39 protein-coding genes, 2 tRNA genes, 1 pseudogene and 1 riboswitch are annotated in these 41885 nt (G+C 65.7%); of the genes and pseudogenes, 31 read left to right on the forward strand and 11 right to left on the reverse strand.

What is annotated here, in order from left to right; genetic code table 11:
* Nucleotides 1-70 precede the first annotated feature (70 nt).
* From VKZ50_08635 to VKZ50_08650, 4 genes are all read left to right on the forward strand, one after another.
* A complete protein-coding gene (locus VKZ50_08635) occupies nt 71-1117 on the forward strand; it encodes a transglycosylase domain-containing protein (protein HLJ59784.1) in 1047 nt (348 codons plus the stop codon).
* A complete protein-coding gene (locus tag VKZ50_08640) occupies nt 1009-1365 on the forward strand; it encodes a VTT domain-containing protein (GenBank protein ID HLJ59785.1) in 357 nt (118 codons plus the stop codon). Before VKZ50_08635 ends, VKZ50_08640 begins: the two co-directional genes overlap by 109 nt.
* 61 nt (nt 1366-1426) lie before the next feature.
* Entirely contained in the window at nt 1427-2263 is an 837-nt protein-coding gene (locus VKZ50_08645; GenBank protein HLJ59786.1) for an undecaprenyl-diphosphate phosphatase, read from the forward strand.
* A 36-nt stretch (nt 2264-2299) separates the two neighbouring features.
* Nucleotides 2300-3397, forward strand: a complete 1098-nt coding sequence (locus VKZ50_08650) for a helix-turn-helix domain-containing protein (protein ID HLJ59787.1) — start codon at nt 2300-2302, stop codon at nt 3395-3397.
* A 48-nt stretch (nt 3398-3445) separates the two neighbouring features.
* Here VKZ50_08650 and VKZ50_08655 read toward each other — a convergent pair whose 3' ends face one another.
* Both VKZ50_08655 and VKZ50_08660 read right to left on the reverse strand, forming a co-directional pair.
* Nucleotides 3446-3802 carry a hypothetical protein gene (locus VKZ50_08655; protein HLJ59788.1) on the reverse strand — a complete coding sequence of 119 codons (357 nt, stop codon included), beginning with the start codon at nt 3800-3802 and terminating at the stop codon, nt 3446-3448.
* Nucleotides 3803-4170: 368 nt separating this feature from the next.
* Nucleotides 4171-5106, reverse strand: coding sequence for a helix-turn-helix domain-containing protein (locus VKZ50_08660; protein HLJ59789.1), 936 nt, complete (start codon nt 5104-5106; stop codon nt 4171-4173).
* Nucleotides 5107-5508: 402 nt separating this feature from the next.
* Here VKZ50_08660 and phnF point away from each other — a divergent pair, with 402 nt between their 5' ends.
* The 13 genes from phnF to VKZ50_08725 all read left to right on the forward strand — a co-directional run bounded on the left by phnF (nt 5509) and on the right by VKZ50_08725 (nt 19526).
* Entirely contained in the window at nt 5509-6300 is a 792-nt protein-coding gene (gene phnF / locus VKZ50_08665) for a phosphonate metabolism transcriptional regulator PhnF (GenBank protein HLJ59790.1), read from the forward strand.
* The gene (locus VKZ50_08670) at nt 6297-7178 is read left to right on the forward strand and encodes an ABC transporter ATP-binding protein (protein ID HLJ59791.1); all 882 of its coding nucleotides are present in this window, start codon (nt 6297-6299) and stop codon (nt 7176-7178) included. Before phnF ends, VKZ50_08670 begins: the two co-directional genes overlap by 4 nt.
* The gene (locus VKZ50_08675; GenBank protein HLJ59792.1) at nt 7159-7989 is read left to right on the forward strand and encodes an ABC transporter permease; all 831 of its coding nucleotides are present in this window, start codon (nt 7159-7161) and stop codon (nt 7987-7989) included. Before VKZ50_08670 ends, VKZ50_08675 begins: the two co-directional genes overlap by 20 nt.
* Nucleotides 7990-7993: 4 nt before the next feature.
* Nucleotides 7994-8812, forward strand: coding sequence for an ABC transporter permease (locus tag VKZ50_08680; protein HLJ59793.1), 819 nt, complete (start codon nt 7994-7996; stop codon nt 8810-8812).
* 80 nt (nt 8813-8892) lie between these two features.
* Entirely contained in the window at nt 8893-9951 is a 1059-nt protein-coding gene (locus VKZ50_08685) for an ABC transporter substrate-binding protein (protein HLJ59794.1), read from the forward strand.
* A gap of 16 nt (nt 9952-9967) precedes the next feature.
* Nucleotides 9968-10750: a glucose 1-dehydrogenase gene (locus VKZ50_08690; GenBank protein ID HLJ59795.1), complete on the forward strand. Its 783-nt coding sequence runs from the start codon at nt 9968-9970 to the stop codon at nt 10748-10750.
* Between the two features lie 12 nt (nt 10751-10762).
* Nucleotides 10763-11689 carry a 2-dehydropantoate 2-reductase gene (locus tag VKZ50_08695; GenBank protein ID HLJ59796.1) on the forward strand — a complete coding sequence of 309 codons (927 nt, stop codon included), beginning with the start codon at nt 10763-10765 and terminating at the stop codon, nt 11687-11689.
* 18 nt (nt 11690-11707) lie between these two features.
* On the forward strand, nt 11708-12928 hold the full coding sequence (locus tag VKZ50_08700; protein ID HLJ59797.1) for an anhydro-N-acetylmuramic acid kinase: 1221 nt from the start codon (nt 11708-11710) through the stop codon (nt 12926-12928).
* Nucleotides 12929-12970: 42 nt separating this feature from the next.
* Entirely contained in the window at nt 12971-14797 is a 1827-nt protein-coding gene (locus VKZ50_08705) for a CehA/McbA family metallohydrolase (protein HLJ59798.1), read from the forward strand.
* On the forward strand, nt 14798-16201 hold the full coding sequence (locus tag VKZ50_08710) for a sulfatase (protein ID HLJ59799.1): 1404 nt from the start codon (nt 14798-14800) through the stop codon (nt 16199-16201).
* An 11-nt stretch (nt 16202-16212) separates the two neighbouring features.
* Entirely contained in the window at nt 16213-17139 is a 927-nt protein-coding gene (locus tag VKZ50_08715; protein ID HLJ59800.1) for a sugar ABC transporter permease, read from the forward strand.
* Complete coding sequence (locus VKZ50_08720; protein ID HLJ59801.1) at nt 17136-17966, forward strand: carbohydrate ABC transporter permease; 831 nt, start codon at nt 17136-17138, stop codon at nt 17964-17966. Before VKZ50_08715 ends, VKZ50_08720 begins: the two co-directional genes overlap by 4 nt.
* 147 nt (nt 17967-18113) lie before the next feature.
* Complete coding sequence (locus tag VKZ50_08725; GenBank protein HLJ59802.1) at nt 18114-19526, forward strand: sugar ABC transporter substrate-binding protein; 1413 nt, start codon at nt 18114-18116, stop codon at nt 19524-19526.
* A gap of 840 nt (nt 19527-20366) precedes the next feature.
* Here the strand turns inward: VKZ50_08725 and VKZ50_08730 are convergent.
* Together VKZ50_08730 and VKZ50_08735 are read right to left on the reverse strand one after the other, a co-directional pair.
* Nucleotides 20367-20564, reverse strand: a complete 198-nt coding sequence (locus tag VKZ50_08730) for a hypothetical protein (GenBank protein HLJ59803.1) — start codon at nt 20562-20564, stop codon at nt 20367-20369.
* Nucleotides 20565-21760: 1196 nt separating this feature from the next.
* Nucleotides 21761-21851, reverse strand: a tRNA-Ser gene (locus VKZ50_08735).
* Nucleotides 21852-22139: 288 nt separating this feature from the next.
* Here VKZ50_08735 and mscL point away from each other — a divergent pair.
* Nucleotides 22140-22566: pseudogene (mscL, locus tag VKZ50_08740) on the forward strand (large conductance mechanosensitive channel protein MscL).
* A 266-nt stretch (nt 22567-22832) separates the two neighbouring features.
* On the opposite strand, the gene VKZ50_08745 reads toward mscL, so the two are convergent.
* Entirely contained in the window at nt 22833-23039 is a 207-nt protein-coding gene (locus VKZ50_08745; protein HLJ59804.1) for a hypothetical protein, read from the reverse strand.
* A 1152-nt stretch (nt 23040-24191) separates the two neighbouring features.
* Between VKZ50_08745 and VKZ50_08750 the strand changes: the two genes are divergently transcribed.
* Nucleotides 24192-24350, forward strand: a complete 159-nt coding sequence (locus VKZ50_08750) for a hypothetical protein (GenBank protein ID HLJ59805.1) — start codon at nt 24192-24194, stop codon at nt 24348-24350.
* A gap of 105 nt (nt 24351-24455) precedes the next feature.
* Here the strand turns inward: VKZ50_08750 and pdxH are convergent, their stop codons facing one another.
* Nucleotides 24456-25058, reverse strand: coding sequence for a pyridoxamine 5'-phosphate oxidase (pdxH, locus tag VKZ50_08755; protein HLJ59806.1), 603 nt, complete (start codon nt 25056-25058; stop codon nt 24456-24458).
* Nucleotides 25059-25311: 253 nt separating this feature from the next.
* Between pdxH and VKZ50_08760 the strand changes: the two genes are divergently transcribed.
* The 4 genes from VKZ50_08760 (at nt 25312) to VKZ50_08775 (ending at nt 31486) form a co-directional block, all read left to right on the forward strand.
* Nucleotides 25312-26892 carry a peptide ABC transporter substrate-binding protein gene (locus VKZ50_08760; GenBank protein ID HLJ59807.1) on the forward strand — a complete coding sequence of 527 codons (1581 nt, stop codon included), beginning with the start codon at nt 25312-25314 and terminating at the stop codon, nt 26890-26892.
* A gap of 88 nt (nt 26893-26980) precedes the next feature.
* Nucleotides 26981-27931 (forward strand): ABC transporter permease, encoded by a 951-nt coding sequence (locus VKZ50_08765; protein ID HLJ59808.1) that lies wholly within the window; start codon nt 26981-26983, stop codon nt 27929-27931.
* Nucleotides 27924-28781: an ABC transporter permease gene (locus VKZ50_08770; protein HLJ59809.1), complete on the forward strand. Its 858-nt coding sequence runs from the start codon at nt 27924-27926 to the stop codon at nt 28779-28781. The genes VKZ50_08765 and VKZ50_08770 overlap by 8 nt, the downstream gene beginning before the upstream one ends.
* Nucleotides 28782-28863: 82 nt before the next feature.
* Nucleotides 28864-29003: riboswitch (cyclic di-AMP (ydaO/yuaA leader) on the forward strand.
* A 104-nt stretch (nt 29004-29107) separates the two neighbouring features.
* On the forward strand, nt 29108-31486 hold the full coding sequence (locus VKZ50_08775; protein HLJ59810.1) for a bifunctional alpha,alpha-trehalose-phosphate synthase (UDP-forming)/trehalose-phosphatase: 2379 nt from the start codon (nt 29108-29110) through the stop codon (nt 31484-31486).
* A gap of 172 nt (nt 31487-31658) precedes the next feature.
* On the opposite strand, the gene VKZ50_08780 is transcribed toward VKZ50_08775, so the two are convergent.
* Nucleotides 31659-32183 carry a hypothetical protein gene (locus VKZ50_08780; protein HLJ59811.1) on the reverse strand — a complete coding sequence of 175 codons (525 nt, stop codon included), beginning with the start codon at nt 32181-32183 and terminating at the stop codon, nt 31659-31661.
* Nucleotides 32184-32381: 198 nt separating this feature from the next.
* Between VKZ50_08780 and VKZ50_08785 the strand changes: the two genes are divergently transcribed.
* Nucleotides 32382-32457 (forward strand) — tRNA-Arg (locus VKZ50_08785).
* A gap of 750 nt (nt 32458-33207) precedes the next feature.
* Complete coding sequence (locus tag VKZ50_08790) at nt 33208-33972, forward strand: glucose 1-dehydrogenase (protein ID HLJ59812.1); 765 nt, start codon at nt 33208-33210, stop codon at nt 33970-33972.
* Nucleotides 33973-34235: 263 nt separating this feature from the next.
* Here VKZ50_08790 and VKZ50_08795 read toward each other — a convergent pair whose 3' ends face one another.
* Complete coding sequence (locus VKZ50_08795; GenBank protein ID HLJ59813.1) at nt 34236-34478, reverse strand: hypothetical protein; 243 nt, start codon at nt 34476-34478, stop codon at nt 34236-34238.
* 559 nt (nt 34479-35037) lie between these two features.
* Nucleotides 35038-35253 carry a hypothetical protein gene (locus VKZ50_08800; GenBank protein HLJ59814.1) on the reverse strand — a complete coding sequence of 72 codons (216 nt, stop codon included), beginning with the start codon at nt 35251-35253 and terminating at the stop codon, nt 35038-35040.
* Nucleotides 35254-35364: 111 nt separating this feature from the next.
* Between VKZ50_08800 and VKZ50_08805 the strand changes: the two genes are divergently transcribed.
* The 5 genes from VKZ50_08805 (at nt 35365) to VKZ50_08825 (ending at nt 39653) form a co-directional block, all read left to right on the forward strand.
* Complete coding sequence (locus tag VKZ50_08805; protein HLJ59815.1) at nt 35365-35511, forward strand: hypothetical protein; 147 nt, start codon at nt 35365-35367, stop codon at nt 35509-35511.
* 152 nt (nt 35512-35663) lie between these two features.
* Complete coding sequence (locus tag VKZ50_08810) at nt 35664-36116, forward strand: NUDIX hydrolase (protein ID HLJ59816.1); 453 nt, start codon at nt 35664-35666, stop codon at nt 36114-36116.
* A gap of 250 nt (nt 36117-36366) precedes the next feature.
* On the forward strand, nt 36367-37143 hold the full coding sequence (locus VKZ50_08815; GenBank protein HLJ59817.1) for a hypothetical protein: 777 nt from the start codon (nt 36367-36369) through the stop codon (nt 37141-37143).
* A 534-nt stretch (nt 37144-37677) separates the two neighbouring features.
* Nucleotides 37678-39015, forward strand: coding sequence for a S41 family peptidase (locus tag VKZ50_08820; protein HLJ59818.1), 1338 nt, complete (start codon nt 37678-37680; stop codon nt 39013-39015).
* A 275-nt stretch (nt 39016-39290) separates the two neighbouring features.
* Complete coding sequence (locus tag VKZ50_08825; protein ID HLJ59819.1) at nt 39291-39653, forward strand: hypothetical protein; 363 nt, start codon at nt 39291-39293, stop codon at nt 39651-39653.
* A gap of 85 nt (nt 39654-39738) precedes the next feature.
* Here VKZ50_08825 and VKZ50_08830 read toward each other — a convergent pair whose 3' ends face one another.
* Together VKZ50_08830 and VKZ50_08835 are read right to left on the reverse strand one after the other, a co-directional pair.
* Nucleotides 39739-40107, reverse strand: coding sequence for a hypothetical protein (locus tag VKZ50_08830; GenBank protein ID HLJ59820.1), 369 nt, complete (start codon nt 40105-40107; stop codon nt 39739-39741).
* A gap of 66 nt (nt 40108-40173) precedes the next feature.
* Nucleotides 40174-41196 carry a mechanosensitive ion channel family protein gene (locus tag VKZ50_08835; protein HLJ59821.1) on the reverse strand — a complete coding sequence of 341 codons (1023 nt, stop codon included), beginning with the start codon at nt 41194-41196 and terminating at the stop codon, nt 40174-40176.
* A 263-nt stretch (nt 41197-41459) separates the two neighbouring features.
* Between VKZ50_08835 and VKZ50_08840 the strand changes: the two genes are divergently transcribed.
* A partial coding sequence (locus VKZ50_08840) for a hypothetical protein (protein HLJ59822.1) occupies nt 41460-41885 on the forward strand: 426 nt, incomplete at its 3' end.

Here is a 41885-nt window from a genome sequence, read left to right on the forward strand (position 1 = left end):
CGTTGGCTGGCATGCGGTCCCGCGGCGGATTGCGCTCCTCCTGACCTTCACGGTCGTGGGAGGGGTGATCGTGGGCGGCACGGTGCTCTTCATCCGCGCCGAACGGGCCATTGCCACATTGCCTGAAGCGGTCGGCGCCGGGCTTGCCGAAAGGGGTGGTGCCTACGTACCTCTGGACGCGATGTCGCCCTGGCTCGTCAAAGCCGTGATCGCCGCAGAGGACCAATCGTTTTGGACCAATCCCGGGATCAGCTTTGAGGGGATGGGACGGGCCCTCGTCGTGAACGTCGAACGCCGTGCGTTTGCCGAGGGCGGCAGCACGGTCACCCAGGAGCTCCTTCGCGACCGGCTGCTCGGTCCCCGTAAGACACTCGGCCGAAAGCTTGTCGAAATTGCGTACGCGCTCCTGGCGGCTCGGCGCTATTCCAAGACTGAGGTCCTGACACTGTTTCTCAACCAAGCCTATTTCGGGCACAATGCCTGGGGGATCGATGCCGCATCCCGGACCTTCTTCGGCCTGCCGCCACGGAAATTGACCCTCCCACAAGCGGCTCTGCTGGCCGGGGTGCTCCAGGCGCCCACTGCGCTCGATCCGTTCCGCTTTCCGATCGCGGCACGTCGGCGGCGGAGCGAGGTCCTCGACGCGATGGGTCGCGCGGGCTACATCACGCGCGACCAGGCTCGTCAGGCTAACAAGGCGTCGCTTGGGCTTAGAAGATCAGGCAAGGAATCCCCCGCGCCGCCGATCGGTTCACCGTTTTCGCTGACCGAACGTCCCGGTCGAGGAACCATCATCACCAACCTGACCGGCGTCGCCGCAGGATTGGTATCGCACTTGAGTGCTGGTGGGTATGATCCTCGAAAGCGCCGGGGTCCCCTTTCCAAGCGAGGTGATTGTGCCGCTTGGGTCCTGGCGAGCAAAGACGACCAAGGCCCCGGAGCCGTCGTGACCGCGGTGCCATCGGGAACGGCACCGGCTCTTGGATCGGATACGGCGTCGGTGCAGCGATTCGGCGTGGATGGCAAGGCGGCCGCTGGCTGCGTCGCTCCCACTGGGAAGCTGCCGAACGCTGGTTCCACCGCTGCGGCGACCGGGCAGTGTTTCTCGGTCGCCTAATCCCGGCGGTGCGTATCTATAGATCCTTTCCTGCCGGCGATCTCTTCATGCCGGCCAGACGATTCACGGCCTACACGGTCGTCGGCTCGCTGATCTGGTACGCTGCCCTGGCGACCGGCAGTTCCTTCCTACGATCAAGGTGGGGCGTGATTGAGCCGCTGTTCCGCGGCGACGCGCTTGCCAACTTTGCGTTCGGGGCAACAGGTCTCATCTGCTGGTACGTTCGCCGGACGCTACGGCACAACTGACGGCCGTTCTCAAGGTCGCGCATCGCAGTTCTGGGACGCCACGAAAGGGGGAATGACGTTCGTGTCACCAATCGCACTTGCCGTCCTCGCCGGGATCGTCCAGGGTGTCGTCGAGTGGTTGCCGGTGAGCAGCAAGACAATGATCACCCTGATCTTTGCGGCGGCGGGCTACTCCTTTGGGACCGCGTACGTGTTAGGGTTGCTCGCGAACATGGGGTCTTTTGCCGCCGCCCTGTGGTATTTCCGGCGAGACATCATAGGCGCACTGCGTGGTCTTCGCCAGCCATGGGCCGATACGGACGGCGCGAAGACCCTGCGTTACCTCGTGCTCGCCACGCTGGCGACCGGCGCGGTTGGGATACCAGCGTACGAGCTGGCGAAGCACGTGCTGTCGGCCGCGACGGGGGCCGTGGCCATGTTCGCGATCGGAGGAATGTTATTGGTTACCAGCGTGATCAACACCCGCCGCGAGCGGCTCGCCCGCGCCGCCGCCCATGAGGGGAAGCACGAGGTGCCCGGGACGGTCGGTTCGTTGGTCGTCGGAGCGTGCCAGGGAATCGCCGCATTACCGGGCGTCAGCCGTAGCGCTATGACGGTGACACCTCTTCTGCTCCGAGGCTACGATGCGAAAGCGGCGCTGCGCTTCTCCTTCTTGCTCGACGTCCCGGCCCTGCTGGGCGCGGGGCTTGTGCCACTCGTCGTTGAACACGGCGGCAGCCGCGCGATGAGCAGTGTCGGTCCGGGGCTCCTCGTCGCCCTGCTGGCCGTTTCCGTGGTGGTCAGCTTCCTCACCATCGACGCCGTCCTCCGTGTAGCGGCGCGCCTTCGCAGCTCGATCATCACTCTTGTGATCGGCCTGCTGACTATCGCGTCGGCACTGGCGTTCGGGTTGCGTTAACGTCAACGAGCCCAGTGCACCGAGTCTAAATTGTGCATGTATGGCGAACCTCCGAGCGTGAAGCTGTCGTCGGCCGATCATGACGCGCTGGATGCGCTCGTTCGGCCCGGCACCGTCGAAGCCCGCCTGGCGCGGCATGTCCGCACCGTCTTGCTCCTCGAGGCGGGACCTTCCATGCGCGTGACCGCCGAGCGGGTGGGGTTGGCGCCGCGGATGGGCCAGCACTGGACGCGGCGGTTCCTCGAGGGGGGGCTCGCCGGGTTGGGAGATGCCCCCCGCCCCGGACGCCTCAAACTCATTCCGCTCAGCAACGAGGCCCGCATCATGGCCGAGATGCAACACCGGCCACCGGGGCCGCGAAGTCAGTCGTCGAGCCGGACGATGGCGGCCCGCCATGGCGTCTCGCAGAGTTTTGTCACCCGCCTGTGGCGCCGCCATGGGTTGCAACCGCACCGCGTGGCGGCCTACGTCGGCAGTCCGGATCCCGACTTCGAAGCCAAGGCGGCGATCCTCGGGTTGTATCTCCAGCCGCCCGCCCATGTCGTCGTCCTCTGCATCGATGAGAAGAGTCACATCATATTCGTGGCGCAAATCATGCCAGCGGATCGGCTGACGCACGCCGACGCGCAGCTGCGCGGCGCGCCACTGGCGCTTGAGCCAGTTTCCACCCGCGAGCGGCGTGATCCCGTCTTTCGAGAAGACGTACCCATGGGGCCGCGCCTGCTGGAAAATTCGGCGGACGAGTGGACTCAGGTCAATATCCCGGATCGACTGCTGGGTCTTGGGCGTCTGGGGAACGCGGCGGTAGAGCGAGCGCGTGATCCGCAGGTGATTGTGGGTGAATTCGATATCCTCGTCTCGCCGGATCGCGATCTGCTCGGACCAACGAACGCCGGCGAGTGCGGCGACGAGCACGGCATCGCGGACGGGCGGACGCAGCTCTTCGACCGCGCGGACGAAGTCCGCGGGTTCGAGCACCGGTGGCCGACGCTCGCGGGGCCCCTCTTGGGGGAGGTGCCGGCGGCGCAGGATCCCCCGCAGCGGATTGCTCGGCAAGAGCTCGTAGTCGGCGGTCGCGACCTCCAGGATGGCGGCGAGCAACGCGACCGCGTTCTTGATCGTCTTCGGCGATAGGCGGGGGCGGTGGGGGTTGGGACGGGTGCGGCTACAGGCTGTCCGTTGCTACTGCGTTTTCCCGGCGATGAACCCTTTCGCCATCGCGCGCGTGATCACCGCGAGCGGTAGGTCAGCGAATGCCGGCAGGAGATGGTGCGTGAGCAATGATTCGTACGAGCGCCGAGTGGCGGGTTTCAGGTGGATGGCACTCTCTGGCCGCCAAGTGTGCTCGACGAACTCGCGAAACGTCGGCACGCGCCGACGCCGGAGGCCCAGCCTTCCCGATTCGATGTCGGCGACCCGCAGCGCGCGGACGGTCATGGCTTGACGATAACTCCGCCCTGCGGGTTCCCGATGGCGGCGCCCCTGACGGTCGTAGTAACTGATCCACCAGACCCGGCCGCGACGGTACACTCCCGGCATGCGGCGCGCTGCTGGCCGCGGCGCCTCTTGATGCACAGGGCCAGACGGTTTCGCAGCATTCTGGTCTGTCATTGTGCCTTTACTCTCCTGTGGCATAGCGATTCAAGAACGCTTCGATGTCGTTCAGGCGAAATCGCAACTGCCTCCCAACCCGATGGGCACGCAAGCGACGTGCCCACACGAGCTCGTAAATCCGATCCTCCTTGACGGCCAGGTAAACAGCAACCTCTTTCACCGTCCAGAGACGGGGAAGGGTCGAAGTCTCGCGTCCGTCTGCAGGTTTGGGCTCTGTGCTCATGCGTCCTTCGCCCCTTAGACCGGCTGAACTCCGTGCCAGGGTACGGCGGGGGGTTGCATCCCGCGCGCCGTCATGCTCGACGCTGACCTCCATCCGGTGGCGTGGAACGGCAGACGGCCACGATCTTCCCGAGATATAGTGGCCGGGCCGCCCACACGGCCCAGTACTGATGATGTTCCTCCAGGGTGTCTCCCGGCGACGTTTGAGGTACCGGATCCCACTTCAACTCATTAATCGTGCCACCGTATTGTCGGATCCCATAGACATTGCCGGGGGCGCGAACGACCACCCAATCCCCGAGTTCCGGTCGGAGCTTCGGGTCAAAGAATACGACGTCTGCGGCGACGATGCCGGCCGCGCGAGCGTCAGGATGACCCTTCGTCACGAACAACAGCCGTAGATCGGTAGAGAGGCGTGTCTCGGCAAGGAACCGATCAAGCAGCCGGGGATCAGGTCGCCGGCGGTATTGAAATGGTAGTGGACCCCGCCAGGAGATAAGTCGATATCGCTCGACTCGCGTACCCGCACGTGCGGGCGCAGATGTTGCTTCGTTCGATGTCAGTTGGATCTCCTCGAGGAAACGCTCAAGTTCCTGTCGATCTTGCTCAGTGGTGATACTCGTGTCCTCGAGCGACCGTGCGCCTGTCGACTGAGGATGATCGAAGCGCGCTTGCAGAGCGTCTAGCGCCCTGGCCGCCTGAAGGATGCTTGCCTGGATGGCCGCGAGCTGGTCTCGAACGTCGTCGGTGGAGACTGGTTCCTTGGCGGCGAGAAGACGATCCAGGGGGGACCGGAGGTGGCCCGCGATGCGCTGAAGGATCGGGATCGGGATCCGCCTGGCGCCTCGCTCATAGCGAGCGATCGTCGGTTGCTTCACGCCGAGAGCCTGCGCCAGTTCGGCCTGCGTCTGGCCCGCCCGCCGGCGTTCCTCGCGGAGCCGACGGGCGATTTCCGTGTGGACCACTCGGGGAGGCTTGCTTACGCTCTCCTGACGTGGCTCGTCCACAACTAACCCCCCCTACGGTATCGGTATTTCATTCCATCCATCTGGTCCGGATGGGCCCACCGGTAACTTTGGAGGCTCGTCGTGCATATTGTGACCGTCTACGCTCGCAAAGGTGGGGTGGCGACATGGCACGCTATGTCGTCCGGTCTGAATCTAGGACACTTTGTTCCCACTGTGAATCTAGAAATCTTCGACACAGCTCGCCGGGCCGGGACTCCGCCGCCGCCATCGCCAAGGGACACAGCCTCCTGCGATGACAGTTGCGCCCGGTAATCGTCGGCGCGCTCGCAATGAAGAGCATGGCGTTGAGGTCCCGCTTGCGCGCCAGATGTTTCTCTTGACGAATCCGCGAGAGATCAAGTATCATGGTATCACTTAATCCTGTAATAACAGGATGACATTATGGAGTTGAATCTACCCCCCACGCCGATCGAACGGACAAACCCCACGCCCTACTATGCGCAGCTTGCCGCCATACTCCGCCGAAGAGTGGATGCAGGACAGTGGAAAATCGGCGACCAGCTCCCGTCCGAAGCCGAACTCGAACAAGCCTATAGCGTCTCGCGCACCGTCGTGAGACAGGCGTTGACTGTCCTCACCAACGAGGGTTTGGTCGACCGCCGAAAAGGCAAGGGCACGTTTGTCGCGGAGCGCAAGTATACCCCGGCCCTGTTTGAAACCCTGGCCAGTTTCTACGACGAGATGGCCGCCCGCGGCCATCCCCCGGTATCCAAGATCCTGACGCTGCGGAGAGAACCCGCACCCCACGATGCGGCCAAAGCCCTCCAGTTGCCAGAGGGCGCATCCGTGATCAAGCTGCGACGGCTGAGGTCCGTCGACGACACGCCCGTGGTACTCTCCACCAGCTTTCTCCCGTATGCGCTGTGTCCCGCACTCCTCGAGGAAGACCTGTCGCGGGCATCGCTCTATAAGTTTCTCGAGACAAAGTACGCGTTCGAGATCGCAACCGGCATCCGCCGCATCGAAGCCGTCGCCGCCGGACGGGACGACGCGCACATGTTGAAGATCAAGACCGGGGCGCCGCTGCTCGTTGTGCAGACCACGACGTACCTCCGCGACGGCCGGCCGGTGGATTTCTCCATCTCCAAGCATCGGGCGGATCGGACTCAGTTTGAAACGCACCTAATCCGTTCGCCACGGCCGAGATCGCTGTCCGCGGTGGCCGGCAGATGACGGTCGCGAGACAGCGGGGGCAGACGCCAGTAGCGGCTTCCGTGGGGGACACACCGTCCGGCGGGTCGACTGTGCTGGCCCACCCCAAGATCCTGATCGAAGACGTCATGTTCGAATATCCTGATCCTCGGTCGGACGCGCGACTGCGGGCGCTCGACGGGGTGACGATCCGCGTGCGGAAGAATGAGTTCTTCTGCGTCCTCGGCCCGAGCGGCTGCGGAAAGTCGACGCTGCTCTACTTGATCGCCGGCCTGCAGCGTCCGACCCAGGGGCGGATCTTGGTCGACGGCACGCCCGTCAAAGGCCCCGGGGCTGATCGGGGTCTCGTCTTCCAAGAGTACGCGCTCCTGCCCTGGCGGACCGTGCGCGAGAACGTCGGCTTGGGCCTCAAGATCCGCGGGGCCCCGCAGGCCGAGCGCGACGCGATCGCACGCGCTTTCATCGAACTCATCGGGCTGCGGGGTTTCGAGGACAAGTTCCCTCATGAGCTGTCCGGCGGCATGCGGCAGCGGGTCGCAGTCGCGCGCACGCTGGCCAACTCGCCGCAGGTGGCGTTGATGGACGAGCCGTTCGCGGCCGTCGACGCCCAGACGCGCACCACCCTGCAGGAAGAACTTACCCGCATCTGGTCCCAGACGAAGGTCACCGTGTTCTTCGTAACCCACAACGTCGACGAGGCGATTTTCCTCGGAGACCGGGTGCTCGTGATGACGCCCCGCCCGGGCCGCGTCCAGGGCATTGTCACGGTCAATGTGCCCCGCGAGGAGCGCCAGTGGGCCACGCTCGAGCGGGACCCGCGGTTTGTCGGGCTCAGGAGCCAGCTCAACGAGATGATCCGCCAGTCCGCGGTCCCAGCCGATGGCCATCGCGATCACTAGCACCGTGCTGAGCCGCCCCGCCCGTTTCGCGGCGCGGCACCCGTCGCTGACGACGATCCTGAAAAACGTTGGCCCGTTCGTCCCGCTGCTCGCGCTGTGGCAGGTGCTCGTGTGGCTCCGGGTGTCGCCTCCGAGCTTCCTCCCCGCCCCGGCGTCGCTCGTGCCGGCGTTTACGTCGCTCGCCGAGCGGTCGAATCTCTTCGGGCAACTGTCACTCACCGTGTACCGCGTCGCCGCGGCCGCGGCGATCGGCCTGGGCGCTGGCGTGCTGCTGGGCGCCGCCGTCGGAACGAGCCGGACTTTGTACACATCGCTCCGGGGCATCATCGACTACCTACAGGCAGTCGGCGAGATCGGATGGCTCCCGCTCTTCATCATCTGGTCCGGCTTCAACGACCGGACCATCATCCTGACCGTGGCCTACACGATCTTCTTCCCGGTGTTCTATGGGACGGTCTCCGGCCTACTCACCGTCCCCAAAACCCTCAGCGACTCTGTCCTCACCCTCGGCGGTGGCCGCTGGCATGTCCTGCGGGAGGTCCTGCTACCGGGCGCACTCCCGGCGATCATTACCGGCCTGCGCGTCGGGATGGGCTTCGGCTGGCGCACGGTCATCCTGGCCGAAATGCTGGTGGCCCAAGCCGGGCTCGGCGTCCTGATGTTCCAGGCCCGCTCGTTCTTCCGCGTGGACTGGGTGCTCGTCGGCATGGTGTTGAGCGGCATGCTCTGGCTACTGACGGACCGGTTCGTGCTGCTGCCCCTCGAGGCGCACACCATCCAGCACTGGGGCATCCAGGTGGTGGAGGCGTAACCGCGTGGCCACCGCCACTCCTGCAATCCCGTCCGGATTCCGCCCAAGCGGCGCGCGCCTGCTCGTGCTCCGCACCCTCCCGTTTGCGATCGCGGTGGTCGCCTGGTGGGCCGCCACGACACCATGGGGCGGCGTACCGCGGTATGTCCTCCCATCGCCAAGCGCCGTGTTCCAGGACGCGGTCGACCTCGCCCGCCAAGGCGTGCTGCTCGACGCGGTGCTGTCGAGCATTACCCGCATGGTGGTTGGGTTTCTGGTCGGCGCAACGCTCGGGATCACCTTCGGGATTGTCGTGGGCACGAACCGCGCGGTGGCGGCGTTCTTCATGCCCCTGGCGCGTTTCTTCCAGGCAATCGCGGGAGTGATCTGGATCCCGCTCGCGGTCCTGTGGCTCGGGATCAGCTGGCGGAGCGTCACGTTCATCATCTTCAACACCGTGTTCTTCCTCGTGTTCTACAACACGCTAATGGGCGTGCAGACCGTGCCCCGAACCCTGCGCAACTCGATCCTGACGCTCGGAGGGAGCCGTTGGGACGTGATCCGCGAGGTGCTGCTCCCCGGAGCGCTGCCGAGCATCCTCGTCGGCCTGCGGGTCGGCGTGGGGTACGGCTGGCGGTCCCTCATCGCGGCGGAGATCATTGCGAGCGGTCAGGGGCTCGGCGTGCTGATCTGGCAGGGGGAGCGGTTCTTCCGCATCCCGGATATCGTCGTGGGCCTGTTCCTCATCGGGCTGATCAGCCTGTTCATGGACCGGCTCGTGTTTGCCCCACTCCAGGCACGCACCGTTGAACGCTGGGGCACGACCGCGGGCGCGCCCCGCTAACCATTTGCGGGCCCATCGTACCGCACGTGCATGGCGCACGCGACGTATCAAGGTTCGTGAGTCGCCAGAGGAGGTGCGAATTGGAAACGCGACGCTCGGCTCTCACACTGTCGCTCGTTCTGGCGTGTTTGGTGCTGCTGGCCGGAGGGGGCACGGCGGCCACGCTCGATGCCCCCATCACGGTGACGTCCGGCGGCCTGTGCATCTGCCACGCGCCTCTATACGTCGGGATCGCCAAAGGGATCTTCGCGAAGGACGGAGTGAACTTGCGCGTGCTTCGTGTGGCCAGCGGGTTTGAAGGGCTGGCCGCCCTGCAGACCGGAAGCGCTCAGGTCGCCGACGCGGTCCCCGCCGTCGCGGCGCAAGCAATCGCGCAGGGCATCGACGTCAAAGCGGTGCTGCCCGCGAACGGCGACGCGACCGGGACGGTCCCGACGGACAACTACTTCGCGGTGATCGCGCGGCCCGGGCGCGGCATCCGCTCCGACCACCTCGAGGACCTCAAGGGCAAGACGATCGGGCTCCCCGTGGGAACCGTGGCGCACCAATACCTGTTCTACGCGGCGCAGGCCAAGAACCTGGACCCGCAAAAGGACTTTCGTCTGCAGAACGTGTCGCCGGCCGACCTGCCGAGCGCTCTGCAGAGTGGGTCGGTGGACGCCATCGTGTCGTGGGAACCGATACCGTTGCAGGCACTCAGCATGATGAAGGACGCGGTCGTCGTGGCTCGAGGCGGCAACCACATCCAGTACCTGTTCTTCCGCTGGATGTCGTCCCGGTACGTCGCTACGAATCCCGGGACGACGAAGCGCTTCGTTGCGGCGTTCGCCGAATCGGCCCAGTATACGCGCGAGCACCCTGACGAGGCGGCCGACATCGTCGCCAAGGAGTTTAATGGGCTGGACCGCGGCGTCATCCGCCAGTCCCTCCGCTATCTCACCTTCGACATGCGCGTGTCCCGTGCAACGATGGACGCGGCGCAACAGGGGCTCGACTTTGCCTCGAAGATCGGCGCCCTCAAGCAAACACCGTCACTCAACTCGATGCTGGATCTCCGCTACCTCAACCAGGTGGTCAAGGAAGATCCGAAGATCTTCAGCGACCTGCCCGCGATCCCGCGCGCCCTTGTCCTCCCGTAGCCGCCGCGAGTTCGCCGTGGGCTCAGACCTGTTCGACCTCACCGGCCGGATCGCGGCGGTCTGCGGCGGAGCGGGCGGCATCGGCGGCCGCGTCGCCGCGGGGCTCGCTCGACAGGGGGCATCGGTGGCTGTCGTCGATCTCGACGAGGAAGGCGCCGGGCGGGTGGCGCACGACATCCAGGCCCTCGGCGGGCGCGCGACTGCGGTCTCGGCCGACATCGCGACGTCGATCGCGGCCACCCGGTGCGTGGACGCGGTCGTCAAAGAGCTGGGGGCGCTCGACGTGCTCGTGAACGCGGTCGGCTTCAACATCTTCAAGCCGGTGCTCGAGCTCACCGACGACGAGATCCAGCGCTTGGTGTCGCTCAATCTCACCTCGGCGCTTCTGATCTCCCGGGCCGCGGTTCCGGCGATGCGACGCCGCGGGGGTGGGAAGATCATCAACTTCGCATCGGTGACGGCGCTGTTTGGCAGCCCAGGGCAGAGCGTCTACGCGGCGGCGAAGGCCGGGCTCGTGAACCTGACAAAATCGATGGCGCTCGAGTGGGCCCCGTACCACATCCAGGTGAACGCGGTGTCGCCGGTGATGACGGAGACGGCGATCAACGCTGCTTGGCTCGCCGCGAACCCGGACCGCAAGGCCGGGATCGCGTCCGCGATCCCGGCGGGACGGCTTGGCCGCCCTGACGACCTCGTTGGGCCCGTGGTGTTTCTTGCCAGCCGCGCGTCCGACTTTGTGCTGGGCCAGACGCTCTACGTCGACGGCGGGACCGGTGCCGTGCACCCGCTGCTCAAATGAGGCGGCACTGAGATGCGGATCGTCGTCATGGGAGCGGGCGGGCTGGGCTCGAAGTTCGGTGGGCTCCTGGCCGAGCACGCCGACGTCTGGCTGGTGCATCGACGACCGGCCCACGTCGAGGCGATCGAGCGACATGGGCTCCGGATCCGGCGGGATGGCGCCGAGCGGATCGTGAGCCCGCGCGCGACGACCGATCTCCGCGGGCTAGGAACCGTGGACGTCGTACTGCTGCTGGTCAAGTCATACGACACTGACGGCGCGGCCGAGGCGATCGTGCCCTTGCTCGGCCGGCACTCGCTTGTCGTCACGTTCCAGAACGGCCTCGGCAATCTCGAGACGCTCGCCGGGCGCGCCGGCGCTGCCCGAAGCGCGCTCGGCGTGACGTTCCAGGGCGCCACGCTGGCGGGGCCCGGAACGGTCATCGACACCGGCCATGGACCAAGCTATCTCGGCGGGGCGCCGGCGAGCGCGGACCGGGTGTCCGCGCTCGCGGAGCTCCTTACTCGCGCCACCATTCCGACGGAGGTCGTCGCCAACGTGGAGGGCTTGCTGTGGGCGAAGCTCGCCGTGACCGCGGGAATCAACGCGGTCGCCGCGGTGCTGCGCGTGCCGAACGGGGTGCTCGGCCGTGTGGCGGAGGCGAAGCAGTTGTCGCTGCGCGCGATCGACGAGACCATGGCCGTCGCGGAGGCGCGCGCGATCCGTTTGGCGTTCGATCCGCGCGAGCGATTCGAGTTGGTCACAGCAGCGACCGCGGACATGCGGTCGGGCACGCTGCTCGATGCGATGCGCGGACGGCGGACGGAGGTGGACGCACTCTCCGGCGCCATCGCGGCAGCCGGACGCGCGGCGGGCGTGCCCACGCCCGTCAACGAGGCACTGTGGTTGATGGTGAAGGCGATCGAGGCCACGCACACGTTCCGCGTGGCCGAGGCCTGAGGAAGGGGCAATCATCCAATGAGCCGGCTTGGCACGCTGCTCAATGACTATGCGAACAAGCGGGTGCGGACGCTTATCGCCCTGCATAGCGGCACGTCCGCGGACGGCATCACGGCGGCGCTCCTGCGCGTCGAGGGATCGCAGGACACGGCCCGAGCCACACTGGTCCGTTGCCAGGGGTTTCCCTACCCGTCCGCGTTCCGCGAGAAGCTCGCGGAACTGTTTGCCCGGGAGACCGCGACGGTGCCCAAGTTCGGACAGGCGCACTTCTACCTCGGCGAACTGTTTGCCCAAGCGGCGCAGGGCATCGCCGCGGAGGCCGGCGTCGAAATTGAGACGGTCGACGGCATCGTCTGCTCCGGACAGATCACGTTCCACATCCGGCGCGGGCAGGACGCCCGCGACCGCTGGCTCGGGGCGGAGGAAATCCCCGCGGCCCTCGATACCGGGGAAGGCAGTGTGATCGCCGAGCGCACAGGCCGCCTCGTCGTCACCAACATGCGGAGCCGCGACATGGCCGCCGGCGGCCAGGGGAACCCCCTGGTCGTGTACGGGGACTGGGTGCTCTTCCGCCATCCGACGCTTGCGCGGACGGTCCTGAATATCGGCGGCATCGCGAACCCCACGATCCTGCCGCCGGGAGCGCGCCTCGACCAGGTGCGGGCGTTCGACACCGGCCCCGGGAACATGATCATCGACGCCCTCATCCATCGGTTCACCGAGGGGCGCGAGGAGTACGATGCCGGCGGCGCTCGCGCGAGCCGCGGTCACGTGGACCCGGCCCTACTGGAATGGCTGATGACGCACGAATACGTCCGCCGCCGTCCGCCAAAAACGACCGGCCGTGAGGTGTTCGGTCGCCCCATGACCGACGCGCTGCTGCAGCGGATCGGGGGACGCGCGATTGCAGAAGACGACCTCCTGGCCACGGTCACGGCCTTCAGCGCGGAGTCCATTGCGCACAACTACCGAGAGTTCGTGCTGCCCGAGCAGCGGGTGGACGAGGTGCTCGTGTGCGGCGGCGGCACCCACAACCAAACCCTCTTGCGGATGCTCCGCGAACGGCTGGCCCCGATCCGCGTGGGCACGGTCGCCAACGCGGACGTTCCGGTGGACGCGCGGGAAGTCATGTGCGTCGGTATCATCGGCAACGAGACCCTGCTCGGCGAGCCTGGAAACGTCCCATCGGCCACCGGGGCTCGACGCCGCGTCGTGATGGGACAGATCACGCCGCCCTAGTGACGGCCCAAGGCAGCCTGAGGTGCACGAGAGGAGACCATCGTGAAACAGCTCGAGACCGGTACTGTGCGTGCCACGTTCCTGCCGTCTGCGACCGTGTCCGTCGACGCGTCGGGCGATTGGACGGTCGTGGTCGAGATCGCCGACGGCAGCGTGGAGCGGTTCGGCGGCGTCCAGGTGTATATCCCGCCGGGGTGGACGGTCCCGCAACTCGATGATGCGACAAAACCGGGCTATGTATCCGTCATCGGCCGCACGGCCGCGCGGGTGAGCACCCGTCTCCACACGTGGCGGTGGATCACCGCCCAGGTGGATGAGGGCCGACTCGTCCCCGGTGACGCGCTCGAGTTCCACTATGGGGGGGCTGGGGGCGCCCGGGCGCCGCGGGTTTCCAACGAAGCGACGGAGTTCACGATCCTCGTCGATCCCAGCGGCCTTGGCAACTACGACCCGCAACCAGGATCGCCGGTCGTCCGGACGACGCCCGGACCGGCGGTCGGCTTCGAGGTGGTGACGCCCTCCGTCCTGCAGACCGGAGAAACAATGACGGCACGCGTGAAAGTCGTGGACGCGCTCGGCAATCTTGTGCCGGCGTCCGGCGAGGTCGACGTCGTGCTGGCGACAGATGGTCGGACGCCGGTCCAGCAGACCGTGACGCTTGACGCCCGCGCGGCGGCAGCCCCCTGGCCAGTCGCGGTCTCCGCGGAGGGGGTGTGGCGCGTCGAGGTGCGCGACCGTCACACGGGCCGCGCCGGCCGCAGCCCGGCCGTGCTCGTGGAGCGGGCGCCTGAGATGCGCCTGTTCTGGGGCGACATCCACGGGCACTCCGCAGCGTCGGACGGCGCGCTGAGCCCGGACGAGTACTACACGTTCGCGCGGGACGTGTCCGGCCTCGACTTCTGCGCCCTGACCGATCACGACGACGTCGGCCACAATTCCAACGTCCCAGACCACTCGAAATTCATGACCCAAGAGGTATGGCAAGAGCTGCAGACCGTCACGAACCAATACAACGCGCCCGGGCGGTTCGTGACGCTCGTCGGGTTTGAGTACAGCCAGATCGAACTCGGCATCGAGGGGCACCGCAACGTGTACTACCGCGGCGCCTCGGGCCCGTTACTGCACGACCGCGATCCGAGATACAATACGCCGACGAAGCTGTTGCGGGCCCTGGCCAGCCTCGACGCGCTGGTCATCCCGCACCATCCGCTGCACTACATGAGCTGGGAGCACGATCCTCGGAGCCAGCGCCTGGTCGAGGTGTACTCGATGTGGGGCTCCTCTGAGGACCGGAAGACCGGCGACGCCGCGTTCACCGGCAAAATGGTCAGCCCCGGGTCCGGCATTGCGTTCCAGGAGTACCTCGCGCGGGGTTACAAGCTCGGCGTGACGGCGGGCGGCGACAACCACGACAGTCGCCCCGGGCGCCGTGGCGCCACCGACCGCTGGCGGAAAGGGAAGATGGCCCAGCCGCCGGGGCTCGTGGCCGTCTATGCTCCGGATCTGACGCGTGAAGCGGTGTTCGACGCGCTCTGGGAGCGGCGCTGCTACGGCACGACCGGGCAGCGCATCCTCGTGGACTTCCGCGTGGAGGGGCAGCGCATGGGAGCGGAGGTGACACGTCCCGAAACGGCGCATCCGCGCATCGCATGCTGCGTCCTCGGCGAGACCGCGTTGGCGTCCGTCGAGCTGCTCAGGAACAATCGAGTCGTGCAGACGTGGACACCTGACGCCGAAGAGCTTGCCGTCGAGTGGAGAGACCCGTCACCGGTCGGCGCGGGGTGCATCTACTACGTCCGCGCGCGGCAGGCCGACGGTGGGCGCGCGTGGTCAAGCCCCATCTGGCTCACGCCTGAGGAGCGCCGGTAGATGAACGTCGTGCTGATCGTCATCGACACCCTGCGCGCCGACACTCTCGACAACACCACGTACGGGCGGCCGATGACACCGCGCATGACGGCGCTCGGGAACCAAGGCGCGGTGTTCACTGCCGCGTATCCCGAGTCGCTGCCGACGGTGTGCGTCCGCCGCGCGCTCCACAGCGGCCGGCGAACGTTCCCCTTCCGAAACTACTTTCCGCGCAAGGGTGATCCCGTGCAGCTGCCGGGTTGGCAGCCGATGGCGGAGGACCAACCCACGGTCGCGGAGATCTTGCTTCAGGCCGGGTACCGGACGGCGCTCGTGACGGACAACTGGCACCTAGTGAAACCATCGATGAACTTCCTGCGGGGCTTCACCGAGTGGAATCTCATCCGGGGCCAGGTCCTCGACTTCTACCGATCGAGGCGTCCCAACTGGGATCTCAGCCCCTTCACGGTGGATCAGATGGAGGGGAGTGCCGCGGTCGCGATGCTCCAGCAGCATCTCGCGAACAACGCCGACCGACGCGGCGAGCAGGACTGGACCCCGGCGCAGGTTTTCAGCCGCGCCTCGGATTGGCTCACGGAGAACGCCGGGGCCGGCCCGTTCTTTCTGTGCATCGACTCCTTCGATCCCCACGAGCCGTGGGACCCGCCGCAGCGCTACGTGGACCAGTACGCGCACGGCTATACCGGCAAGCGGATCATCTCGCCGATGTACGGCCCCTGCGACTATCTGACCGCGGACGAGCTTGCGTACTGCCGCGCCTTGTACGCCGGCGAGGTCACTCTCGTCGACCACTGGCTCGGTGTGTTCCTGGACCGGCTCGAGGCGCTCGGCCACGGCACCGATACGTTGGTGGGCGTCATCTCGGACCACGGCATCAGCATTGGCGAGCACGGACTCGTGGGGAAGCTACCGTGGGGCTTGTACCCTGAGGTGATGACGAACGTTTTGATGCTCCGCGCCCCCGGAACGATCCCCGCCGGTACGCGCGTGGATGCCCTGGTCGGCAACTACGATCTGATCCCGACGATCTTTGATCTGGCACAAATCGCCGCGCCCCCGCTCGACGGCCGCACGCTGCGGCCGCTCATCACGGGGGAACGAACGCGGCATCGCGAGTTCGTGACGTCACGTTTCTGGGACTACGTCTGGTATCGCGACGCTCGGCACTGGTACATCGCCCGCACGGACGGCGCGGCCCCCCAGCTCTTCGATCTCGAATCGGACCCGCGTTGCGAGCGCAACACGGCGGCCGCGCAGCCGCAGGTCGCGCGGGCGCTGCACGCGCGCATCCTTGAGGACGCGGGAGGCGAGCTGCCGACGTACGGCCCCATCCCGGTGAGCGCGCTCGGCGCCCCCTGGTACAAGCAGTTCCAGATGAACCTGCAGCGCGGTCGCCCGGACTAGGACGACGAACGATGAGCGTTTCCGCGACACCCCGGCACGATCCCGATGGCATGCAGGGCCGCAGTCTCGTCCGGCAGGCGGCCGGGTATTTTTGGTTCCTCGCGCCGGCGCTTGTCGTGCTGGCCGTGCTGTCGATCGTGCCCGTCCTGCTGACGTTCTATCTCGGCTCCACCGATCTCGCCCTCGCCAAGCCCGGGTCCGGCCACTGGATTGGCCTCGGCAATTACACCACGATGCTTCGCGACGCGTACTTCCGCTCCTCGGTCGTGGTCACGCTGGTGCTGATCGGCGTGCCGGTCGCCCTCCAGATGCTGCTAGGGCTTGGCCTCGCGCTGCTGCTGCATACAGACTACCCGATCATCAAAGTGCTGCGCCCACTGTTCATCACACCGATGGTCATTCCACCGGTCGTGGCCGGACTCATGTGGAAGATTCTGTACCTCCCGAACCTCGGCGGGCTGAACTATCTTCTGGGCCTCGCCGGGATACCGCCCGTGTCGTGGTTCAGCAGCGCGCTGATGGCGACCGTGGCCATCATTATCGTCGCCACCTGGGAAGACACGCCGTTTGTGATGCTCTTGGTGCTTGCGGCACTCGAGTCGCTGCCATCGGAACCGATCGAAGCCGCGATCGTGGACGGTGCGAGCGCATGGCAGCGGTTCTATTCGGTCGTCCTGCCGATCATCCGCCCGGTGCTGCTCACCGCGATGATCTTTCGCCTGATCGGCAGCCTGGGGATCTTTCCGGTCATCTACGTGCTCACGCAGGGTGGCCCCGGGCGGTCCACCGAGGTACTGAACTACTACGCGTACACGCAGGGATTCACGTTCCTGAACATTGGCTACGCCAGTGCGCTCGCGGTCGCGTTGCTGGTCCTGGTCTTGGCGCTGAGCCTGGTGCTGACGACCGCTCGGCTGCGGGAGGGGGTCGCCGGATGAGCCACACGCGGCGCTCGCGGCTGTCGTCGTTCGCGCTCCAGACCCTCGCGGCGCTCTGGGCCGCAATCACCCTGTACCCCTTTTTCTGGCTGCTGACGTTGTCGTTGAAGACGCCGGTGCAAGCCTTTGCCATGCCGCCGGTCTGGATCTTCACGCCGACGGTTCAGAACTACACTGGATTGGGCGCTGCAAACTTCCTTGGACCGTTCCGCAACAGCCTGATTATCGCACTCAGCACGGTCGTCGCCTCGCTTGGGCTCGGTGTCCCCGCGGCCTACGGCTTCTCCCGGGCACGGTTCCGAGGGCGCCGGCCGGCACTCTGGGCGATCCTGATCATCCGAATGGTGCCGGGGATGACGTACATCATCCCGTTCTTCATGATCTACCGACGCCTTGGAATGCTGGACACTCCGCAAGCGCTCATCATCCTCTACACGCTGTTCAACGTCGCGCTGGTAATCTGGACGATGCAGGCGTTCTTCGACGAGGTCCCGCGCGAGCTCGAGGAGTCGGCGTGGGTAGACGGCGCGGGACTGTTCCAGGCATTCGTGCGAATTCTCCTGCCGGTCTCGGGACCGGCTCTTGTCGCGACGGCCATCCTGTGCTTCCTGTTCTCCTGGAGCGAGTTCCTGTTCGCCCTGGTCATCACCCAAAGCGTAGCCGTGACGGCGCCCGTGGCTATTACCGGGTTCCTCGCGTACCAGGGTGCGGACTGGGGGAAGATTGCTGCGGCGACGATCCTGTTGCTCGCACCGGTGCTGATCTTCGGATTCGCCATGCGAGCGTTCCTGTTGCGCGGCCTGTTGGCGGGAGCCGTCAAGGGATGACCGGCATACGCCGTCCGGGCGCTATCATCGCGGCGTCGACGCGGGGCCGGCCGCCCGGACTCTCGCGCTCCCACCGGTCCGACGATCCAGCTTCGACTGACGCGTACACAGCCACGAGAAGGACAGAGTAAAAGGAGGCGACGGTCGATGACCTTGAACCGAAGAACGCTGCTCCGCGCGATGGCGGTATCCGGGGCGTCGCTGGCACTGGGGACCCGTTTTGGTGAAGGCCTCGCAAATGCCGCGGCGCCCGCGGCCGGAACCGGGTTCAGCGCGATCCCGGCGAGCGCGCTGTCCAGGTACGGTGGGATCGACGTGCGCGCGATGATCATCAAGTTCTTTTACACTGACGGCCTGGTGCCGCAGCTTCCTATGTTTCAGAAAACCACCGGGATCAATGTAGCGATCAACCAGTTCGGCGTGTCGGAGGAATTCACTAAGGCCGACTTCGAGCTGGCGAGCGGAACCGGCTCGTATGAAGTGGTGTCCCTCTACATGGGCAGCTTCCAGCGCGCCGTTCGTGCGGGGTGGATCGTTCCCCTCGATCTGTACATCGATAACCCAGATCTGACGAACAAGCCAGCCCTCGATGTGCCGGACTTTTTTGCCGGCGGTCTGAACGCGTTTCGGTACCAGGGGAAGCAGTACGGGCTGCCGACAATCATCGGGCTCCAAGCGATGTACGTGCGCTCGGATCTCCTGGCCAAAGCCGGCATCAAGACGCCACCGCGCACGTTCGCTGAGCTCCTGGCGGCGGCGAAGGAACTCCACAACGGGAACGCGGTGGCCGGGATCGCCATGCGGGCGGTTCGTGGGCGCGGGCAAAACGTGTGGTCCAATCTGCAGTTTTTGTACGGGTACGGCGCGCCGCTCGTGAAGAATTTCCCAACGGACATGCATCCGAACGTTGACTCGGCCCAAGCCATCGACGCCGTGACGTACCTCACCAACATCCTCGGCAACTACAGTCTGCCCGACGTTGGGAGCGTTCAGATGGAAGACGCCGTCACCAACTTCAATGAGGGCCGGGTGGCTATTCTGATTGAAGGTGTGCCGCAGATCGGGCGGATTGTCGATCCGAAGCAGTCCAAGGTGGTCGACGTGATCGACGTCGCTGTGGTGCCGGGCGGACCCGCGGGTACCTTCCCGCCAGTTGACGCCCACGCATGGGTGATTCCCGCGTCCTCCAAGCACAAGGAGGCCGCGTGGCTCTTTGCCAACTGGGCGACGAGCCGCGACGTGCAGCTGCAGGCGGGGCTCCAGGGGCCAGACTCCGTGCCAACCCGCAAGTACGTCACGCAGGTCCCGGCTTTCCGGCAAAAGTGGAGTTACGCGAAGGGCGACTGGCTCCGCACATACGAGAAGACCCTGACGCTGCGTAGCAGCTACTACGGCTCGCCGACGTACTTCCTGCCAATCCCCGAATGGCCTGAATTCGAAGATCGGTTGTCCGTGGCGCTCTCCGAGGCTCTCACCAAGGCTAAATCGCCCGCCCAAGCCATGCGGGACGCACAAGCAGATCTGACGGACCTGATGAAGAAAGGTGGTTACTTCAAGTAAGGGACGTCGGGCGCCACGCGCCCGACGTCGGCCGACGGTTCAAGCGAGCCAGCGTCACGTCGACACGGGTGCCGCCACCCCATTCGGTAGGCGGTACTCGTTGTCATGTATGCTCTGGCTAGTTGCCAAAGTGGGCGCCTTGCGCTTCGAGCGCGGCAGAGCACGACGGCTTCGCGCATCGCATGCAGCGCCGGCCTCAGTGGGATGGCAACCGTCGCGATAGTTGTTGGTCACTGACGGGTGGGGGAGCCGCGCTCGATGGTCAGAGGAGCGACGTCGGCGGGTCCCGGAGGCCCGAGCGAGTCGACGCCGCGTAGCGTTTTACCATGCGGGAGGAGCAGTTGCCAACGCGTCGGCTCGGCAGCGAGGGCAGCCTCGCAGCTGGTTCTGGGATGAGCCTCTGCTTTTCCCGGCCCTCTGGCGAGCCGAATCGCCGGAACCCTTAATTTCATTGGACTGGTGGAGACGACGGGATTCGAACCCGTGGCCCCCTGCTTGCAAAGCAGGTGCCTTAACCCCCTCCTGCAGCCCTTGCAAGTCAAGCGTTCTAGAAGGGTGAGCATCTGCTTTGACGCGCCATGTGACCACGATCCACCACCTCCTTGCTTTGGGGTTATCGGTATTGGCCAGGCACATAGAACTCTTCCGGCGCATCTGGGGCCTTCAGCGTCACCTCACACCGTCTGCCTCAGCATGCTCTTAGGCGGGCGCCCCGGGTTCTGCTTTTTGGCCCACCTCGCCTCCTACTCGACGAGCGCCTACACATCGCGAGGACCCCCATCGACGGTGTGCAGTGAACTCCAGCGCTGGGCGACGGATACTCGGTCGCTTGGCCGGAGATCAGGGTGATCGTCCACTGGCCAACCTGGCAACATGCCCCTCGCCCAAGACGACCTGATTTTCGAAGAGCACAGTGCGTACCTTCACGGGGCGGCTGGATATCGGGACGACCCAAAGAGGTTGCTCGTCCGCGGCCACCGCCCCCGCTCCAACGAAGACCATTCCCGCGATCAGCATCACGACGCGCAGCGCGGTCATGATTGCGGGTTCCTCCTGGCGTGGCGCCATCTCGCGAGCACGACCTTGCGGGCAGCCCAGTCGAGTCCCAGCTACGCCGTTTTCGCGGGCGGACCAGGTTGGGGGGTAGGGGATGGTTGAGGTGCGCCGGGCAACGGGATGGGGATCTGAAGGGTCACAGACTGTGTGTGTCTCCCCCAGGCCGTGCCCCGGGCGTCCTCGAAGACTTTGTAGAAGGGGGTCTTTTCTAGGAAGAACTCATACTGGTTGCGCAAACTTCGGACCAGGTCGAAGAGCCCAGGAACGTCTTCCGTGAATGTCACCGGCAGGCCAAGTCCACGGGCCTTTTCCCGGCTGATACTGCGTCCGTGGCTCTTCTGGTGGTCGTAGTCCCCGAAGACTCGACCACGGTCTTGACCTGCTCGTCGTCCTCTCCGCACTTGAGTGCGTATGCGCTTAGCCCAGCGCCCCGCAAGCTCGCGGGACAGTTCCTCCGCGCTCTTGCAGAGCTCTAGCGTGTGGAGGTCATACTTGCTCAACAGGGGCATATACGCGGTCAGGGCGCGCGGTCCCTCAGCCGTCAGCCGTTTCTCAACTGTCTCGAACGCGCGGCGCAGGAGGTCCGGCAGGACCGCGGCCGGGATGAGATAGCCGGACAGGCCCAAGGGCATCACCCGGTAGTCATGGGCCTCCAACATCCGCGCGACGATTTCTTGAGCAATCTCCGGACTCGGCGCCCGTCGGCGTAGGCTGACCTGGGACATGGCAAATCACCTCCGTCGCTCAGTCTATCGGCGATGCGCGGAGGCCCCAAGACATCGGTGTCACAGCCAAGCCTGGCGCAGGACCGACGTGCCTCGCATGGAGGGCCAGTGCGGCGGAGGGACGAGCCGTCGTCCCCCACCACCAGGGTGGAACCGGGGGGCGTGAGGGCTCCTCCCGCGATGCCGCGCGACGGGCGCAGGGTGGACGTTCGCCGACGATCCTGCTGCTTCGGCCCCGGTGCTGGCGGAATCGGTCGCGCTGCGGCGGTTGCCCACGGCGTTCTTGCCACACGGTTGGACAGTCCGGCGGGATCTCACGGGCGGTCTGTTCCTGGCCGGGCATCGCGCCGTCACGCGGGTAGTCGAATGCGGTGTCGGGCAACGGGGGGGCACAATTTGGGCACAAATCCTGATCGGGCCGTGAGGAAACACTAGGAAAATCAGGGGATTGCTTGGCGGAGGGGGTGGGATTCGAACCCACGGACCCCGGTTAAAGGGTCACGGTTTAGCAAACCGTTGCCTTGGACCGCTCGGCCACCCCTCCGGCCGCCTGGCTTTCCTATCCTACCCGTCCGGGGTAGTCTTGACAAGGGTGTACGGGACCGATTGCAACTGCACCGCGCTATTAGCACTTTCTAGCGTGCCCCCCGACCGGATACAGCACAGACAACATCTGCTACACGGCGTCTCCCTGCATTTGATGTGGTGGCGAGGTGCTGTTCGTGGAGAGAGGATAGAGACCTTCCTGCAGCGCTTGCTGCGACCCCACGCGGCCCCAGTGTTCCAGCCATACCGACGAATCCGCGGGACAAATGAAATGAGCAGGCCTCCGATGCTCAAAGAATTCGCGATGCTCGGAAGCCTGCTGGACATGGCTGTCGGGATCATTCTCGGCGTGGCCTTTGGCAGCATCATATCCTCGCTCGTGAACGATATCATCACGCCGCCGATCGGTCTCCTTCTCGGCGGGATCGACTTCGCCAACCTGTTCATCACACTCAGGGGAGGACCGTTCATCTCCGTGACTGCAGCCAAAGCGGCCGGAGCGCCGACGATCAGCTACGGGATCTTCATCAAGACAGTCATCAACTTCATCATCATCGCGTTTGTCGTTTTCCTCGTAGTCAGGCAGGTCAACCGGATGCAGAGAAAGCCTGGGGCACCCCCCGACGACGAAGCCGTACCCGTACTGCTTGTCAACCATCCTGCTCAAGGCGGTGCGCTGCCCGAATTGTACGTCTGATTCGGGAGCGGCATAACCACGGATTTATTCGAACAGGCGTCACTGCCTGATAGCCTGCTGGCGGGGTCCAAGTACTGTTCACTCCCGCAGGAGAATTCTCTCCGTGCGCCTGAGCACGACCCTCCTGTGGCTTCGTCACGTCTATCTGACTCATCCAGTCCTGATACTCGTCGCGCCGGCGGCACAGACAATCCCGTGATTCCCGTTCGAATTTGCCGTGCCGATTGATGCCGCGAGTGGTCCCGCAACACGGAGTGACGGAAAGTGGAGTTCAGATTTGATTTAGCGGACAACCGGTAAATCCGTTGTCCTGATCTCATGAGAGATGTGCCTGAGGACGTTCTTGGCTTCGTCCTCAGTGTTGAAGGACCGGATGAGCAACTTCTCCCCGGACGCAAACACGAGTACTAGCGACGTTCCCTCGGCGCCGATTTGCCGGACCTGGTCTAGATTGATCAGCATCCGTTCGTTGCCAGCGTTGAGCCACATCCAACCACCCCCGAGGATGTTAGTCCCAGAAGGGTTCGGAGTATCGCCACTCTCTCCCGCTTGAGCGCGCCGCCTTCGGGCGGTGCGGAAAACCCCCGGGGGAGTCAGTTCGGAACCGGTTCGTCATGTCGGGGGTCATGACGGGCACGTTCCGGTTGTTCGGCGCCGCGGCCCTGCCGAACGCCTTAAGGATGTCTGGTCCACCATCCTGGTCGGGTACTAAACGTACTAAGGGCCGGTCACGGGGGGTGACGCCATGCCTCTGGGGTCGTTCGTTCGGAGACTACTGGCGCAAGGTCGCGATGAGGAGGCCATCCGGACACTCGAGGACGCCATGCGCGCGCCGAACGATGCGTGCCGGTTGGAAGCGGCGATCGTTATTCGTGATCTGACTGGTGGATCGGTGACGCCAGATCTACGGTCTCAGATCCTAGACGAGGCCGAACGAATCCGAGTGGAGTCACGTGAGCGTCACTGAGAACGGCTTGTATGGGACGCTTTATCAGAGCCGTCCCGGCGTGGGGTGACCGTCACGGACGAGCCAGACTCCGCCCGGACCTCGAACGGTTATGGCGGCGGGCACCGGTGAATTTGCCGAGGAGACGCAGGTCCGGAGAGCATCAAGGCGTTCGTTCGGCAGGACTGTCTCACCGACAGCATGAACGCTTGATCGTGAACAGGAATGGCTTCCGAAAGGTTAGCTCAGAGCAGGCCCGCCAGCAGACCATCACCGCGCTTCTACACCTACGCGATGGGTGTATTCGCATGGCGAAGGACTCGCTCTCCGCCGGAGAATGGCGCGCCGCGCTCACGTGTCTGGATAAGGCGGCCATATACAACGATCAACGCACGGCGCTGGCACGAGGGGGTGACGCGTCTCGTGGGTACTGTCTTATCCACACGATCCTAGCCACATTGTCCAGAAATCGCACGAACCAAGTTTCCGGATTGTGGCGCAACATTGGTGTGTGCTAGAAGTAGTGATGGAGGCGCAACCCTCCGGCGAGAAACCCGGCTTCAACGCTCGGGCACCCAGTCAGGCGTACTTCGGGAGGTCTCCGGAGAACGACTGACCGGGCGGCGCAGGCGACAAGACGGTGAGAAGCCGGGTTGGGGTGAGCGCCTCCCGACTTTCCTGGGCCGGGTGAGAGCGTGGCGATCGCGCCGAAGACGCTGAAGTCGTGCGAGCTGTCCGACGCCTATCTCGCAGCGTTACGTGATGCGACGGTGTTGCTCACACGCTACTTCTTCGATGCGGTGAATGACTTGAGTAAGGGCGTGTCCCTCGAGGATACCTGGATGGCCGAATAGCTCCCGTCACGGTATCGGATATCGTACGATGAGGCATGGCCATGGCATCTATCTGAACCCACGAGGCCGGGCTACCGCGATCGGTGCGAGCGGACCCGACCGCATCTACGGCGATAGGCGTTCGATGCGCCAGCGGTCCCCGTCCAGCGTGTAGCGGAGGCGGTCGTGGAGCCGGTTGGGCCGACTCTGCCAGAACTCGAAGCCCCCGGGAACCAAGCGGTACCCGCCCCAGTACGGCGGGCGCGGGATCTCGTGGTCGCGGTGCTCCTCGGTCAGCGCTCGGACGCGTTCCTCCAGAATCTGACGCCCGGCGATCGGTTCGCTCTGCCGCGACGCCCACGCCCCGATCTGGCTGTCGCGGTGGCGTCCACGAAAGTACGCATCCGATTCCTCGGGAGACGTTCTGACCACGACGCCCTCGGCTCGGACCTGACGTCCGCTTCGCGCCCAGTAGAACAGCGCGGCGGCGGCGGGGTTCTCCGCAAGTTCCCGCGCCTTGCGGCTCTCGTAGTTGGTATAGAAAACGAGGCCGCGCTCGTCGGCCCCGTTGAGGAGGACGGTCCGCACCGACGGTCTGCCGTCCCGCGTGGCGGTGGCGACGATCATCGCGGCGGGGAGCCGCAGTCCCTCGCGCACCTCGGCGTCCAGCCACACGCGAAACTGGATGAATGGATCCGGACTGATGTCACCCTCGCTCAGGCTGCCCACAAACGCCTCCTAGAACCTCGATGACCTCGACGTGCGCTCTCGAACCAACTTGTAGCGTACGAGACGCCGCACCCGAGTGCAAGGTCGAGTGGTACCCGCGGGGTCGGGCCGCGGGTGCGGGAACGCTCGGGTCCTGCGTCTGAACGCTGCGCCAGAGCGCGGCGGCGTGGTTGCGAGCCCGGCGGTCCCTCTCTAGAATGAGGACGGGCCGGCGGTCGTATCGAGACGAGTCCGGACCGGGCGGGGAGCCGGGATGTTGAGAGCGCTGGCGCTACTGGTCGCGTGCGGGATGCTGGCGTGCTTGCCGTCGAGGTTCGCGGGGGCGGGGCCGGCCCCGGGCACGCTGGTGCTGGTTGTCTCGGACAATCCTGACAATCTCAATCCCTATCTCCACAGCCTGCTCGCCAGCCAACAGATCTACCGGTTTGTCTTCGACAGCCTGTACCGGGTCAACGGCCAGGGCGTATGGGAGCCGGCGCTCGCGACCCACGAACAGATCAGCGCGGATGGCCTGGTCTGGACGTACACGCTGCGCCCCGGCGTTCGCTGGTCTGACGGGCGGCCGTTCACCTCTGCCGACGTCAAGTACGTTTGGCAGCTCACGGTCAACAAGGACGTGCATGTCAGCTACGCGACCGGATTCGACAGGATCGCGGCCGTGGATACTCCGACGCCCGCCGCCGTCGTCTTTCACCTCAAGACACCCTATGCGCCGTTTCGGGAACAGGTCGTGGGAGCGCCGATCGTGCCGCAGCACGTGTTCGGCGGGCTCTCAGCGGATCAGATCAATCACGCATCCTTCAATCAGAAGCCGGTGGGTACGGGCCCGTTCATGGTGTCCGAGTTCATCAACGACGATCACGTGACGCTTGCGGCCAACCCGTACTACTGGGGGACTCAGCCCAAGTTGCGGCGGATTGTCATCCGGATCGTGCCCGACCAGAACACCCAGGTGAACCTGCTGCGGGCCGGCGATCTCAGCGTCCTCGAAGGCGTCCCGCCCGCGCGTCTCGACGAGGTGCGCCGGTTCCCCGGTGTGACGCTTCAACGGTACCTCTCGTCGGTGTACGCGCTCGTCCAGCTCGATGAGTACCAGTTTCTCCAAGACGTGAGGGTCCGCCAGGCACTCGACTTCGGGACCCCCAAGGCGTCGATCATCAAAAACATCATGCGCGGGCAGGCGGACCCTGCGGTGAGCGACATGGTGCCGAACGGGCCGTGGGCGAACCGGCGTCTCTCGCCACGATCCTACGACCCGGCCCGCGCGCGCGCTCTCCTGCGCGACGCGGGATTCGTGCCCGGCGCGGACGGCTACGTCGTGAAGAACGGCGTACGGTTGGACATCCCGCTGTGGACGGTGTCGTCGCGGCTTTACTTCGTGCAGGCGATGCAATTGATCGCACAGGCGTGGCGCGCCCTCGGCGTCTTCACCGAAACCCACGCCGTCAGTTCCGCCGCGCTGTTCGGCCAGAACGGGCCGCAGTGGAACGGGAAGGACGCGGCGCTGATTTTCTCGTGGGGGCAGGGCGTCTTCCCCGAGAATCGCATCAACTGGGCGTCGGCCTACATCCCCGCGGACGCCAACAGCCCCGGGGAGAACGCGGAACGGTATCGCAGCCCCGAGATGGACGGATTGCTTGATCAGGCCGATCGGGCCGTGAATCCGGCGCGGCGACGGGCGATCTACGCGCAGATCCAGACGCTCGAGTACCGGGACGTGCCGGTCGTCTTCTTATTCTGGTACGTTAACAACGACGCGGTCGCGGCGAACGTGTTCGGGTACACGGCCACGACGTTCGGCACCACGCTTCCGGAGATGTGGAGCACGCGATGATCGCCGCACCACGACACGGCGGGCGCGCGCGCGGCCGCTCCGAGGCGGGGTACCTCCCGCCGGCGGTCGCGCGGCGGTAGCGCAGCCTATGGCGACGTACGCGGCACGCCGCGTCGCGCAGGCGGTGGTGCTGCTCCTGCTCGTGTCCTGCGTCAGCTACGCGATCATGAACGTCGCGCCGGGCGGCCCGCTTGCGATATACCTCCACAACCCTCAAGTCACACCGGACCGGATCGTCGTCCTGCGGCACCAACTCGGCCTCGACCGTCCGTGGTACGAACGCTACCTCGCGTGGGTGGGGGCGCTGCTGCGGGGGCAGTGGGGCGACTCGTACTACACGGGACGGCCCGTGCTCACGATGATCGGCGAGCGCCTGCCGGCGACGCTGGCGCTGATGCTGAGTGCGTTCGCTCTGTCGATTGCGCTGGCCTTTCCGCTGGGTGTCTTCGCCGCCACGCACAAGTATTCGTGGGGCGATACCCTGCTGTCGTTCGGATCGTTTTTCGCGTGGGCGATGCCGACATTCTGGTTCGGGCTGATGCTGCAGCTTGTGTTTGCGGTGCGCTGGCGGCTCCTGCCCGTCGCTGGGATGCATGAGATCGGGGACACGTCGTCGCTCGACTTGCTGCGCCATCTCGTGATGCCCGCGATCGTGCTGGGCCTCGGCTCGATCGCCAGTTGGAGCCGGTATCTGCGCAGCAGCGTCCTGGAGGTGCTCTCGCAGGACTACGTACGCACGGCCCGCGCGAAGGGGCTGCCGCGCTGGCGGGTCCTGGACCGGCACGTCCTGCGCAACTCCCTGATCCCAATGGTGACGCTGATGGGCCTGGACCTGCACGCGCTGTTCAGCGGGGCCGTCATCACGGAGTCGATCTTCGGGTGGCCGGGAATGGGGCGGCTGTTTCTCGAAGCGCTCAACAACCGCGATTACCCGGTGCAGATGGCAGGGTTGCTGATCAGCGCGGCGCTCCTCGTCGCCGGCAACCTGCTGGCCGACCTGTCGTACGCCGTGCTCGACCCGCGGATCCGGTATGTGTAGCACCGTCGTGACGCCGCGGACGCTCGCGTGGACGCGCTTCCGCCGCCACCGGGCCGCCGTCGCCGGTGCGGCGGCGCTCGTCCTGATCGCCGGTGGGGCGGTGTTCGCCCCCCTGTTGACACCGTACAGCCCCACGCTGCTCGATCCCGATCACGCGTTTGCCTCGCCGAGCGTGCATCACCCGCTCGGCACGGACGATCTCGGCCGCGACGAACTGGCGCGGGTGCTGTACGGCGGGCGCGTCAGTCTGTTGGTGGGGTTGGCAGCGATGCTGCTCGGCGGTGCTATCGGCGTCGTCCTGGGATCGCTCGCCGGCTATCTCCGCGGATGGGTCGATACCGCCGTCATGCGCCTCGTCGACCTGGTCCTTAGCTTCCCGGCGATCTTCTTGCTGTTGATCCTGCTCAACTGGACCGGCGGCCGGGCACCCGTCCTCATGATGGTGGGGTACCTGGGGTTGTTCGGCTGGACCGGACTCGCGCGCATCGTGCGCGCGGAGTATCTGTCACTGCGCGAGCGGGAGTTCGTCGATGCCGCGCGCGCGGGCGGCGCTGGCGTGCGACGGATCGTGTTTCGCCACATCCTGCCGAACGCCATGGCCCCGATCCTGGTGCAGGCCGCGTTCGCCGTCGCCGGCGCGATGCTGGCCGAAGCGGCGCTCGACTTCCTCGGGTTCGGTCTGCCGCCAGAGATCCCGACGTGGGGCAATCTGATGACTCAGGCGGAAACCTACCTGACCTCGAACCCCGTCCTGGTCATCGCCCCCGGGGCGGTCGTGACGGCGACGGTTGTTGCCGTCTTCTTCATCGGGGATGCGCTGCGGGACGCGCTGGACGTCCGAGCGCATTGAGCCGAGACGCTCGACCCGCGCCCGGGATCACGTGACAAATGCGAGCTTCTTGGGGATAATAGAGGTTGGTAGCCGCGTAAGGCACAGCGGTATGCCGAATCCTCGGCGTTGCCGGGGAGCGGGGGACCCAGGTTCTTGGGGCGTAGCCTGTGTGTGCACAGGCGGGGCAGTCTCTCGGCCCGAGCCCGTCAGCTAACCCCGTAGGCAACGAGAGAAGGCCGACCGGGCCGTGGACCACCCGGAGACCTTCTCCGGGTGGTTCTGTTTTGTGCATGCGCGGCCACGCCCCCGGTCCTGGGCAACTCTCGGGTGTGGAGGTGTACATGATGGCGATCGAACAAACGCGCCTGCAGCGGCTGGATGACATTCTGAACGGCCGCGAACTGGTGATCGTCAGCAACCGCGAGCCGTACACGCATCGGACCGGGCCGGGCGGACCCATCGTGGAGCGGCCGGTCGGTGGCCTCGTGGCTGCGTTGGATCCGGTCATGCAGGTGACGTCGGGGACGTGGATCGCGTGGGGAGACGGGGACGCCGATTTTGACGTCACCGACGCGCACGCCCGCATTCGAGTTCCGGACGATCATCCCCGGTACACGCTCAAACGGATCGCGCTCTCGAGGCAGGAAGTCGACGGCTACTACTATGGCTATGCGAACCAGGTGCTGTGGCCGTTGTGCCACACGGTGCTCGATCAGATCCGCATCCGCGCCCGGTACTGGGACACATACCAGGCGGTCAACCAGCGCTTTGCGAAGGCCGTCGCCGCCGAGGCGCCCGGCGGCGCGATCGTGTGGCTGCACGATTATCATCTGGCGACGTGCCCGCGCGTGCTCCGGCGGCTTCGTCCGGACCTCTTCCTCATGCAGTTCTGGCACGTCCCGTGGCCGGCCTGGGACGTGTTTCGCGTCTGCCCGGATCGCGTGGAGCTGCTCGACGGCCTGCTGGCAAACGATCTGTTGACGTTCCAGCACGAACGTCACGCGGAGCACTTCCTGGAGTGCGCGCAGCGGGACCTCGGCGCCCGCATCATCGGACGGACTGTGGAGTACGCTGGGCGGCGCACGCGCGTTGAAGCGTTCCCGATCAGCGTGGACGTTCCCGCATTGGACGAGGTGGCCCGTTCGTCCCAGACCGACCGGTGGGTGGACGGCTTGAGCCGGCTCCTCGGCCTCGATGGACGGCGGGCGATCCTGAGCGTCGACCGGCTCGACTACACGAAAGGAGTGCTCAAGCGGCTGCGGGCGATCGATCAACTGTTGACGCGGCACCCCGAGTACCGGTCGCGCGTCGTGTTCATTCAAAAGATGGCCGCCAGCCGGGGACAGATCAAAGTGTACCGCGACCTGCGGGTCAAAGTCGAAGAGCGGATCGAGCGTCTCAACGCCGCGTACGGGACGGGCGACTGGCTTCCGGTCATTGCCCTGCCCGATCCACTCCCTCCGGCGGGCATGGCAGCGCTGTACCGGTTGGCGGATGTCTGTGTCGTCAGCGCGGTTCAGGACGGGATGAACCTTGTGGCCAAAGAGTTCGTCGCCTGTCAGGTGAGCGAGCCGGGGGCCCTGCTGCTCAGCGAGTTCACCGGTGCACACGACGAACTGATGGGCGCCGTGTCGATCAATCCGTACGATGCCGGAGGCTGCGCCGCGGCGATCGCCCGCGCGCTTGAGATGCCCGCGGAGGAACGGCGGCAGCGCATGGACCACCTCCGCGGTCACCTCATCGCGCACGACGTGTACCACTGGATGGGCAAACATCTGGAGGCGGCGGCTCGTCTGATCGACGCGGGCAGGTTGGTTCGGCCGAAGGCCGAGACCGTGACCGCGGTCGGGCGCGCGGCCGCATCCAACGGCCGCCCGCTCGCGCTGTTCCTGGACTTCGACGGCACGCTCGTGCCGTTTGACGAGGATCCTACACGCGTGCGTCTGCTCGAGAGCACGCGGGCGACGCTCACGCGGCTTGCGGCGCGTCCTCACGCGCTTGTGTCCATCGTCAGCGGGCGCTCGGTCGAGGATTTGCGCGACCGCATCGGCCTCGACAACATCGTGTACGCGGGGAACTACGGCCTCGAGATCTCGGGACGTGGGCGCTCATGGGTGCAGCCGGAGGCCGAGCGGGCCCGCGCGGCGCTCGAGGCGTGCGGCCGACGGTTGGAGCGTCGGCTGCGCGTGATTCCTGGCGCGTGGCTCCAGGACAAAGGGTTGACGCTCACCGTGCACTACCGCCACACGCCGAACGCGTTCATCGAACGAGTCCGCGATGCGGTGTTCGAGGAAAGCGGACAGGCACCCGCAGGACACATCGCTGTGCACCTCGGCACGTACGCGTTTGAGCTCCGACCGGACGTGTCGTGGAACAAAGGGTCCGCGGTGCGCAGGATATTGACCGAGACGTTTGGCGACGTGTGGTCAACTCAGGTCCATCCCATCTTCATTGGAGATGACCTGGCTGACGAGGATGTGTTTGTTGCCCTCGCGGAGCCCGCCGTCACCGTCAAAGTGGGGCACCAGCCTCCGCAGACGGCGGCGCGGTATCGCGTGGCCGGGGTCGACGACGTCCATCGGTTGCTCTCGGTGCTGGAGATGGCGCCTGGTGTGGGAAACGGAAACGGAAACGGGCGGCGGAACGGGATCGCAGATCTGCGCGAGGACGTCAGCCGCGGCGCGCGCCCCTTCGACGCTCGATTTGCTAAGGCCTCAAACTAAGAACTTCACCGACTGTGGGCCGGCGGCCTGAGGGCCGGTTCTGGGGGCATTAGGTCCGCTGTGTCGGCAGGGGCGACGGCCGGCTCCGTCGGCGGACGCCGCAGGTCCGGGGTGTCGGGGATTCGTCGAATCCGATCATCCTGGGCCTGCGGCCCAGGGTTGCGCTCGCGCGTTACTGCGCCTGTTGGAAGATCGTCTTGTACTGCCCCGGGTTAAACACGAAAATCGCTGAGACGCGGCTCCCGAGCGCTCCCGATTTATCCACGAGAAACGCCACGCCGATGTGATCATACACCAGCGTATCGTCGTCCTCATGGCTGTCCACGCTGTCCTCGTGCCCGTACGCGGTGCGCACGGAATCCATGTCTGTTCCCGCGGCGACCCCCTTGTCCGTGCGATATCCGTCGTCCAGGGACACAACGAGCGCCACGACCTTGCTCGAGTCCTTGTCTGCGATCGCGCCGAGTCGCTTCAGTGGCCAGAAATATGCGGTCAGATTACTTCCGGGAATGTCGTCCTCCGAGTGAATCGGCCCGAGGGACGTGACCATGTCGGTGACGTTCTGCCCGAGTCGGAAACCTCCGACCGCCTGACCGGGGGAGATCGGCCCCGGGATCGGGGCACCCTGGGCGGACGCGCCCGCGCCTGCGGTCGCGACCATCAGCAACGCCAGCGTGATCCCGAACAACCGCCGCATGTCCCCCCGCCTCCTCCTCATCACGTACCCTCCGCGTCCGTTTCATGCCGCGGGCCGCAGGACCTACGTCTTCTCTCAGGGCAACGGGGCCCCGTGCGACCGTATTCCCCGACCCGATCAGCCGCGCCTCTCCGCTTGAGATGCCTGGAGAAACCGTGTACTATTTGCTAGTATTGAACGTGCCGTGGTTGACTGTACGCGCCCGTAGCTCAGCGGATAGAGCGCCGGACTACGAATCCGTAGGTCGGGGGTTCAAATCCCTCCGGGCGCGCCACCCTTTAATAGCAATAGTTTGCGCACGAAGGGGGGTGCGAGTCAAGACAGAAAGTCCGTAGGTCAGGTAAAATATCCGTCCGAGGCGCTAGAATCAGGCTGTCAGAACGGACGCACAGACGCCCGTCACAGTCTGGTCACATTCCCCGATTTTCTCGACCCTTCCGGGAAGCGTCACCGGGGACGCCGAGGCCGAGACGCGACCCGCCCTGCCGAAGTCCACGAAAGCGTTAGCCGAAGCGTTCCTGCTCCAAAAGCGGATTAACGGGTGTACAGAAGGCACGCTCGAAACCTATAACCGCTGGCTGCCGAAACTCGCCGCCACGTGTTCGACAGTTGACGACCTCGACCCGCTCGCGCTGACGACGTTCTCTTCTGATACGATTCTGGAATCCCAGAGAGGCCGTTTTTCCACGCGTAGACGAGGAGTTAGGGGCGACGCGCTGTCTACCTACGGGTTTCGGTCTTGCGCGCGTCTGCGGGCACGTTTTCGGTAACGAATGGACGGGAGGCTACAGCGCGTGGTCCATGTTCTCTAGGATCGCGTCCGCAACTCCGCGCCGACATACGTGCGAAGCCGCCCCGGTTTGTTCCCGCCGATCTTGCCACGCGGCGTCCGGGGGCCTCTTGTGGGAGGTACCCGGAAACCCAAAATGGAAAGTTCGAATGAGGCTGGCTCAAAGGTCCACGGAGCCTCGCGGTCGCGATTCACAATCCAACTCGTCGTCTTTCGATCAGAGAGGGGTGAACTATGGCCGGGATGCTTGAGGGAAAAGTCGCGCTGATTACCGGTGGCGGCCGCGGCATCGGACGGGCGACCGCGGTACTATTTGCTCGCGAAGGCGCTCGGGTCGCAGTCGCCGATATCTCCGCTGACGGCGTCAAGGAGACAACAGGGCTGATCACCAAATCTGGAGGCGAAGCGACGGGGGTCGTCGCTGACGTGAGCAAGCCTGCAGACGTCTCGGCCATGATGACGGCTACCCTCAATGCCTTCGGACGGCTCGATTGCGCGTTTAACAATGCCGGGATCAACGGGACTCTGGCGGGTGTCCGCGGCAAACTCACGGCCGAATGGCCCGAAGACGCCTTCGACAAACTCATTCAGGTAAACCTTAAGGGCACCTGGCTGTGCATGAAGGCGGAACTTGAACAAATGGTCCAGCAAGGCTCTGGATCGATAGTTAACGCCGCTTCCCTCGCCGGGTTGACGGGCTTCCCGACTACGGCGGCGTACGCCGCGAGCAAGCACGGAGTCGTAGGCCTGACCAAGACCGCAGCGATTGAGTACGCCCCGAAGGTCCGCGTGAACTGCGTCTGCCCAGGATGGATCAATACGGAGATGGTCGCGGAAACGATCGCGCGGCGCGGTGCCGAACTCTTGGTCAGAGTTCCCTTTCGCGAGTTTGGTAAACCGGAGGATGTCGCTGAGATGGTGTGCTGGCTGTCGTCCGACCGTGCGCGCTTCGTCGTCGGAGGAGTCTTCACAATCGATGGCGGCTACATGGCGAACTAAATCAAGTGAAGGAGCAAGGGCGCGGGGCGTTCATTCTCCGACTCATGGTAGGTCGCTTCGAGGTTGAGCACGTCTGGTGCTGGCACCGATCTGCTCCTTTCAGTACCGAGCACTAGCGTTCAGCGCGCAGGGCACGCAAACACCCGCCCGCTGCGTCCGATCCGCACGGGGCGTGCGGTCTCGGGTCTTTCCCGGCGGCGGTGCCGAGCGAACCTATGGGACGTCTCAGGCCGGATTGAGCGCCACCGCCGAGAAATCGTTGACTATGGACTTGGGACTTCATGTTCTACGGTGACGTCGCCGAGTGACTTCACGATCCACGACGTGAAGCGCTGGAGTCGGGCGTGCTCGTCCGCCTCTTTGATTGCCGGAAACACGCCGAGCATCCCCCCGTCCGCAAGCAAGAGGAACACGGATGGCGGATAAGCGCTCAACAGTCGCATGCGGACGGCGTTGTAGAGTTTCCGCTCGCCCTCGAAGGTGGTCGCGATATCTGCTGCGCTCATGCCGGTTTCACGCCTCCGGTTGTGCCGGGTGTGCCGCCGGGACCTGATTGGCTGCGCGTGCCCGAGTTCCCGTCGTTGTCAGGGGGCGTCCGACGAGTGTCGGCTCGTGACATGCCGTGTTCGCCGCTCGCGTGTTCATCCCAGTTGGTCGGAAAGGCATCTACGGGCAACTTACTCTTGCCGCGTCGCGTCGCTATGATTAGCGCCGCTCGTGGGTGCCCGCAGGCCCGCCGATCCAGTCCATGTTGATATCGTCAGCGGCGGATCGGTCTGCGCGGTTGCCTTGGTGTGCCGTTGTATCGCGCCTACCCTCGCCCTTGCCGGGGGCGCGCATGCTCGGACGATGGGCCTTGCCGACGTTCATGCGACGGCCTGGCTCCTGATTGGCCGCGAGGGTCCCGAGGCAGTCTCGGACGCCCGACGATGTGTGGGTTCACCCCGCTCGGATCGATCCCGCTGCTTCGGAGGTCTATTTGGGAGCCCGTGCACGGCGCGTGCCCGATGGACAGCACGGATCTCGGCGATGCTGGTGGAGCCGCGGTGAGTCGCCATCGAGGCGTCACGGAAGGCGAAACGCCCACGCGGACTGCTTGAGTCGCTCCTCCAGGAGCGCGATGTGAGCACCGTGCTCGTCGAGTTGCCCCAACAGCCAGCGCATGTCGCGTTCCGCCTCCGGATGGTGCGAGAGGTACGCCCAGCGGTCGAGCTTCTCCTTGATGTCGCGGAGGCGTTCAGCGTCGGTCACGACGGGAGGTTCCAGGTGTTCGGTGATCACGTCCTGCCGAACACCGGAAGAATCGTGCCATTTCCCCGGCTCTCGTTCGGCGTGCTTCATCGCAACGGCGTTGACAGGGCCGAACGAGGGTTCCTATAGTGACCATTAGGTTTGCCGACGCGCCCCGCCCGAACCCTCGAGGCGGACACCGAAGCGCGGGAGGGGCTGATCGTCGCGGCGCTCAACGCGGTCCACACGGCGCTTAAGCGCGGCCGGGACGTTCCTCCGACGCCGGTGGTCAAGGCCGCGTTGGCGTAGCGTCGACCGTGTACTTGCCGTTTCCCAGTGCCGTCCGCGCCGAGCTTGAGCTGCTTGGCACTCGCGTGGGCGTCCCCCGCACACACATCGTGCCCCTCGGCGCGAATCGTTTTCTTGCCAACGCCGCAACGACGCGTCCAGGAGAGGTGTGCATGGCGATCCGCGTCGCGTCCGGCGGGTTCCTTGCGATCACCAAGGAGTACTACCCGCCGAACCTGTACCGGTTACCCACGGGCGGGATCCGTCGAGGGGAGCCCGTGCTTGAGGCGCTGCACCGCGAGGTGCGTGAGGAAACCGGGCTGAACAGCCCCGTTGTTACGCTCGTTGCGATCATCGGGTACCACGATGGCAGGGTCTTGTCCGAATTCTTCACCTGGGTCTTTCTGCTGGAGGCAAGAGATGAACCGCGGGCCGAGGACCCCGACGAACGCATCGCCGGGTTCCGTATCGTCGCCCTGGACGAGCTCCCGGAGATCGCGGCCCGGCTGGAAGGCCTGCCCGACGACTACTCCGCGGAGTTCGAGCGCTCGTGGGCCGAGTGGGGGCGCTTCCGCGGGGCGGCTCACCGTGTGGTGCGGGAAGTCCTCACGGACCTCGGGCGCTGAGATGGACAACGCGGTGCGGATGTAGGCCGAATGCTATACTGTATGCATCACGGTACAAGGGAGCGTGATGGGTGAAGCGACCAAACTACAACGCTGCGAAACGAGCACGAGAATTGAAGCAGAAAGCCAAGCGCGACGCGAAGCTCGCACGCAAGCAATCTCGTTCCGACACAACGTCGCCCGCCACGGAACCGACGTCACCAGCTTCCGATCCCGCCGAGCAAGACCGCGCGACCTCGGGCACAGGAATATGACCCTGCGGGGACGGGAACTGGCCCCGGAGGCGCGCGCCCAGATCACCAAGATTCGCGCGGCCGCCCGAAAGGGCTTGGGCGCCACGGAGATCGCGGAGCTCTGCCAGTTTCCGATCGCGGTCGTCAACCGGGTCCTCGCGCCGGCGAACCACGGGCGGCTGTCGAACCCCGCGGAGATTCTCACCCTGCGCACCGTACCGAACGGGCACGCGGCGGCGGACGTGCAGCTCTATTGGGTGGGATTCCTGACGGCCGCCGGGCGTATCTCCGGCCAGGGTCCGTCCATGGCGGTCGTCGTGACGTTGGGCGACCGGGCCGAGAAGCATATGACGAAGTTCATGGAGGATATCACGGGCCCGCGGGTGCGTCAGGAGTACTGTCAAAGCAGCCTGCTCGGATGGCAGGTGTATGTCCGGGAGCCCAGCCTGTGCCACGCGCTGATGCCGTGGGGGATTCCGTCCGATTTTCACGGCGAAGACCCGGCGTTGCTCGACGACATCCCGAACGACCTGATCGCGCCCTTTCTCGCCGGATACCTCGATGGAAATTGGCCGGCATCCACGTTTCCTCGCAGCGGGCGTCTGACGCTGCACGGGACTCCGGATGTGTTGTCGGCCGTCAATCGCGTGCTTCGGCGGTGTTGGGGGATCTCCGAAGGGAAAATCACGCTCCAGCCGCCGCGGGCGACTCTCCGTTACCCGACGCAGCGGGTCGATCAGCAGATTTGGGATCGCGTTCGCCAACACGCGTCGCGGAAACGGCAACTCGCGTAGCTTCCACTGGCACCCGAACGTGCCGGCGGCCTTGTTGACGACGGCCGGCGTCGCCGCGAGCGGGGCACAACTGCGGATTGTGCGTCGTGTCCCATTGGTCGTCCAAGTGCCAGTGGGACCGGACTGAAACGCACGGTATCCTGTCGCCCATCGCGGCCACGGTAACTCTCCGAAGGACATCGGGTCGGAGGTTCGTCGACACGCACGCGCGGACCGCGCACGTGTCGGCGAGTGCGCCAAGATCGTCCCGCGATCAACGCGCATGCCGGGCGTCGCCGTTCCGACGGCGATGGCCTCCGCCACCGCCTCCGATCTCTTCGATCCTCGCCAGCGATTGTCGCCGACGCCTCTGTGCTCCTCATCGCGCTCGGGGTCCGTATGCTTCCCCGGGTGGGGCATGGTCAGATCCCGTCTGTCGGACCGGACACGGTGGTTCGCGTGTGCGTGCCGTGCGGCGAACGACCGAGGGCAGGTGCAGGGATACCCGACGTGATGCGCAATTAGTGAACCCTGGCGTTGCGAAGGAGGGAAGAGATGGGATGTCGCGCAACACGGCGGGGGTGGGTCGTCCTTGTCGTCGCGGTGTGCTGCGGCTTCGCGTTCATACCCGCGTACGCGACGGACGGGAGCCTCGTGGTGGCCGCCCTCCGTACACTGGATCAGAACTACGTCAAGACGGTGGACGACGTTGGGCTCCTGAATACCGCGATCGGGGCGTTGCGGACGGCGACCGACCTCGACACCGCTGCGCTGTCCGACATTCCACAAGGGACGCCGGAAGGGTCCGCGTCGCGCATGTTCCTCGCCGTGTTCGACCGCGCGGTTCAGGCGGGGAAGGGGGGATCGGCCGAGGATCTGGCCCAGACCGCCACTCGCGCGATGCTGGCGTCGTTGCACGATTCCCACGTGAACTACTACACGGCCGCTGCCTTTGCGGAATTCCAGCGAAATCTCGCGGGTCAGGCGAGCTACGCGGGCATCGGGGTCTTCGTTAAGAGCATCAAGGACACCGACGGCACCACCGTGGCGTTTGTCGCCGCCGCCTTTCCGGGCGCGCCGGCGGCACGGGCCGGGCTCCAGCGATTCGACCGGATCCTGCGGGTGGACGGGAAGGATGTCAGCGGCATGACGGCGGGTGAACTCGTCCCGCTGCTTCGCGGGTCTGCGAGCTCCGCGGTCAGCGTGACGGTGCAGCGGCGCGATCGGACGCTCACGGTTTCCGTCGTGCGACAGGCGATTCAAATCCCTCCGGTCGACGCGTACTTCATCCGGCCCGGTGTGGCCTACGTGCGGTTGCTCGCATTTCCCAGGGGCGCCGGGCACGACATTCGGAGCGCCCTCCGCTCCCTCGCGTCGCGGGGGGCCATCTCATCGGTGATTCTCGACCTGCGGAACAACGGGGGAGGATTGATCAAGGAGGGGAGCATCGTCGCCGGCGCGTTTCTGCCGCCGGGGACGCTCCTGGCGCACACGGTGGAGCGTGCACGACCGCCCACCGAGATTACGTCGACGGGTACGCCCATCGTCGATCGCGGCCGGCTGGTCGTGTTGATCGACGACGGCACGGCTTCGACGGCGGAGTTGCTCACGGCCGGGCTGCGTGATGCACATCGTGCGACGCTCGTCGGCGACAAGACCGCAGGCGCGCTCGGCGTGGCCATGCGGTATGCGTTGCCCGACGGCGGCATCGAGGTGACCGTGTCCCAGGTGACCGGTCCGCAGCACGAACAGATCGAGGGGGTCGGCATCACCCCGGGGGTCCAAGTGGCCCTCACGGTCGCCGAGGTCGCTCGGGGTGAGGACGGTCAGCTGGAGGCGGCGCTGAAGAGCCTGGGGGTGGCCGAGATCTTCTCGGCGGCGTCCGCGGCCTAGGCCACAGACGCCGCCCACGGGAGCCGCGCACGGTCTGTGCGGGTGCGCCGGGGCCACGACGGCCGCGCGTTCACGAGATCTTCGCGATGTCTTCATCAGCCATTCACGCGATCTCGATAACTCCGCGCAATGATACCGCTAGAGGCGGATGGAGTCTATCGTCCGGAAGGGAGGTGAGCACAGCGCCGAGCATCACGGCGCCAGGGCGGTCAGAAACGGGATGCCTCGTACCGGCCGGCCGAGTCATCGGCCGGCTCACCGTGGGAGGGGCGATTATGCGCACGTTCATCGGTACGCGACTGGCACCGATAGCGCTCGCCGCAGCGGCCTGTGTCTCGCTTGGCGGCATGCCTGTGCAGGCGGCGGTTCCGAGTACGGGGGTGACGGCGCAGTACTACCGGCCCCCATCGTCCACGTACGGCGACCGTAACTGGGGCTGGTATCACCAGCAGTGGATGGCGCAGTGCGCCACGCGGGCGGACCGCTACGACCGTTGGGGACGAGACCGGCGGAGCGACAACTGGTGCGCGAACAATCAGCGGTTCCGACGAGGCAATCCAGACGGGCAGTGGCGCTACGATCATCCGTGGGACTCGGGGCGGGGCCCCGATCACCCTTGGGATCACGGGAACCACTGAGTCGATCGGGCGGACGGTTCACGCGTGAGGCCCTCGGTGGCGCGGGGGCCCACTTCCGAGGCGGGCGCTGTGACGGACGCGCCGCTCAACACCCGCCTTTGGCGGGTTCGAAGATGCAGTACGTGGCGTTGGCCCCCGGGGCCCAGACGACGGTTCGTACGGTCTGCCGCTGGTGGTCGGCCGGATCGCTGACCACCGTTGCGCCGACGTGATGCGTGCCGGAGGGCGCGGTTCCGTAGATCGAGTGGCCTGGCTCTGCGGAGCCCTGCGCGGACTGGTCGATGAAGAACGTCACCGTGGCGTCCGGGAGTTGGTTCCACATCCGGACGCACACATAGGTCGGATGAGGCTGGCTGCAGGGCGGAGGAAACCCGGAGTCAGACTGTGGCCACGCGATCGTCGCCGGCCCGGCGATCAGCGACAGGAGAAGCAAGCTTGCGGCGATCCTCCTCATGACCGCTCCTCTCTGGGCGCCGCGGTGCGCGTTCGCGCAGGACGGTCCGTTCGCAAGGACCCCATCCTACCGCCGTTCGACTGTGCCGAGGCGTGGCAAGGCAGCGGCGCCCGCGTCGTGCAGCGAGATGCCCGTCTCGGATCGAAACCGCACGCCCTCGGCTCGGTACCGAGCGTGCAGCCGCTTTACAAACTCGTGCTTCACGGCGTCCTGGCTGCCGATGTCTTGCGCCCTCAGCACCACGGTGAAATCGATGCTGGCATCCCCGAACGTGTGATACCGGAGGACCGGCTCAAAGCCGCGCACGCTGCCCTGTGCGTCCCGCAGCACCTCGCGCGCGACGTCGAGTGTGATCCGCTCCACGGCGGCGAGGTCGCTCTCATAGCTGACGCCCATCCGCACGGGCACGGCGATCTCGCGATCCGGCTCGTAGTAGTTCGTGACGGTCGCGGACGCCAACTTGGCGTTGGGCACGATGATCATGTTGTTTGGGCCCTCTCTGATCTTGGTGCTCCGCCACGTGATGTCGATGATCGTCCCCTCTTCGCCGGTATTGAGCTTCACGTAGTCGCCCGGTCGGATCTGGCGGGCGGTGATGATATACAACCCGGAGAACAGGTTGGCGAGGGTCTCCTGCAGGGCAAGCGCGACCGCTAACCCGCCGACGCCGAGCGCGGTCAGGATCGGCGTGACCGCGATGCCGAGCGACTGCAGACCGATGAGCGCCCCCACCAGAAACACGAGCAACTGAGTGAAGTTCGTGATAATCGTGGGCGACAGCATGTCCGGGCCGCGCCCGTGGCGGTACAGATGACGGCTGTACAGGCCGACGGCCCCCGCGGCGATGCGCGCCACGACGAGCGTCACCGATGCGATCGCGACGATGACGAGGAGTTTCTGAGACAGTCGGGACCACTCGGGTGCGATGCGCGCGCTCAGCACGGCGCCGTACAAGCCTACCGCCGCGCCCCAGACGAACACGACGCCCCGGAGCGCGGCGACGACGAGATGCTCTACGCCCCCTTCGCGGCGGGCGACGTACCTGGCTATCCGTGGGAGGATCGCTCTTTCGACGATCAATCCCGCCACGACGCCGCCGAGCACGAAGGCGGCTGGTGGAATCCAGACATTCGCGTCGATGATGTCGCTCCCGGGTGGGGCGTCTCGCCGTCCGTCTTAGTGACGACGCATCTTGGCTCTCTCCACGATCCTACGTGATCTTACCCACGATGTCGATGCGGCAAAGCAGCTGGAGATCCGCTGTCCGGCCGCGACCTCGCGCGAGCCCGCGGCACAAACCGGCCGGGACGGCCGTATATATAGTAGGATAACGTCGGGATAGGAGGATCGCGGTGCGGCACGTCGGGTTCGAAGCGCGTCGTCTCGCCCGCCATCCGGGGAGCCTCATGGGTAGCGTGTGGCACGTCCTGCGTTGCAGGCAATCGTGGCGGGCGCTCGTCACGGCCGTCGTGATGGCGGTCGGCGTGCTCGGTGGGATCACGGGTGCGCCCCCGGGGCTCGCCGAACGGGGTCATGGGGCGATCGTCGATGCTGAAGCTGCGGCTGTCTCTCTCTCGCGCGCGGAGGTCCTCGGAGTATGGCACTGGTGGTGTTGCGGAGGACGGCATGGCTCTCTCACGCTCACCGTGACACCGGGTGGGGACGTTACCGGGTACATGGATCAGCTCGGGCTGGCCGGAACCACGCGGATTCAGGGTGTGCGTGTGCATGAGAATACCCTTGTGCTCAGCCGGGCGGTTGGCGCCGATTGCGTGCAG

Source organism: bacterium, assembly GCA_035295165.1.
Taxonomy (GTDB): domain Bacteria; phylum Sysuimicrobiota; class Sysuimicrobiia; order Sysuimicrobiales; family Segetimicrobiaceae; genus JAJPIA01.

Bases quoted from the DNA above. Each gene is read 5' to 3' on its own strand.
- VKZ50_08675 (HLJ59792.1), top strand. From the start codon at position 7,159: ATGGCCATCGCGATCACTAGCACCGTGCTGAGCCGCCCCGCCCGTTTC.
- VKZ50_08795 (HLJ59813.1), bottom strand. From the start codon at position 34,478: ATGAGCGCAGCAGATATCGCGACCACCTTCGAGGGCGAGCGGAAACTC.
- VKZ50_08715 (HLJ59800.1), top strand. From the start codon at position 16,213: ATGAGCGTTTCCGCGACACCCCGGCACGATCCCGATGGCATGCAGGGC.
- VKZ50_08775 (HLJ59810.1), top strand. From the start codon at position 29,108: ATGGCGATCGAACAAACGCGCCTGCAGCGGCTGGATGACATTCTGAAC.
- VKZ50_08770 (HLJ59809.1), top strand. From the start codon at position 27,924: ATGTGTAGCACCGTCGTGACGCCGCGGACGCTCGCGTGGACGCGCTTC.
- VKZ50_08790 (HLJ59812.1), top strand. From the start codon at position 33,208: ATGGCCGGGATGCTTGAGGGAAAAGTCGCGCTGATTACCGGTGGCGGC.
- VKZ50_08780 (HLJ59811.1), bottom strand. From the start codon at position 32,183: ATGCGGCGGTTGTTCGGGATCACGCTGGCGTTGCTGATGGTCGCGACC.
- VKZ50_08815 (HLJ59817.1), top strand. From the start codon at position 36,367: ATGACCCTGCGGGGACGGGAACTGGCCCCGGAGGCGCGCGCCCAGATC.
- VKZ50_08760 (HLJ59807.1), top strand. From the start codon at position 25,312: ATGTTGAGAGCGCTGGCGCTACTGGTCGCGTGCGGGATGCTGGCGTGC.
- VKZ50_08725 (HLJ59802.1), top strand. From the start codon at position 18,114: ATGACCTTGAACCGAAGAACGCTGCTCCGCGCGATGGCGGTATCCGGG.
- VKZ50_08655 (HLJ59788.1), bottom strand. From the start codon at position 3,802: ATGCCGGGAGTGTACCGTCGCGGCCGGGTCTGGTGGATCAGTTACTAC.
- VKZ50_08820 (HLJ59818.1), top strand. From the start codon at position 37,678: ATGGGATGTCGCGCAACACGGCGGGGGTGGGTCGTCCTTGTCGTCGCG.
- VKZ50_08810 (HLJ59816.1), top strand. From the start codon at position 35,664: ATGGCGATCCGCGTCGCGTCCGGCGGGTTCCTTGCGATCACCAAGGAG.
- VKZ50_08730 (HLJ59803.1), bottom strand. From the start codon at position 20,564: ATGACCGCGCTGCGCGTCGTGATGCTGATCGCGGGAATGGTCTTCGTT.
- VKZ50_08830 (HLJ59820.1), bottom strand. From the start codon at position 40,107: ATGAGGAGGATCGCCGCAAGCTTGCTTCTCCTGTCGCTGATCGCCGGG.
- VKZ50_08765 (HLJ59808.1), top strand. From the start codon at position 26,981: ATGGCGACGTACGCGGCACGCCGCGTCGCGCAGGCGGTGGTGCTGCTC.
- VKZ50_08700 (HLJ59797.1), top strand. From the start codon at position 11,708: ATGAGCCGGCTTGGCACGCTGCTCAATGACTATGCGAACAAGCGGGTG.
- VKZ50_08825 (HLJ59819.1), top strand. From the start codon at position 39,291: ATGCGCACGTTCATCGGTACGCGACTGGCACCGATAGCGCTCGCCGCA.
- VKZ50_08720 (HLJ59801.1), top strand. From the start codon at position 17,136: ATGAGCCACACGCGGCGCTCGCGGCTGTCGTCGTTCGCGCTCCAGACC.
- VKZ50_08695 (HLJ59796.1), top strand. From the start codon at position 10,763: ATGCGGATCGTCGTCATGGGAGCGGGCGGGCTGGGCTCGAAGTTCGGT.
- VKZ50_08650 (HLJ59787.1), top strand. From the start codon at position 2,300: ATGTATGGCGAACCTCCGAGCGTGAAGCTGTCGTCGGCCGATCATGAC.
- VKZ50_08670 (HLJ59791.1), top strand. From the start codon at position 6,297: ATGACGGTCGCGAGACAGCGGGGGCAGACGCCAGTAGCGGCTTCCGTG.
- VKZ50_08745 (HLJ59804.1), bottom strand. From the start codon at position 23,039: ATGTGGCTCAACGCTGGCAACGAACGGATGCTGATCAATCTAGACCAG.
- phnF (HLJ59790.1), top strand. From the start codon at position 5,509: ATGGAGTTGAATCTACCCCCCACGCCGATCGAACGGACAAACCCCACG.
- VKZ50_08710 (HLJ59799.1), top strand. From the start codon at position 14,798: ATGAACGTCGTGCTGATCGTCATCGACACCCTGCGCGCCGACACTCTC.